This is a genomic window from Microcoleus sp. Pol11C2 (assembly GCF_036701505.1).
In the GTDB taxonomy this organism is placed as follows: Bacteria; Cyanobacteriota; Cyanobacteriia; order Cyanobacteriales; family Microcoleaceae; genus Microcoleus.
The window spans coordinates 1-57,671 of the sequence record NZ_JAUBQX010000031.1 but is presented as its reverse complement, the minus strand read 5'-3'; the positions used below and the strand labels follow the sequence as shown (position 1 = coordinate 57,671).

Genomic DNA, 57,671 nt, shown 5'->3' with positions numbered 1-57,671 from the left:
AGCACTCCAACAGACCGCCGCCAAGTGCGTATCCTATTCTACGGTCAATCCATCACTCAGCAAGATTGGTGGCAAGATGTAGTGAAGGATTTGAGACAGCGATTCCCCAATGCAGATTTGATTGTGGAAAATCGGGCAATCGGAGGATTTGCCGCGCCGATTTTAATCCGTCCCAGCGAACACGATTTGTATCCTTTTTATCCTGACTTGCTAATTTTTCACGTCTACGGAGGCGGTGAAGATTACGAAGCCATAATTGCCAATGTCCGCAGCCGGACTGCTAGCGAAATACTCTTGCATTCAGACCACATCGACTGGATGCCAACAGGCAACAGCGACGATCCCAATTCAGTCAGCAGATACGAATGGCACAACACTCATTCTACTAAATTGCTGCCGGAGTTGGCAGATAAGTATGGCTGTGAAATCGCGGAAATTCGCGAACCTTGGCGCAGGTATTTGAAAGACAATCGCTTGCAGCCACAACAGCTATTGAGCGACAGCATTCACCTTAACGATTGGGGAAACTTTCTCCTAGCTGCTCTGATAAAACCGCATCTGCGATACAAGCCAAATTCTTCTCAACCGCCGCAGGATTTAGTGAAAACCTATACAGTTGGCAGGGATGTTAAGTGGCAAAATGGCAAGTTGGTTTTAGAATTTGAAGGAAATAGAATAGATGCGATCGCCGATAAAACCTTCAACGGCCAGGCAATTTCTGCTAAAATTGCGATCGACGGCAAAAAACCCTCAGAATTTCCTGAACTTTACAGCATCACCAGACCTAGCGCTAGCCTTGGCGTTCCTTGGCCCGCTATTCTCCAAGTATCCAGCCAAAAACCGCTAATCGTCGAAGATTGGAAAGCCGTAATTACTGAGATTAACAGCGACGCCAGCAAGTTTAAATTTGACGTTGTAGGTTCTAAAACAGGTTACGACGGCAGCGGTACAAACGACGAAATGTTTGTCTCAAACTCCGGCCGCATCGTGATTGAACCGAGAAACTGGTGGCTGAAAAATTCTTATGAATACTCTAAAAAACCAACGCCTAAAGGCTTTGAGATTTCCTGGCAGGTGCGACCAATGTTTGTGGATTCATACGTTCCTCCACAAATTGCAGATTCAAGCCGCGAGTATTCTACAACATTGGCTCAGAATTTGAGCAACTCCAAACACACCCTCGAAATCGTCCCCGAAACAGATGGGAAAGTGCCTATTGAGGCAATTCGAGTGTATCGCCCTCCTTTCTCCAATCTACCATCTAAAGTTGAGAGTCTTAAACCGCAGAACTCAGCGGATGAAAGCAAATAAACGCTGATGCAATTTGATCGGCGTTTATTTGCCTTCATCTGCGGCTCAAAAAATCTTCATGTTTATTTTATAGCAATCGCCTTGGCGGCGTAGGGCGTTGATGATTGTTCAAACCCTTAATATTTAAGCACCTTGACTCCTGCTATAATCGCCAAGATTATCAACTTCTAGGAATCCCCAACTCGTGAAACATCAACAGCGATAAACATAAATCCGCCACAAAAATCAACACCCAAGAAGTTACCACCGCCGCCGTGGCAGCTTGGCCTACTCCTTTCCCTCCGCCCACCGTCGTCAATCCCCAACCGCAACCGACAAGGGCAATTATTAACCCAAAAATAAAACTTTTAATCACCACAGTTACTAAATCCCAAGGCCCCAAAAAAGTCCGCACCGATTCCAAAAATACCGACGGTTCCAAATTATAAAAATGAACCGCTACAAATAGCCCGCCCAAAATCCCCACCGCTACCGAAAAAATTGTTAAAATCGGCAGCATGATGCAGCAAGCTATCACCCTCGGCACTACTAAATAATCAACCGGATTTGTTCTTAACATATACAGGGCGTCTATTTGTTCCGTCACCTGCATTTCTCCTATCTCCGCCGCAAAGGCCGAACCTACTTGTCCCGCCACCACGCCCGCCGTTAAAAGTGGTGCTAATTCGCCGCAAAATGCCACAGCAAACGCACCTCCCATCGCCCCAACCGCGCCAAAGCGCACCAATTCTCTGGCTGATTGAAATGTAAAAATCATGCCCCCAAAAAAGGCTATTAGCAGCACGGATCGGAAAGAATCCAGGCCTACTGTTACTAAATGTTCCATGATTTTGCGACGGTCAATTTTGCCTTGCAGTATGCGTAGCAGCACTTGGCCGCCCAGGAACAACGTCACGAAAAACCGCTGAAACCACCTGTTATTGAAAGTTTCATCTAAATGTCGATCGGGCTTTTCTTGGTCTTTTTTAACCAATGACTGAGGGTTCGCGATTAATTGCAAACAGGGCGAAGCACTGCCACCTACTGATTTTCGGCAATCCTACAGCAATTATTGCACGATTTGTCAACATATATTTTCAGTCGGCTTGCCCTGCAGTTGGTGCGCTATGCCATTTTAGACTTTAGATTGGCAGTGATTGGTTCTGTGGTAATCATCACTCATTTCCCAATCTAAAATCTAAAATCTCAAACCCTAGGACTACTCCGCAAGTAACAAGTCGATAAACTTATCCAACTCTTCATTATTCTTTTCGGCTTGAGCCTTGCCAATTCTCACCAGTGCCGATATCTTCTCTTCCGAGGCATCATCAATCGGCAGCGGGTCTTCTTCGTGGCTCAAATCTGGAGTAATTCTCAAATATTGATTGGGTCTTTCAACCGCATCATAAATTTGGATTAGTTGATAATTTACAGTTTCAGCAACTCCCGTCATCATGATATTAATCAAAGGCTGAACCCACTCAACTTGACCCCAATTTTTCGCTTCTTCGTAGGGAAATTTTTTCTGAGCTTCTCCTGTCCCCAGCGATAAAATTACCATATCTTTTGCTGTCGGGCCTTTATCATGGCGATCGTCGGGAATTCTGAATTTATTTCTAACTTCTGCATAGGCACAAAGTGCGGGATTGTTTGCGAAAACTCCCCCGTCAATTAAAGCGTAGGATTCGTTGGTCAAAGAGCGGATTTTGGTAGGTTCAAAGAAAGTGGGAGCTGCAGATGTGGCTCTGGCGATATCTCTAATCAAATAGTCTTCGGCTGGATATTCTTTAGCATCTATTTGATCAAAAAAGTGAGCTTTTCTCCTTTCGATGTCGTAACTGGAGATTAAACAAGGTTTCAGGAGTTGGCTGAGTTGGTAATCTCCAAAGTTTTCCAAAAAGAATTGTTCTAAGCGCTCGCCGGGATATTTCTCATCTATCCAACCGTCTATAGATCTGAGTTTTTGCCACAACGAACTCTTAAAAACGTCGCGGCCGCTCTCAATCGAAAAATTAAGAGCATCTTCGGCCGACCACCGAGGTCGGGTGGGATTTTTGGCGTCAGGATACAAATAGATGCAAGTTAAAATTCCTCCCGCACTTGTGCCCGCGATTAAATCAAAATAGTCAGCTATTCTCGCCTCCGGGTTGCCGCTTTTTTGTTGCAGCATTGACTCAATGCTAACTACAACTTGCGCCGGAATAATCCCTCTAATTCCCCCTCCATCTATGGATAAAATTCTGGTATATTTAGCCATTTTTGTTGCCTATTCTAGATGTTTGCTCGTTTCCTAATCTCAAATTCCCCAGCCTCCGAATTCATGCACCGCTCAATCTCAGCTCTCCCATCTCAAATCTAAATTTAATTGGCGGGCTGCGATCGTATAGCGAAAAATGTATTCTACAATTTCTACGTAATTGTAAGCGGCGGCTGGCGAATCTGCCCAGACTGTGATGCCGTGATCGCGAATTAACAAAGCGGGTACAGAGGGCGCACAAATGGCAAAGAATTCGCAAATTTCCTTGGCTATCTTAGGGACTTCTAAATAATTTGTAAAGAGGGGTATCGACACTTGCGGGTTTTCCTCCCACACCCCCAAACCTTTCAGAATTTCGATCGCGGGTAAAGGCACTGCATCTCCTGCTGTTAGCCGAGAAACTAAATTTGCCTCGATGGAGTGGACGTGATAGCAAGCTTTAGCGTCTGGAAAACAATTGTAAACGGCTAAATGAATGCTGGTTTCGGCTGAAGGGCGGCTGTCGGGAACAGGTTTCTCGACAATTGCGCCGTCTGAGTTCATTCTGATAAAATCTTGTTCAGTTAATTGCCCTTTGGCGCGGCCGCTAGCAGTAATCCAAAAACTGCCATCTGGCAAGCGGGCTGAAAGATTGCCAGCAGTCCCAACCATCCAACCGCGATCGTAAAAATGTTTGGCTGCTGCAATTAAATCCGATCTCAAATCGCCACTCATTTTTTATAAATCCTCAGTTTTTTATCTACTTTTTAGGTTAATAGTGAAATTTTGTACTATTTTCAAGAACAGGCAAGATGCCTGTTCCACAAAGAGTAATTTTTTTGTGGGTTGAACACTTCTTCGCCCGCCCGTAATAGGCTTATTGACAATAGTAGTCGGGGGTTTATGTAAACCTAGGCTGGGTACTGCCCACTTTACCAATACACATATAGCCTTTGTTGAGAAAGGCTATAGTTTCAATTCCATTTCTGGGACAAACTTTCCAACACATCAAAAAAATTATCCCATTTAGTATAAGGCTTTTGCTGTTCGTCTAGATACTGGGCAAGCCGATCGCGCGCAAACACCGACGAAGCCTGCAAAGCCATATTAAAATCCGTCAGCGAATCTCCAATCGCCACCTGTTCTTCGGCCGGATGCTGCGCCATCACCCGCACCTTAGCCACCAATTCCTCATCTCCTTCCAACTCAGAATTGACTTGCAACCGAGGGCCGCTAGCGTCCACATCCACAGCGTAAATAACGCTCGCCCGGTGTACCAAATCGCCCATTACCGTCTCTACCATAATCCGAAGACCGCCGGACACGATCGCAAAATCTACCTTTTTCTCATCCAAAAAATCCAGCAATTCCAACAATCCCGGCCGCATCAGCCTTCCCCTAGAAAATTCCACAATTTCCCCGTAACATTCAGAGGGAATAGACTCTAGTAACTGCCGCACTCCCGATCGCAAACTCAGCCTTCTAGCGTATATTTCAGGCATTAGTTGAGACGACAATTCCGGTGCGAAATGCTTGAGCATTGCCACAAAAGTTTCTTCCACAGTTATCGTGCCGTCAAAGTCGCAGAATACCACCCGTTGCTGATTGTTCGGGATTGAAGATTTTTGCTTGTCATCGGTCATTGTCAGTCGCACCTTTCGAGAACGGGAAAAATTTACACAATTCATCGTACACTGTCGAGCGAACGAGCGCGACGCCCCGAAACTAATAGTGACGCGCTGTTTGTTGGCAATTTCCCGCAGGATTTTATGCAGATTCTTCGAGAGAATCTTCATCTTCCAGGGAATCTTCATCTTCCAGGGAATCTTCATCTTCCAGGGAATCTTCCAGAGAATCTTCCAGGGAATCTTCTAAGTCCTGCTGTTGGTTTTTTGTCTTTTGGGGGTTAGACTTAGCCGGCAAACAGATTAAATTATCATCCTCAGTATTAATCAAACCTTTTGATCGCAACTTACCCATCAGGCGCGTCACAGTCACCCGCGTTGACCCGATCGCGCTGCCAATTTGAGCGTGAGTCAAGGCCCAAGGCAGCCGGTAGCCCCGAACCACATCCGGTTCGCCCTCACCTACGTAAGGTTCGCCGAACTCCTCGATCAACAAAGTGAGAAATCCCAACAGTCGGTCGATCGTCCGGCGCTGTCCCAAAGTGCTCAGCCAGAGAAGTTTCCGCTGGTGCTGGTAGCGAAACGCATCCAAAATTTCCCTACGAAAGTGAGGCCAATTATCCAAGTCGTGCCAGTACATCCACACTACGTGAGTTTGATCGGCATGAGCGTAAGCTTGGAGAGTAAAAGGAGACTGAGCAACCAGTTCAAAGGGCTGTCCAGCGCCGACGAAGCCCAAAAAAGCTTCTTCTGTAGTTTTTTCAGCGGATTTTGACTTCGCCGCAGCAGCGCTAACTTGAGCGCTGCCTACGAGCCGCACAGAACCTTTCTGAACTAAATACAGCAGTCCGGGTCTTGCGGGAATCCGCTCGTCTTTGCTAAAAGTGCGGCAGCGGTAGTGTTCCTGGGCCCAGTCGATAATTCGCTGCCAAGTGATAAAAGGTCGATCGATAGTCTCTAGAGGTGTGGAAGTTGATTGCATAAGTGAGGCTCTGGGATATATTTAATAGTGAGAAAAACAGCTTCTGCCAGCAGTGCGATACAAAGTGAGACAACCAACCCCCGATCAAGCTTGCACGCTTCTTAACTATGCTGACTTTTCTGTGTTTTACCGAAACATTTAATGTAGCAAAAAATACATTAAAATGGTATAGTTCAGCAAAAAATTTGTCGTAAATTATTGTATAGTTAGCCCCAAAATCGCTAGAAAGCCGATTAATTCGATTTAGCCCCGTCCGGGGGAGGCGATCGACTATCCCTGACATCCGCAGTTTAACGTACAAGAAAAGTGCAAGCGGTCACAGTTGATCGTTGCTTTTACGGTAGGATGAGCCGATATGGATACAGCAAAGATCTCACAGTGCCCGGAAGTTACAGTGAAGTGTTTCTTGCTTTCAATGTTCCAAAGCGCGATCGCCCAGCAGGGAACACTGGCCCAAATTCCGTTAAATCCCATAGGTGGCAGCCTTTTCAAGAACAGGCAAGATGCCTGTTCCACAAAGAGTGAATTTGATTGTGGCGTGGGCATCCTGCCCGCCCATAACAAGCTTATTGAGAAGGGTGCAATATTTCCGTTAAATCGAAGTAAAGATAGCGCGCGGGTGCTGTACGTGTCTGCGATCGCCCTGAAATTGGCTAAAACTTGGCAGCAGACACCGCAGACAATCGCCGCCGAGTTGGCCGAAACACTCGAACCGCTGTGCTACCCAGATTTCGCCGTTAAAGTAGCGCCGGGGGGAATGATCGAGATGGAGTTGACTGATGCAGGTTTAGCAGTCTGGTTGCAGCGTTTAGCTCAAACGAACCTTCCAGTTTCAGGATCTAAAATATTAGATTCTGTTGTGTGTGCCGATCGACTGTTTCCCATTCAATACAGCCACGCGCGCTGCTGTTCCCTGCTGCGAATGGCCCACCGCGATCGGATAATTGCGATCGCCCAGCCCGATGTCACTACAGCGCCGGAAATTTGGTCGCTGGCGAGTCCAAATCCTATCCCTTGGATTGACGAGGGCGATCGACTGCGGTTAGTGCATCCAGCAGAACGCCGTTTAATATCGCAACTGTTAACAGTGCTAGACAATTTATATCCTACTTTTGAGGTGAAAAACCGCGAAAAACCTGTTAATTATTTCAAATTAGCCAATAGTTTGAGCGAAGCCTTTCAGATTTTTTACAGCCAGTGCCGAATTTGGGGAGAAGTTAAAATAGAACAGCCAAAACTCGCCCAAGCGCGATTAGGTTTAATATTTGCAACTCAATCTTTGCTGCGATTTATACTAGAAAATTTGTTTAACGCTCTTGCTCCTTTAGAACTTTGATTGGGTTCTCATTTTTAGCAACCTTTATTCATAATAAAAGGTGGGTTCCCGAAAGTTACCTTGACTTCTTCCATCTGAAAAGCTCTCTATTTTATAGGGTTCATCCTGAAGAATTCAGTAACCTACTATCGCAGAAAAAAAAATATAAAAACTTAGCTATTTATATAATTATTATTAATATTTCGGTAATTTGGGCATTCTTATTTTTTATAATTTATTTAAGTAATCTTTCTTTTGGCTTTTGAGAGAAATGATTTTTAGCTTGCATCTATGGCTGTGCTCCTTAAAATACTTAACCTTATATTATACAATTAAGCTGCGTAGCATCTCATCTATTAGCTATCCAGTATGCTCGAAACACAAGAAGAAGATTACAGCTTAGTAGGAACGAATCCTCTCCCTCTTCAGGAAATCCAAGAGGATATAGCCTTACCAGAGACGGTACTTCTGACCAATCCGCCTCTAAAATTTTCCAAACCGGAAACTCGGTTAAGCCTCAGATCACTAACTTTGGAGAGTGTCTTCGCTACGCTTTTTTACAGCATCATCGGCGGCGCGTTGCTCAGTAATTTCTTGCTGGATTTAGGAGCTGGCCCAGTCGAAATTGGTATGCTCGCCTCCATTCCTCAACTGGTAAATCTGCTCCAACCGTTCGGAGCTTATATAGGAGACCGACTGCCGAGCCGCCACTGGTATTCCATCTGGATTTTCGGACTGTCGCGACTGCTGTGGCTGATTATCGTGCCAGCCATTTGGTTGGGAGGCTCATTTCAGCTCGCTGGACATCAGCTAGTGCAGTTGACATTGGCAATCATCTGGGTAACTCAAGTCTTAGAATCTTTAGGTCGTGCTTCCTTCTTGAGCTGGTTGGCGGTTTTAGTACCTCAGCGGTTGCGCGGGCGGTATTTTGGGTTTCGCAATAGTGCTGTCAGCTTGACGAATCTCATTGGTGTGCCGTTGCTGGCTCTAGTGGTATCGAACTGGCCCGGTGGAAGGCTCCAAGGTTACAGTGCCATCTTGGTTTTAGGAATTGTGCTTGGCATCATCAGTCTAGGTTGTCAGTTCTTTATGACCGATGTGAACCCAAAGCTTGTACACGTCACGCATTCAGATAGAGGCGAAAAATCATCCATAGGGACAATTTTTAGCTTTCTCAAGGAACCCAATTTTTTAAAGTTTTTGCTTTACTCTGCTCTATGGAGCTTTGCCGTTAACGTCAGCGCTCCCTTCTTTAACCTCTATCTGCTGGATAACCTAAGTATAGATGTCAGTGTGGTAACGCTCTACAACAGCTTAGGAGCGGGTGCTAACTTACTGCTGCTGGTTTTTTGGGGCAAACTGGCTGACCGGGTTGGGAACCGCCCGATCATGATAATAGTGGGAATCTTGGTGGCTCTGACCCCTCTGCTCTGGCTAGAAGCTGGAACGGCTCCAATTTTTATATGGGTGTGGTTCCCGCTCTTGCACATCATCGGCGGTGCCACGTGGGCGGCGATCGACCTGTGCAGTGGTAATCTGATGATGTCGGTGGCACCACTACGTAATCAGTCCCTTTACTTTGCGATAGCGGCGGCGGTTCCTGGTGTCACTGGGGCAATGGGAATCACCCTTGGTGGCTTTATCGCCACTTTGACTAATCTCGGTGGCTTGCCAGGGGTGTTTGCCCTCTCAGCCGTCTTACGAGTGGCGGCTCTCCTGCCCTTGGTTTTTGTTGGCGAGCAGCGTTCTGTGTCTTTGGGTAAGTTTTGGCTGCTCTTGTTGCCAGCTTGGTGGAGAAAAGTGCCAATTGAACCTGGAAACATCAGGTTTCAACCATTAATAGTTGAACAGTTGGACTCTGGGCCAGAAAGCTCAGGCGATCGGTCTTCAACTCTTGATTGATTGTAGTCCGACAATAATTCAGAAAAGAGTTGATTAACCATTTTTAAAGTGTTAAAATCCTCATCATATCATCTAAGATGTGACGGCTGTTGGATCGCTTTTTTTCAGAAATATAAAGTCGGGCAATTCGGGATAAGTTTTGTATAGCATCTAATTATTTTTGGGTGCCTTCAACATTTTTTATGAGGGCGATCGTTCGTCGCAGCTCGATCGCCAATTCTCACGCTCGTCAATCGCTCCTAGAACGACGATGCTCAATTTAATCACTTGACGAGCGGCTGTTAAGGGTTCTTCAAATTCTGGGATTGTAAAATAGCGAGAGTTTTATTCAGTTTTTTGAGGATAAATCTCATGGTCACACTACCACGTATAGCCTCACCCAAGCGTCAAATTAATCTATGAAAATCCTAAGATAATGCCTGCATCTAGTTTAAGGCGTTGCAGGCGAGATTTGCTTTTTTCCAGGTTTTGCGATCGGCAGCGTTACTGTAAAGGTACTGCCGACGCCTTCTTCACTGTTCACAGTAATTTCGCCACCGTGCAAGTCCACGCATTTTTTAACAATGCTCAGCCCCAGTCCAGTACCGGGAATTCGACCGACATTTTTAGCCCGGTAAAATGAATTAAACAACCGTTCTTGGTCGGCGACAGGTATGCCAATTCCTGCATCCTGTACCGAAAAAATAGCCTCGGTTTCAGTAAGTTTTAATTCAAAGATTACTTCAGTCTTTGGGGGAGAATACTTAATAGCATTGGACAGCAAATTGCCCAGAATTCGCCGGAGTAAGCTTACCTCCAAACACGCCATCGCCGATTGACTGTGATTGACAAAAATCAGCGTTACCCGCTCACTTTCAGGTTTCAACTTCAGGCTGTTATGAAATTCCCCTACCAACTCATTACAAAACTTTGCTAAATCTATGGGTAGCAAGGAAAAGCCTGTTTTTCCTGACTCAACACGCCCCAGCAGCAGCACATCATCTAATAACAAATCTATGCCTTTTGCGGCTGCTTGAGTTTTGTCTAGAAGTTCTTGTGTTTTCTCATCTGTTAATGTCAACTTGTACTTGCTAAGAAGTTGTGTAGTGCCGATGATGAAATTCAAAGGATTGCGAACGTCGTGGGCAATCATGTACAGCAAAGATGTTTTCATCTCGTTGAGTTCTTGGGCTGTTTGCAGAGTGCGATCGAGCTGGTCGTGAGACAATTTGAGAGTTAAAGACAACTGGCGCGATCGCAGCAAAATCTCCACGCGCGCTTGCAATTCTATCTTCTCGATCGGAGCGATAATCAAATCGTCAATACTTTGCCAAATAAATTGCGTTGCCATCCCTACATCCGAGCGGGATGTAATCAAAAGAAAAGGCAAGCATACCGGGTGTTCTGCCTGTTTTTGGGCTGCCACCCATTGCCAGTGGCGTTTCAGGGCAAGACCGTCAATTATCGCCAGGTCAAAAGATTGATTAAATGGTAAAAAATCCTCACTATTTTCTGTTGAGTTTGGCAACAATACCTCATAGTAAACTGCTAGCCATTCTAATAACAGGCGGCGATTTTCTTTCTGTTCGACAAGCAATAAAATTTGGCTCACGCAACTTCTCCTAGCAAGCTGTGAACAATTCCCAGCAAATCTCTAATGATCAAAGGTTTTACTAACATATTCCGAGCACCGTGGCAGAGGCTTTCGTGCTGAATGGCAGCGCTTTGTTTCGGCGAGAGTATCAGAAAAGGGATTTGGTGATTTCGCAGTTTTTCGCAGCACTCCCAAATGCGGCGGTCGAAACCAGAAATATCTACTAAAGCCATACCGATCTTAGCAGGCTGACTGATAGCTTGTGCAACATCTTCAAAGCTATAAGCCGCGATCATCTGGTATCCTTCTTTGTTGAGAAATTGTGCTAATAGTTCCAAGTTTCTGTGATTGCGGTCTACCGCTAAAATTATTGCGTTGTCAGTCATTTATCAGCTTCCTATGAATACGGATTATACTATTTTAGATTTGATATTAAAGAATTGAAGAATTGAGCATGAGTGATTATATATGGGTTTGGAGCTTTCCTAAAGTTGGATTCTTTTTTGAATCGGGTATTAGCTTACTTGTCGGGGAGCTATTACATCAGTTTTCAGTGGAGTGAAGTACAGATGCTCGGGCACAGGATACGGCCCCGTGCCCCGTGCCGATACTGTATTTCAGAGAATTGAAAACTGCTATAAAAGTCGGAAAATACACAATTTTACCAATATATTTAAGTTTGGCAGGAATTAGGCTAGTGGTGAGGTGCGCGAGGCGCACCCTACTGATTAGTAGATTCACGACTGCCTTCATTAGCTGCAATTGCCCAAAAACAGCACGACAAACCCCGATTCAATCTTCATCGGCTTCCTCCTCAATCCACACCGGCGCCGAACTCAAAATGCCGCGCAGCCCCCGTATCGGTTTGCTGACTTTGATGCCGTAGCGAGTAATCTCGAGTTCTCGCAGAGTTCTCTCGAAATTGCTGACTCGCTTTTTAATTACTCCGATCGCCTTGCGGATTTCTGTCCTATTATGCAGTTGGCGCTCCAGATAACGTATAAACAGAAGATTATCCGCCAAATAGCTAATCCCGATCTCGGTCAGCCGAAAATCTCCGCTAATGGCTTCTACCTCATTAATCAAGATAACGGTGACTCCCATATTCTTCAGATACTTACACAAAGCGTGCAAATTGTTCACCAAATCTTGCCCCTGCATCGAAAGCTGATAGCCAGAAATACTGTCAAGCATCACAATCCGCGTCTTTTCCTGCTCCACCTGCTGGCGTACCATACAGGCAAACTGATCCGGCGAGTACAGCAAAGGTTCCACGGGTATCACGGAAAGACTTCCTTGCCCAATCATTGCGTCAACCGGGATGTTAACTGATTGGCAGCGCTGCAGCAGAGTAGAACTTGACTCCTCAAAAATGTAAACTACCGATCGCTCCCCCCTTCCTGCTGCTTCCTTCATAAACTGAATCCCCACCGTCGTTTTACCCACGCCGCTAGGCCCGCTAATCACCGTCACAGTCCCGCGTTCCAGTCCCCCGTGCAGTAGTTCGTCGATTTCTGGAACCCCAGCAGAAATCGCTTCAGCAACAAAATCCTGTTGATAGTTGTCCGGAAGCAGTCGCGGAAATACCTCCATACCAGCCTCAGTCAGGCGCAGCGAATGGCGGCCGCTGCGGAAGTTGGAGCCTCGCAGCTTGGTAACAGATAGAGTGCGTCCTTCAGGGCGCAGTTCCAAGTAAATTACTCCGTCGCTGATGAATTGCAAATCGTCATCGGGAGCACTTGAAGTGCCTTCTGAGGTGAACACCACCGTCGCCCCCCCTTCCACCAAAAACCGCAGAAAAGACAAAACTTGCTTGCGAAACTGAAACTCATCCGCAGCTAAGTAGCGAAATTGAGTGATCGCGTCCAAAAACACCCGTTGTGGCTTGACAGCTTGGACTCGCTCGATAATCTTTTGTGTAGTCGGTTCTCGCTCAACCTCGGAGGGGGAGAAAATATCATAAGTCTGAACTTCTGTAAAAAATTCTGAGGATGGGCTCAAATCGAGGAACGCCATCGCTTCCATATCAAAACCGAGAGTTTCGGCATTGGCGCGCAATTGCGCTTCCGGTTCTCCTAAAGTAATAAACAGGGGCGTTTCTCCCTGAGCCACACCTGCAGCCAAAAAGTGAAAGCCCAGTGTAGTCTTGCCAGTACCCGGGCCGCCGCGCACCAGATAAGAGCGTTGAGAAATTAGGCCGCCGCCAATCACTTCGTTGAGACCGGTAATTCCCAGAGAAATTCGGTTTTGAGACATTTGTTTCTTCATGTTTTGAATATCGGGCCCGTATTAATATTTAATGGTTTTAGGCAGTGTTTTGATAATTTTTTTTACCGGGCGTCTGATAACCTTCATGAAATCTTTTTCTACCGAAAATTACGTTAGCACACAAGAATTAGAAAGTATTGTCGGCACTGCTGGGGTCTGTGTGCATCAGGACACAGAGGTATTTTGGCAAGAACGAGTAGAAAAAGCAGTTGCCCCGGGTACGAAAATAGATTGTACCGTTTACCCCAATACTCAGGAAGAACTGGCGGGGGTGATTGAAGCGGCTCGGAACAATCGGTGGGGGGTCTTGCCGACGGGAAGCGGCAGCAAACTCGATTGGGGGGGTTTACTTAAATTAGACCCCGCCAACCCCCCTGGGGCAGGGGGGCTCATGGCCGTCAGCACCGCGCGTCTGAACCGCCTTGTAGAACACGCTGTGGGCGATTTAACCGTGACTGCGGAAGCGGGAATGAAGTTTGCCGATTTGCAGCAAATTTTAGCCGCAGCAGGTCAATTTTTGCCGATCGATCCGGCGTATCCGCAACAGGCAACTTTGGGTGGCATTGTGGCTACTGCTGATGCGGGTTCCTTGCGGCATCGCTATCGCGGGGTTCGCGATTTGCTGTTGGGAATGACCTTTGTGCGATCGGACGGTAAAATTGCGGTAGCCGGGGGTCGAGTTGTTAAAAATGTCGCCGGTTACGACTTGATGAAACTGTTTACTGGTGCTTACGGCACATTGGGCGTCCTCAGTCAAGTAACTTTCCGAGTTTATCCGCTGCCTGAATCCTCGGGAACCGTAGTCCTGACAGGGGAAACTAATGCTTTGTCCCAAACGGCTCAAATCTTATTATCCTCTGCTTTGACACCAAGTGCCGTTGATTTGCTGTCATCTGAATTAGTCGCAAAATTAGGCTTAGGAAAGGGCACGGGATTAATCGTCAGATTTCAAAGTATCGCAGAAAGTGTTAAACAACAATCAGCCCGCTTACTGGAAGTTGCCGAAAAGTTGGGTCTGCAAGGCAGTAGCTGCTGCGAAAATGATGAGCATCAGTTATGGCAAAGATTGCCAGAAACAATGTGGGATTCTGGCACAAAGTCGGCAATTATTTGCAAAATAGGAATCAGACCGTCGGAAGCTGTAACCGCCATTAACGAATTGCCGGTACAGGACGCTTTGATTCATGCAGGCAGCGGTTTGGGGGTTTTGCGGTTTGAGGCTGCGACTGCGGCAACGCTGTTGCAGGTACGCAGAGGGTGCGAAGCCAAAGGTGGTTTTCTGACTGTTTTAGCAGCGCCGACCGACATCAAGCACCAGTTAGATGTTTGGGGCTATAATGGAAGTGCGATCGATTTAATGCGCCGGATTAAACAGCAGTTTGACCCGGAAAATATTTTGAGTCCCCATCGTTTTATAAGCGGTATTTAGTTTAAAGTTTGTAGTCAGGACTTGATTCGTTCAGAAATTATGTAAAAAGTGGTTTTACACGCTACTTATAGCGGCAAACTTCCCGTTGCAAACATACATATAAAGCTTCTGCATAAATTCCATTAAACAGATTAAAGTCCTTGCTACGAAGAAAAACACTTAGGTAATATATAATATGCAAACTTCAGAAAAATCTCCAGTTCCCAGCGACGATTTAAGACCGGCCAAAGAAAGCAATTTTCTAGCACAAAATCCCCACTTAGAAACCCTAGAAATCCCAGGTTTCGACGCTAATAATCCGCCAGACCCGAAATTAATCGATACTTGCGTACACTGCGGCTTTTGTTTGTCAACTTGTCCGAGTTATCGCGTACTTGGCAAAGAAATGGATTCCCCCAGAGGCCGCATTTATTTAATGGATGCAATTAATGAAGGCGACGCACCTTTAAACGAAGCAACCTCGCAGCATTTCGATACTTGTTTGGGCTGTTTGGCCTGCGTTACAACTTGCCCTTCTGGAGTTCAATACGACAAATTAATTTCCGCCACTCGCCACCAAGTTACTAGAAATCAGGAACGCACTTTTTCCGACAATGTAATTCGCACTCTGATTTTTAATCTCTTCCCTTATCCTCACAGATTGCGACCTTTGCTTGTACCCCTGTTTATCTATCAAAAATTAGGACTGCCAAAACTTGTCCGCAAAACAGGTTTGCTGAAAAAAGTATTTCCCCGCTTGGCGGCGATGGAATCAATTTTGCCGAAAGTTACTGTCGATTCTTTCCGGGATAATTTGCCCGAGGTAATTCCGGCACAAGGGGAGAAACGCTATCGAGTAGGCGTGATTTTAGGCTGCGTGCAGCGGCTGTTATTTTCGCCGGTTAATGAGGCTACTGTGCGAGTTTTAACGGCTAACGGTTGCGAGGTTGTGGTTCCTAAAAGTCAGGGATGCTGTGCTGCTTTGCCGGAACACCAAGGCCAAGCGGAACAGGCGAAAGCTTTGGCGAGACAAATGATTGATAGCTTTGAAAATACGGGTGTTGATTTTGTGATTATCAACGCTGCTGGGTGCGGTCATACTTTGAAAGAATACGGTCATATTTTAGCAGATGACCCTGATTATCGAGAGAAAGCTGAGAAATTTGCTGCTAATGTGAAGGACGTGCAAGAGTTTTTGGCAAGTGCGGGAATTACCGCGAAACTCAATCCTTTGATTGAGGGAGATTTGACAATTGTTTATCAGGATGCGTGTCATTTGTTGCACGGGCAAAAGATTAGTTTGCAGCCGCGTCAGTTGCTGCAACAAATTCCGGGGGTGAAGTTAAAAGAGCCTGTGGATGCGGCTTTGTGCTGCGGGAGTGCGGGGGTTTACAATATGCTTCAGCCGGAGATTGCTGATGAATTAGGAGTGCAAAAGGTGGAGAATTTGCTGAATACTGGCGCGGAGTTGATTGCTTCTTCTAATCCGGGTTGTTCTTTGCAGATTAAGAAGCATTTGGAGTTGCAGGGAAAGGAAGTTACTTTAATGCACCCTATTGAGCTTTTGGATTATTCGATTCGCGGGGTTAAGTTGCTGAGGAAGTAGTTTTGTAGGGCGGGCGGTGTCTGCCCTATTTTCGATGTGCTTTTTTGTGAATGAGATTTTTTACCGCAGAGGGCGCAGAGGGCGCAGAGGAAGAGATGAGAAAGAAGAAACAGAAAGAGGAATAAGCTATTCTATTGAGAAGTATCGATCGCACTTCTCATTCTTGCCACAAGCTAAAATTAAATTAAACAGTCCCTAACCCCGGACAACAGTTATGGTAACTCAACTCAAGTCTCCTCAAAAACCTGATGTAATTTACCCCGACAGCGACTGTCTACCCATGTCAGACAATACCAAACAATTTCGCTGGATACTCATCGTCTAACAAAATTTAGCGTGGCTTTTTGCCGATGACCCTAATGTATTTGTCGCGGGGGATTTGCTGTGGTATCCCGTCGAAGGAGATAACAAGATTCGCGTGGGCCCGGATGTGATGGTAGTCTTCGGCAGACCGAAAGGAGATATGGGTTCTTACAAGCAGTGGGAAGAAGAAAATATCGCGCCGCAAGTAGTGTTTGAAATTCTTTCTCCCGGTAACAGGCTAACAGAAATGAATAAAAAACAGGTATTTTACGATCGCCACGGGGTAGAGGAATATTACCTGTACGACCCGGAACGCAACGATTTCAGCGGTTGGATGCGTTCACAGGGGCGTTTGGACGTAATTGATGCGATCGAAAATTGGGTCAGTCCCCGACTGGGAATTCGCTTTGATTTGTCGGGTGAAGAGTTGCAAATTTATCGCCCTGATGGCGAACCGTTTACAAGTTATGAGGAGGTTTCTCGCAGCTTGGAACAAGCCGAACAGCGGGCAGAACAAGAACGACTGCGGGCATAAGAAGCCGAACAGCGGGCTGCTGTGCTAGCAGAAAGACTGCGATCGATGGGAATTGACCCGGAACAATTGTAAACTAGATGGGGGAAAAGAGCGATCGCACTTTTAAATTTTAGCAAAAGTGCGATCGGCATAATGACTAATGACTAATGACTAATGACTATTTCCCCTCTTCTAACCTCAAAAAATGCACCTGTCCCGAAGCTTCCGCCACTACGATTGTCACCCCATCAGGTGCAATAGCGCAAGCTTTCAAAGCACTATCTCCCCTGAAACTAGCAATTACTTCTCGACTTAACAAATCCCAAACTTTGAGAGTATTATCGTCCGAAACAGAAATTGCCTTTGTTCCCATAGTCGCCAGAGATGTTACCGCATCAGCATGACCTGCCAAAGTAAAAACTTCTTTTCTACCTGACAAATCCCAAACTTTCAAATTGTGTTCCCGCCCTCCTGAAATCGCCCATTTGCCATCCGCCGCAACTGCCACAGCATTCACAAAACTCTCATGACCTTTGAGAGTGAACAGTAGATTTTTGACGGCGAAATTCCATAAAATTGCCAAAATATTCTTTTCTTTCCCCAAACTCCAAACTTTCAGAGTTTTGTCCCCGGAAGCCGAAATAACCCGCTTGCTGTTGGGGGTAACTGCCACAGCTTTTATCCCGTCCTCATGACCTGAAAAAGTAAAAAGTTCCTCTCCTGTTTCTAGATTCCAAACTTTAATAGTTTTGTCTCCCGAACCGGAAATCGCCATCGTTCCGTCCGCAGTCACTGCCACAGAATTTACCCAGTCTGTATGACCCGTGAAAGTAAAGATTTCTTTTCCGGTTTCTATATCCCAAACTTTCACAGTTTTGTCGCCGGAACCCGAAACTACTCGCTTGCTATCCGGTGTGATTGCGATCGCTTTTACCCAATCTTGATGTCCCGAAATAGTAAAAATTTCCTGTGCGCTTTTGAGATTCCAGACTTTAATGCTGTTGTCTCCTGAACCGGAAATTGCTTTCGTACCGTCTGCCGTCACTGCTACAGCATTTACCCAGTCATCGTGACCTGCAAATGATAAATTTTCTTTGCCTCTTTCTAAGTGCCAAACTTTGAGAGTTTTGTCTGAGGAACCAGAAACTATCCGCTGGCCGTCGGGGGTAACAGCCACAGCATTCACTGGGGCGATGTGATTGGTAAAAGTGAAAAGTTCTTCTTTTGTTGCCAGATTCCAAACTTTTAGCGTTTTGTCGCCGGAAGCCGAAATTACTCGTTTGCCGTCGGGACTGACTGCCACAGCTTGAACGAAACTGCTGTGTTTTCCTAAAGTGAAAAGTTGCTTTCTTTCTGACAAACTCCAGACTTGAACAGTTCCGTCGTAACTGCCGGAAACTATTTTTTCGCCGTCGGGAGTAACTGCTACACTTTTTACCCAGTCTTCATGACCGATGAGAGTAAAAAGTTCTTTTCCGGTTTCTAGGTTCCAGACTTTCATGCTGTTGTCTCCCGACCCTGAAATCAACCGTTTGCTATCAGGACTTACTGCTACGGACTGGACAAAACTGCTGTGACCTTTAAAGTTAAAAATTACTTCCCTGCTTGTCAAATCCCAAACTTTAATACTGCCATCCCAAGAACCTGAAATTACTCGCTTGCCGTCGGGAGTTACTGCTACTGCTTCTACCGCAAAAGTATCGCCGGCAAAAGTAAATATTTCTTGTGCAGTTTCTAAATCCCAAATTTTAATACTATTGTCCCAAGAACCGGAAATTACTTTAGTGCCATCGGGGGTGACAGCTACAGCATTGACGTAGGTAAGATGACCTTTGAGGGTGGCAAGTTCTTCTCCTGTTTCTAAGTGCCAAATTTTGAGATTGTGGTCAGAGGAGGCAGAAATTGCCCGCTTGCCGTCCGGGGTGATTGCTACAGCTTGTACCCAGTCTGTATGTCCGGTGAGGGTACGCAGCAATCTCCCGCCAGGAGGGGTAAAGCTGGGCGTTAGCGGTCGCAGCCAGGGGGTTGTTTGGTGTTTTGCCTGTGCTAGCAGTGCTTGAATTTCTGGACTTTCAAAGCGCATCAAGCGGGCAATTAGTTGGGTGGCTAGTTGGGTTTTGTCTATGGCTAGAATGTGGGCAGATAGGCGAATTGCTTCTTGGATTAATTTGAGTTGGTCGGCTTTTTGGTCTGAGATAATAATATCGGAACTTGTTGCTAAATCGTAATCTTCTATTAGCGCCTGTACTCCCGATGCTGACAGCTTGGCTTCAATAAAATTGTAATCTGTTAGTAAGCTGTATAATTTCTCGGAGTCTGAAGTCGCTGCTAGCTGACTGGGCAATATTCCCAGGTAGTGCGTCTGTTCTGCAGGCTGCATTTTATCCAGCCCTTGTGTAAACTCGCTCATAAATTTACGGATGTCTTTTTCAAATGTATACGATCGCTAGCTGCACCCTACCGAAAAGCCGATCAAGACTCTTTTCTCTTAGACTTAGCATGACATATTTGAATGCTATGTGCTATGGGCTTGCTGTCCTCGGTTTGGTGATGGTTCGATGAATTGCTTGTTTTTTAGTCGAAGTATGCTTTGAGAATTTTCAAGCAGTGCGATTACAATAAATCGCCGCCAATATAATTCAACTCAGCAACGCCCAATTTACCGATCGATCGACAAAAGCTCACATATATCGTTGTTTTTCTTAACATAGCTGGTATTTGGGCGATGATGGTCGATTGATCAACACTGTCAAACCTAATAATTTTTAGGTATCGCAATCCTATTTAAAGTGCGAAAAAAACTTTTTATAACGAAACATGATGGCGGATGATCTAATTTTCTCTCAAGTCGGCCGCAGCAGCGAGGCAGATGTCTCCCTGGTTGGGTTTCGTACCTCAACGGCATCTGCAATCTGTTTCACCCAAAGCTCTCAGAAAGCTTTCCAGGTGCGCCCCCTTCCTCTAAAATATAGAAAAGGACTTGCACTCTTAAACCGGGTTTCTAGACAAAATCATTGGTTGGACCGCTAGGTAGGTAGGAAGAAACCGGGTTTCTGACTCCATAGCGCGCAAGTCACGATCGCAAATAAAGCAGTATTGACTTTAGAGACAAATTTCATGGATGTTATCGAGTTTTTCGAGTTAAGTGCGGGTAAATGGTTTTCTCAGCGTACCGTACACAATCTCAATTCTGGGGAATTGCAGGCGGGTAAATCCGACCTCAACATAGAAATACTGACAGCTAGCGATGCAGCAGTCGTCAAACTTTGCCAACAACACTCGATTAACCCGGCTTCAACTAAGCTAAAGGGCGTTCGGATTAGTTGGGATGGTATTCCCGATCGCGACAAAGCTAAACAAATCGGTTCTACAATACTAGCGATCGTACCTAATCCCGACAATCCCAGCGAAGGCAAAGTGTTGCAAGACAAGGGTAAGAGTCGCTACGTGATGGGCGACGACGTGCTGACATTGATTACAGAATCAGACACCCTCCATGCCGAAGAAAGGCTGTGGTATCTCATGCCCAATTTGCGGCTGCGGACTAGCGTTGTTAAGCAAGCTAACGGTACGGAACAAGCATCTTTTTGTTCGGAAATTCGGATGGGAGTAAGTGCCCAAAATGAAAAGTGAAAAATAACTATCTAGTTCCCAAAGTTTACACTCTATTTCTGCTTTCTCCCTTCTTTCTTCGGCCTTCTCTGGCAATGGCTTTTAACTTGGTGTGAAAATCTGTGTGTTTGACAACTGGGAATGATTTTGCCACAGGTTTGTCGGCTAATTTGTGCTCAGCTTCTGCTCGATCAGCGAGGGCGGTAACAGCCACATCTTCATATACTACAAATTCTGTATTTTCTTTTGTGCGATCGTCCGCTGCGGGTAATTTTCCTGTTTCCTCTGCCTCTGTGTTTGGGACTTCTGCATGAAGCGCCACATCCAGTTGCTGCGACTCTGACGGCCCATGCAAATCTAACTCTGCGGCAGTTACTTCCGATTCCGGGTTCGATAAAAGTATATCTTCCGGTGACAGTTGAGCAGCACTTTCCCCGGTTAAATTTTGAGGAAAATTATTGCATACCAAGCGTTCAAACTCGCGATTGAAATGATAGAGAGGTTGACCTATCCGGTGCCACATACTCAATAGCTGTCCCACAGAAACAGCCTTGTAGCGGCCTTGATAAAGCGCTTCAACCACTGCTAAACGCAGCCAATAGCCGGGATACTTGGTCAGCCATTCACCCGCCAATTTCTCGGCTTTTTTGCCACCTAGGTCAAAACCGTAGTGAACCAGCAGAGCCGCTGCTTGTGCAGATATTGCCGTCACTTCTGTCATTTGTTGTCTGTCGACTGTTGACTGTTATCTGTTGACTGTTGACTGTTATCTGTTGACTGTTGTCTTTTGGTTCCAATTACCCAATTACCAATTCCCCATTACCTATTACCAATTCCCCATGCCCAATGACCAATGCCCTATTAGCCAATTGAATTAATCGGATAAACGCACGCCTCCTTCTACAGTTCGCGCGTCCCCGGAAAAAGGTTCGGGAGTCCCATTCCAGTTGAAGTCGCTAATTCTAAAAGTCAGGCTGCCGACTTGACGCTCAGGGTTAAAGCGCAAAATGATTGCGTAGCTGCGGCGGCTGTATTCTAAAGTGTAATTCGTACTGATTGTTTCCCCGCTTTCTAAATTAATAGCACTTTGAAATCCAACTCGAAAGCCTCCGTAAACTTGCTGGACAAGCCCAAAAGACAGGACTCTCAAATCTACTAAGCGATCGAACAAAAACGGCGATATACCGTCCCGTCCCACCTGGGTATAAGTCACGTTAAACCCAGTGTAATCGAGGAAAGGGCGGGAGAAATGACCGAACTGCCCTTGAATGCCGACGCTGCCGGCGAGGGAATTTTGTCTGTCGCCACTGCTGTAATAAGTGCCAACTCCCCGGAGTCCCAAGGCCAGTTGCAAGAAAGGAACCACCGGCGTGCGCGTATACCTCAAACCCTGGGTGGGAGTGCGGGGCAGCGGTTCGCCCTCCCACAGGTTGAAGCCGCGGCTTAAGGCGAAGCTGACTTGGGAACGGCCCAGATCGACGCGGTTGTTTTCCCGCACTGGTTCGAGCAAGTCTGCTCGATCGGTGTCAGCATTGATAAATTGATACCCAGCTTGGTAGCTGAGATTGATGCCAGTGCCTCCGAGTGGGATGACTGGGGAAGTGAGGACTGCCCCGAGGCTGCTCTGCACGGTTTGATAGCCCAGAGAACCGTTAAACAGCCGATCGCGATAACTGTATTCTGCTGCCAGAGTGTGAGTGCCGATCAACTGTCGCAGGCGCAAATTGCCCCGAAAGCTGTCTTCCGGCAAATTCGGGAAATTCTCAAAACTCAGAAATATGGCCGATCCGTCCAGCCTGGTTCGCGGGCCGAGACTAGCGCCCAACCTCGCTTTCAGCCCGTAGCTGTCGGGAGAAAACGGATTGCCACCGTTCTCTGCCACAATCTGCTGAAGGTAAATTTGGGGAGTCAGAGTCAGCCGCACCGGCCCGTTTCGCAACACCTCAAAACCGCACTCCGCATACAAACCGCCGCGTTCGCCCCCGTCGTAGCCAAAGGTCAAACACGGGCCGCTCTGCTGCCGGCTGTCAAACACTTGCCTGCGGGGATACACGGGTATTTTCACCCGGTTGTCGAACACCAAGCGGGGTTTAGTTGTGACCAATTCCTCTGCCGTGGGCGAAATCCTTCTAATCGTCGCCCTCCGGGCCCTGTATTCAAATTCCGGCGGGGAAAACGGGTCGTTAGTAAGCCGAATGTTGGTTGCTACCCTCGCGCCGTCTGGCAGCAGTTCGATGCGTTCTGCTTCAAAGCGGACGCGGTTGACGGCGCCGGTCACTTGGGGGGCTGCTAGCTGTCCGCCACCACCGATAGTCACTGTAGCAGCGCCGGGGGATTTGACTCCGCGCAGGGGCTGCTGGCTGGTAATTCGATCGCTCAGCGGCTGTTCGAGAATCGTCCCAGCACTGATATCTGTAGGCAGTGTGGGGGTCAATTCGCTACCTGCAGCAGGCAGGAATATTTCGCCGCTGGCTTGTTCGACTGCGCCGCTGTTGAGGCCGAGATTGAACTCCATCCGCTGGCCGCGCACTACTTGTTGGCCGCGGGTATAGGCGACATTGCCGGATGCTACCACTTGGCGGGTGACTAAGTTGACGATCGCTCGATCGGCATCAATCACAGTTTGCCGGAACCGCACAACGACATTACCAACCGCCGTGACAATTTGCTGCTTGTCGTCGAATTCTTGGCTGTCAGCCTTAACTTCAATAGTATCGGCCGGAGTCACCGGAAAAGGCACCGTCCGCTGAGAAGGCGCGGTGCGGACTCCCGGCGCGGCTGGTTTAGGTTTCGGTGTCGGCGCAGCGGGTGTTCTCGGTGCGGGGGCAGTTCCTGGTGTGGGAATGTCGAACTGCTGTTGCCCGCTGGGTGCTGGTTCCGGGGCGGGTTCTGGAACGGGAATCTCCGCAGGTTCGGGAGGGTTATCTTCTAACTGTCGGTTTTGGGCCTGATACCAACTTTCCTGCTTTCCGACAACATTCCTCTCCTGTTGTTTCTGCGCCTCTGCGGTTCGTTTTCGATTGCGAATGGCAAGGGCATTTTCTACCGAACCCAATTGGTAAGCAGTAAACGAGGAATCTTTCGGAGTTTCCGCAGTTTCGGGTTCTCCCACAGGAGGCCGACGCTGAAATCCCACCACTGCCTCGCCGCTTTCCACGGCAGCTAGGGGGTCGGCGATTTCTGGAGGCTGGTCGGTGGCTGGGGTAGTGCCGAGGAGTGTGGCTGCTGGTTCTGCTGGGGCTGATGTGGGTTCTGGCTCAACAATATCTGGGCTGGGTTCCGGTATTTCTGCGGGGTTGCTGCGGGTGTCTCCATCGCCGGCCGCGACAGTGAGGGCGACTTTTTTTGGCTTTGCGATGTAGATGATGCCAGGGGGTTCTGGCGGCGGTACCGGATAGGGCATAGTTATAACAGGTAAGTCATCCGATTTTAGATTTTAGATTTTAGATTTTAGATTTTATAGGGTGCAAATTATTGAAAATTTTTGCATCTAAAAGGCAACTGTTTAGACATTAATCTGACATCTAAAATTTGCAGTGGCTTTGGCGCGCCGAAAGATGGCTGATTTGAGAACTTGCTTTCGCCACAAGATAACCTCGCTGCTGGTGCGAGGTCAAGTTTTGTTCGACTAATTTTTGCGGGTTTGCGGGCTAGCTGGGGGGCTGCGGTGGCGTACCCCCCAGCCAGCGGGCGGGATAACTTGTTTATTCCATGTCTCTGCGGTTGGGGTTCCGGGCTGGGTCATTGGACAAAAATCCAAATATGAACAGGGAAACAAAAAATAAAACAACTACATTAACTACGATTTTGAGGGTTAGCACTGTGGGAGTCTCCAAAGATGGCATAATACTGAGCTGATTTGCTGCTGTTGCAGCAACTTTTTTATCATAAGCTAAAGATTAGTCAATTTTATCTTTGCTTTTGAGGATTTTTGGCAAGTTGATTTTTGCCCAATTCCATAGTTGCTCGGCGATGTTTTCTAGCCGCAGCATGACTCGATCGAGCCATTCGAGCACTTGTTCTAGCGGGTGCTTAATGTATCCCATCGATTCTGCTTTTGTTTCTAAGTATTCGCCCTCGGGTTGGACGCCTGAGCTGGGATTTTTGGGTTCGGCTGCGGCGGGGGTTGCGGGGGTGTATCTGTGGGTTTGCGCGGTGATTGCTGCTGGGGATTGGTTGTTTTGTCGGGTGTTCGGGTTTGTGTTTTTTGGCACTTGGGTTTCCGGCGCGCGCCCTGGGGTTGATTCTGCTGCGAGTGCAGAGCTATTTTTTTGAGTAACTGCTAAATCAGATAAATCAGATGCTGTTTGAGGTTGACTTTTTGAGCTTTTTGTCAGCAAGCTCTGTTTTAGCTGCCCCAGCAGGCTGTGAAGTGCTTCGGGGTAAGGGGATATTGAGACTGCGGTCGATCGACCTTCTGCCAATTCTCCTAATTCTGCTATTTTCTCCTTGACTTTAGCGCTGCTTTGAGCGGCAGGGGTTTCGGAACTTCCGTCGATTAAATGCTGCGGTGCTGCTTCCCCGAATAAGTCTTGCCAGTTCAGCCACGGTCGATCGACCTCTAGGCTTTTTTGCGTGTTTTTTTCTTCTTGGAGCTGTTGCAAATAATACTTAATTGAGAGGGATTTCTCCGTATTATCACTAGCGGCTGTTTCTTTGCCTAGGAGGTGGTCTACTGACGACCAAATAATTCCTTCGATGTTTCGCGCGTATTTTTCCAGGATTTCGCGGGCGGAAAAATCTAAATTGGCGTCTGTGCCAGATGTATTAATTTTTACTCCGGGGATTTCAGTTGGTGCGGCGGTTGTTTTTAGCGCTGGCGGTAGGGTAAATTCTTCGAGGTTGACGGCGGCGCGATCGAGTAATGTAACAAAGGAGATAGGAAGAGCGGGTCGATCGAACTTGCTGTTAAAATTAGTTTCTAGTTTTGGGGTATTGTGGTCGATCAAATTCGATGCCGCAATTGACTGCAGTGCGGTTTTTGCTTCAATCTGCGCGCGGGCTTTTTGGACTAGGATGGCATTGCGGTCGATCGATTTTTTGACTGCGAGGATTGATTCTCCAAACTGATTTCTTTTCAAAGCAACCGGGCTTGTCTGAAGCCATGCCATCAATTCCCAAAAACGACGCATCGGCGGCAACTGCGCTTTTTTGGCAGCCGACTCCAAACCGAGATTAAATTTTAATTCTTTTTGGGTAATTTCCCGCCGTTCGGGCCCGCAGTTTGCTACTTCCCAAGTTATGCGACCTTCAAGCAGTTCCTGCTGTTGGGGTGTCAAAATATCTAAAATCTGATTTTCTTTTCCGACCAATACTAAAGTGCGGGCTGGGATAAAACTGGCAATTCCCTTAACTTTCGGTTGCGGTTTTAATTCAGTTTTAGCAAGCGGGAGTTCTAAGACGGAAGTTGTTTGATGCTTTGTGATTTGTCCGCTAAAATTGATTGCCGGAGGTAAATCGCTAGCAGTATTTCCCTGATTAATTAACAGCGGGAAGGTGGCTACAGTTTTCGCAGTTTGCGACGAGTTGAGTAAATTTTCGGCTAGGTGTAAAATTTGCGCGATCGAACTTTCCTCGAAAACTTCCCCCTGATACCAATTTTGTTGCCCATCGGGATTTTCGTCACCGACAAATTCTTGTAGTTCCGGTAAATCTACTTTTTGACTTGATTCCCGCAACTGTCGGCCTAGCAGTCGGGAACTTTGCACCAGCAAATAAGCTGGATAAAGCAGAATTTGGGTGGCGGTGAGAGTTGCTTCTTTAATTTGACGCCAAGTTCGATCGCAATTGTCAGCGACTTGGCGGGACTGTTTCGATATAAAATTTAATAGCCGGCTTTGGTATGGGCCGTAGTAACCGTTGGACATAAGTTTAATTATTGAATTCAGATTTTTGATTCGCGCCGGAACTGCTGAATATTGCTGTAAAATCAAAGCGAGATCATAATCGCAGCTTCAAACCCTCTGAAACCTTTATTTCTTCGCGTCCTTCACGTCTTCGCGGTTCAATCCGATCTTTGATTAATACACAATTCCTATTTTAGCGAAATATGAGCGCTTCTGTGTCACCTGCTAGCAACAATATTTCGGTCACTGTCGAAAAGTTGCGTCGCCTCAGTCAAGTGGAGGTTCAGTCTGGTTGGAGGTTCTGCGATTCTGACTCGGCTGTCTCTTCAGTAAATATTTGTAACAAGCCGATTGCCGAACTTAACGCCAAAGGACATATTGCTTGGCCGTCTGGGAAGCAAGTTTTGTATTTGGGCCAGCAATTTGTAATTCCTGACAATTTGCACGGCTATCCTGTGTTTGGTTTGCGGTTGCTGCTGGGTTTGACTTGGTGGGCAGAAGATGCTCAAATTTTTGTCAACGGCGAGTTAGTCGGACAGGGAGATTTATTTGATTTTGCCGATCGAGTTTTGTTGAGTTCGTCGGCCAATCCCGGAGATGAATTTTTAGTTATTTTGCGGTTGGTAAGTCCGGGTCACGATAACGGTGCTTTAGTGCGATCGATTTGTTTGTACGAAGCTGCTGACTCTTCTTGTTTCGATCCGGGTTTTGTGGCTGCCGAATTAGAGATTTTGCAGAATTCGCTAACTCAAAATTTAGAAAATGTAAATTCCCAATACCTCTCCCATGAAATAATAGCAAGTCGCCCCATGTTTGTCAAGGGGGAAACGCTGAAATCAGAGATTGATTTGGCGCTTGGTTTGATTGATTGGTCGGCCGTGGGCGATCGCGAAAAGTTCGATCGCTCGCTGTCTGTTTTGCGGCACAATTTACTGGGATATCTGCGGACTTTTTCTGGGGATTTAGATGAGGGAACCGCAGAGGGCGCAGAGGGCGCAGAGAGAGGAAGAAAAGATGCGGTTTTTGAGCTTGGAAAAAATAGCAATGCTACATCTATATATATAGGAGAAAGTGGTGTTCTGAAATCTATATATACAGGTAAAATCTATTTGGTGGGTCACGCTCATTTAGACTTAGCTTGGCTGTGGCCTGTCCCGGAAACTTGGCAAGCGGCACAGCGAACTTTTGAGTCGGTATTGAAATTGCAATCTGAATTTCCCGATTTGATTTTCTGTCATTCAACTCCCGCGCTTTATGCTTGGATAGAAAAACATCGGCCGGACTTATTTGCTGCGATTAAAAAACAGGTGGCCACTGGTTGCTGGGAAGTTGTCGGCGGGATGTGGGTAGAACCGGATTTAAACTTGATTTCCGCTGAATCAATGGTGCGGCAAGTTTTTTACGGACAGCGTTACGCAAAAGAAAAATTTGGGGAAGTGATGCGGGTAGCTTGGCTACCCGATACTTTCGGTTTTGGGTGGCAATTACCTCAGATTTTGCGGCAAGGCGGAGTTGACTATTTTGTGACTCAAAAGTTGCGTTGGAACGATACAACGGAATTTCCCCACGGTGCATTTTGGTGGGAAGGTTTGGACGGTACTAAAATATTTAGCATGATGTCTGCTCCAATTGGCGAAAGTATAGAATCAGTGAAAATGGCCAGTTATGCTTTTGACTGGCAAGTTAAGACTGGTTTGCAAGATGCTCTTTGGCTGCCTGGGGTTGGCGACCACGGCGGTGGCCCGACTCGTGATATGTTGGAGGTGGCGAAACGCTGGAAAATGTCGCCTTTTTTCCCGAAGTTGGAGTTTGCGAAAGCGGTTGATTATTTGTCTTTGATTGAGAGTCAGTTTTTGCCGGAAGTTATGGCAACTAAGTCCGAAAGCTATGTTCCAGAATCGGACAACCAGGAGAATTTACAGGCGCGAGAATTGTCAAACTTATCGGTAATTTCGGATGCAAATCATTCCATCTCACAACTCAAAACTATTTCCCCCACTCTCCCCGTTTGGAAAGACGAACTTTATTTAGAATTCCACCGGGGTTGCTACACGACTCGCGCCGACCAAAAACGCCAAAACCGCCGCTGCGAAGAATTGCTCTACCAAGCGGAGTTGCTGTCTGCGCTGGCAACGATTTGTACTGGTGCGGTTTATCCCAAATCCGAATTAGAATCGGCTTGGAAACAAATTTTGTTTAACCAGTTTCACGATATTTTGCCCGGTTCTGCGATCGCCCAAGTTTACGCGGATGCTAATATAGCCTTTGCCGAGGTCGATCGCACTTGTCGCGAAATCCTGCTAAAATCTTTGGATGCCATCTCGGCTCAAATTTCTCTGCCGAATCCTCCGCAGCCCGACGCTCAACCGATTTTGATTTTCAATACCCTCAATTGGCCGCGCTCTGAGGTTGTCGCCGTACCGCTTCCCGATTCCGCTGATTCAGCTTGGCAAATTTACGATTTTTCAGGACGGCGATTGGCTTCGCAGATTGTCAGGGGCGATCGACCGCAATCGCAATCTAAACTATTATTCTGGGCAAATAATCTCCCCGCCGTTGGCTACCAGGTGTTTTGGCTGTGTCGCGAAGACGCTCAAACTGTGGATAATGCGTCCGCGAGTCCAGAAACCGAAAAAAAGACAGAGTTATCAAAACTTACATACGGTATAGCACAAAAAAACACAGTTAGTCAAGAAACGCCTTTTGCAGCCGCACAAATGGTTTTAGAAAATGAATTTATTCGGGCAACAGTAGACGGACAAATCGGGGATTTATCCAGTATTTGGGATAAAGTAAATAACCGAGAAGTCCTGAATGCAGCAGGCGGCAATCAACTGCAAGCATTTCAAGACAGCGGCCAATATTGGGATGCTTGGAACATTGACCCAAATTATGAAAAACATCAACAACCAGCGCCGATACTGAAAGATATTTCCTGGATAGCACAGGGAGAAATACGGCAGATTTTGCGCGTAGTCCGACAAATTGGCAAATCGGAGTTTTGCCAAGATTATATAGTAGAAATAGGTTCGCCGCTGCTGAAAATCAAGACAGTTGCAGATTGGCAAGAAAAGCACGTTTTAGTAAAAGCAGCCTTTGGGTTAAATGTAGAAGCAGATTTTGCAACTTGCGAAATTCCCGGCGGTGCGATCGATCGCACCACCAAGCCGCAAACACCCGCCGAAAAAGCCAAATGGGAAGTGCCGATTTTGCGCTGGACGGATATCAGCAATGACGGTTTTGGAGTCAGTTTGCTCAATGATTGCAAATACGGTTGCGACCTTCAACCGAATCAAATTCGCCTAAGTTTGCTTCGTGGTTCGACTTGGCCCGATGAACAAGCAGATGTAGGAGTTTCCGAATTTACTTGTGCAGTCTATCCCCACGCTGGAAATTGGCAAGAAGCCGGCACAGTTCGGCGCAGCTATGAGTTGAATTTGCCGCTGCTAGTAAAGGTGTTGCCGCAGTTAGGAGAAAATCGAAACAAGAGTTTACCCGCAGTTGGTAAATTCTTGAATTTGTCGGCAGACAATTTAGTGTTGATGGCGTTTAAACAATCCGAAGACGATTCTAATGTGTGGATTTTGCGCTGTTGCGAATCCGAGGGGAAAGAGGCTGTGCTAGAATTCAAGAGTGATTTGGGATTAGAAATTGTAGGGCCAGTAGATTTGTTAGAACGACCTGGCAATTTGTCTGAAAAGCTGCCCGAAGGGCGAGGATTTAAGATAGAGCCTTGGAAAATCGCGAGTTTTGGAGTTGTAGCGAACCGCGAAGGCGCGAAGGAAGAAGGGGAAGGGAAGAAATGAGGGGATTATTGGCAGGTTAAATGCTAAAACTTAGGGTAGTGTCGATCGCTCTGCGAATACTATCCAAAAATAAGCTATTGCCAAAGTAACGAAAGTCAGGGGCATCCCGAACCGCAAATGTTCTTTAAAAGTCAGCCGATCGCCTGATTTCCGTGCAGCAACTTCAGCTACAATTAAATTAGCCACAGAACCCAACAAAGTTAAATTCCCCGCCAGAGTAGAACCCGCCGCCAACAACAGCCAAGCTTGGGTATCTGTTTTGACAATTACCGATTGCAGAACTAACACCGCCGGTACGTTAGAAATTAAGTTAGAAAGAATTACGGTAACTCCCAACAAACTCAGCGGTGTATTAGTCAAATTAGTTAAATTGTCCAACAAACCCAGTTGTTGAGTGGCTTTAGTCACCACAAACAATCCTGCAAACATTACTAGCAAATTCCAATCGACGCCTTGCAAAATGCGATCGGACTTGACGCGCCTAGTAATTAACAATATACTGGCAGCTATCCAGGCAGATTCTGCTAAAGGTGCACCCGCTAAAAAAGCTACTAAAAGTGCTGCTGTCACCCACAAACTTTTTGCTAGTAAAGGCTTGAACAATCGATACCTGACTTGAGTAACCTGCGGCAAAGATTTGCAAGAACGCACTTCTGGATAAAGCAACCACAGCCAAGCTACTTGAACCAGCAAACAAATTAAAGCTACTGGTGCGAGAGACCGGGCAAATTCCAAATAACTAATTCCCGAAAAAGAACCGACGAGAATATTTTGCGGGTTGCCACTCACAGTCGCCACTGAACCTAAATTAGTACCTCCGGCTAAAGCTAAAAGATAAGGGATAGGATTGAGAGACAAAGAGCGAGTCAGACTCAGCGTTAAAGGGGCCAGCAAAATAGCAGTAGTGTCGTTGAGAAAAAATGCCGATAAAATGCCGCTGCCAAAAGTAACTGCCACCATAATGCCGAAAGGAGAACGAGTAAAGCGAGTTAAAAACTCCAAAGCGAGTTGAAAAAAACCCGATGCTCCCAAAGCCGAATTAACGACCATCATTCCCAGCAAAAAAACGATCGTATTTGGGTCGATCGCCTCCCAAGCAGTTTTGAGGTTAAGTATTCCCAAAGCCACCGCAAAACCTGACCCGACAATTGCAACCGCCGCCCGGTTCATCCGCAGCCCCGGCAAATATCCCAAACCGAATCCCAAGTAGGTCAGTCCCAATACTAGGTATTTGAGTGTTATCATATATACTTAAAATCCTTGAGTGCCGCTTTTTTCCATGGTCTGGGATGCTAAAAGTACAGACCGGGTAATTGCAGCTAAACCTGCTGGCATTGCAACTAGCGCTAAATATCACCGTGGAAAATAGCCAGTTTTGCAGTAAATTTATCAATACCAATTGAGATATAGTGCCCCATCGCAAATTTATCCCACCTTTTGAGACTTTGCGAACTTAGTGCGAACAAAATTTGCCAACCTGCGCCAATTAGCTCTCACAACTTTCTTCTCATCTATAATATGCAAAATCGCGAATGCTAAAAATGTGTACGCTAGCCAAAAATGCAAACTCCTTCCCAGATCAACCATTGCGGAATTTTGCGGAAACATATCCGGCAAAACAATTCCGAAAAATTTCACATTGTTACTTTTGTAAGAGTTAGAAACCAAGAAGCCAGCAACCGGAACTAGCCACATAAAAACGTACAAAGTTGCGTGCAAAGCAAAATTTTTGTACCATTCCTTTGTAAACTTTGGCAGGCGTTTCGTATATTTTTTCCACCATACCCGCAGCAGAGTTAAGATCCGCCAAGTCAGTAAAGCCATTGTCAGCACTCCTACGGATTTGTGAAAATCGTAAAGGGGGCCTCGAATAAACAATTCTCCTGGCCATCGAGCCATAGAAGTACCGGTAATAAACAGCACTAAATAGCAAGCTGACATCGCCCAGTGTAGAGACATCAGTTGTTTGAACGCAGAATTAAGTCTGGGTTTCGCAGCGGGTTGGGTACTCACTCTTCCTTACCTCCTTAGCGTTTGCTGGACAAGATTAAGTATAAACTCTAGGACTAAAGCCCGTGACAGATTGTGCATTATAAGATTTACTTAACTTAATTATTGCAAATATTTATTAAGCTGTCAAATTAACTGTATTCACGATCGTCATTCCCAACACAAAACGATCGTATTGGGGTCGATCGGCTCCCAAGCAGTTTTCAGGTCGAGTATCCCCAAAGCCACCGCAAAAGCTGACCCGATAATTGCAACCGCCACACGGTTCATCCGCCGCCCCGGCAAATATCCCAAACCGAATCCGAAGTAGGTCAGTTCCAATACTAGGTATTTGAGTGTTATCATATATACTTAAAACCATTGATTGTCGGTTTTTTTTATTGTCTAGGATGCTAAAAGTACAGACTGGGTAATTGCAGCTAAACCTGCTGGCATTGCCATTAGCGGGAAATATTGTCGGCAGACCGTGTACCAACTAGAAACAAACACAGTGGTTGGATGGGGAAGCGAAAACCAGCACGCTGGACAAGTGGTATTTTTGTTACAACTTGTAACTTTTTTCAAACAACAGGTTTAATTTAGTTTCACAAAAAAGTTAAATTCCAGAAAGTAAAATTAATTACAGTCGATTTAAGCTAAAAGTGTTTGCTAAAAAAAGTCATTCAAGCAACCCCGAAACCAACTATTCTCACTTGCTCGACACCGACGGCGAGTTCGCGACAGCAAAACTTTCGTGCAGCCACCAAGTCGAACAAGATTGGTATGGAACTCTCTATGAGAATTTTCCGGGCATTTACTTCGTTCTAGACGCTTTGGGAAGAGTTTTTTCGCTCAATCAATTCGGCGCGTCTCGCCTTGCCTACAAATCGCAGGAATTAATTTGTCATTCAATTTTTAACATATTTTACTGCCAAGAGCAGGGCAAAATGCAGGCAGAATTTGCCGGATTGACCCAGCCGGAAAACGGTACGCCAACTCCAAAAATAGCCTGTTGGGAAGGCTGCTTGACTTGCAAAGACGGCAGGATTATTAGGGTAAAAGCAACCGCGCGCCCAATGCCGGCGGTAGATTGGAAAATAGAGGAAAATACTAACGGTCGTTCAATTGCCAATTTCCAACGGCCGGCTGTACTGTTAGTTTGCGAAGAAATTAAGGCTGCTTCGCAGTCACCCACGTCGCCCAACCAGAGAGGAAATTGGCGCAGTCCAACTTTGGCGATCGCAAAATTAGCCAAAAGTCAACTTAAAGAACGCAACAATATAGAAGACTTCATCCGCGAAGTAACAGAAACCGCTGTCAGTATTGTCAACTGCGATCGAGCTAGTATTTGGCTGTATGGCGAAGACAAAACGCAGCTTCACTGCATCGACCTTTATGAACAAAATACTAAACTCCATTCCGTACAAATCATCATCACATCCTCCGACTGTCCGGCATATTTTCAAGCTTTAAAATCTGCCAGTGTGATCGCAACAGTGGCCGCCGAAAATGACCCCAGAACGCGAGAACTTGTCGGTCTTTATTTCGTCGATCAGGGCACGACTTCCCTGTTAAACGTCCCGATTGTGCTAGCAGGTAAAATGGCGGGAATAGTCAGCGCCGAACGCCAGGGGGCCGACGGTGATTGGACGGAAGAAGAACACGAATTTACCCAAATATTAGCAGATTTTGTATCCTCAAGTTTGTCAGCTAGCGAAAAGTTAAAATTAGAAGCAATGCGGCACGAACAGCAGCAAAACTTGCTGACCCAATACTATGATCAACTAGAAGAAAGAGTAGAAAGACGCACTGCTGAACTCAAAAAAGCCAACCAAAAACTGCAAAAAGAAATAATTAAAAGAAAACAAGCAGAAGCGGAACTACGCCTGCAGCAACAAGAACAGCAAATTATTTTTGATTCCGTGCCGGCGATGATTTGGCTCAAAGATACCGAAAGTCGCCTGCTGCGAATTAATCAAGCCGCCGCTGCATCGAGAGGTTTGCCCGCAGCTCAATTAGAAGGTAAATCTTTTTATGAAATCTATCCAGACGAAGCAGAGCAATATTATTTAGAAGATTTGGAAGTAATCAATTCCGGCGTTCCCAAACAGGGGCAAGTCGAACTGCTACCAACAGTTTCAGGTCAAAAATGCTGGGTGCGGACAGATAAAATACCTTACCGGGATGACACAGGTAAAGTCGCTGGCGTAATCGTGTTTGCAGTAGATATTACTGATTTAATTAGAGTCGAAAAAGAACTGCGAGAATATCGCGATCGCCTTGCAGAAAAAGTCGAGAAACGTACTGCTATGTACAGGCAAGCCATGACTGCTTTGTACTCGGCAAATACGCAATTGCAACAGTTAATTAACAACAGCTACTCCTCTGGCGAAAATGGCAGCAGCTACTCAGCAGCGCGCTTGCTCGAATGCGAAGCTTATTTTGAAGCAGTTGCCGTGGCTGACCGCGACACAATTTTGAGCGTCAGCAGTAATTTTGCCGAACTTTTCGGTTACGAACCTGCGGAAATGGTGGGAATGAGCTTGCTGGAACTACTGTCGCCGAAATCATACAAACAGGCGCCTCAAATGATTTCTGCTGCCAGCAATACAGTCTGTGAAACGATTTTTCTTAAGCGAGATGGAACTGCTTTTCCTGCTGACGTTCGCAGCAAATTCGTATTTTGGGAAGGTCGTTTAGTACAGGTTAAAGCAGTCCGAGACCTCACAGAACGGAAATTGACCGCAGCAGAATTAGAGCGATCGCGGTCTTTGCTGCACGCTACGTTAGAAGCAACGGCAGACGGCATTCTCGCCGTTACTACCGCCGGAGAAATGATTAGTTATAACGAAAAGTTAGTTCAAATGTGGGGAATTTATGAAGAAGTTAGAAACTCAATGGATAGAACGGTGCGACTGGCATTTCTCACAAAGCAAGTTAAAGATCCGAGAGCTTTTTTGCAGAGAGTTAAAGAATTTTATAGTGATACGGAGTCGGAAGGTTGCGATATTCTAGAATTTAAAGACGGCCGCACTTTTGAGCGCTACACGCAGCCGATTCGAGTCGGACAAAATATTATTGGCAGGGTGTGGCGCTTCCGCGATATTACATCTCGCGAAAAGGTGACGGCAATGTTGGGAGATTCTCAAAGGCGCTTTCGGGCAATTTTTGATTCTTCTTTCCAATTTGTGAGCTTATTGAAACCGGACGGCACTCTGCTGGAAGCTAACCAAACTTCTCTGGATTTTGCGGGAATTAAACTGCGGGATGTGGCCAATAAACCGTTTTGGATGTTGCCTTGGTGGGGAGATTCTGAGGAAGTTCAAGAACAGTTGCAAGAGGCGATTTCTCGATCGGCAAGAGGTGAATTTGTTCGCTATGAAGTGGAAGTTCAAGGTGTAAATCGGACGGCAACTGTTGATTTTTCTCTCAAACCGGTCGCGGATGAAACGGGCAAAATAGTATTGTTGCTGCCGGAAGGTCGGGACATTACTAAAAGTAAGCAAGCCCAAGTCGCGCTGCGCCAACAAATAGAACGGGAACGCCTGATCGGGCAGATTCAATCGCGCATCCGTTCTTCTCTGGATCTCCAAGATATTCTCAACACTACAGTAGCGGAAGTGCGGGAGTTTTTGGTAACTGATCGCGTGCTGATTTTCCGCTTCCGACCAGACTGGAACGGAGATGTGGTGGTGGAGTCGGTTGCAGAAGGATGGATGCCACTCAAAGGGATGGGAATTGACGATTGCTGTTTTGCCAATACTTACATCGGACAGTATTTAAAGGGCCGCATTCGCGCCATAGAGGATATTCATGCTTCTAATTTGAGCGAGTGTCACCTTAAATTTTTGGAGACTTGTCAGGTGAAGGCAAATTTAGTGGTGCCGATTGTCCAGCAGGGAATAGAACCGAGGGAAGGTAACGGTTCTTGTCAAGTGCCGAAGTTGTGGGGTTTGCTGATTGCCCACCACTGTTCGGCACCCCGCCAGTGGCAGCAGTTTGATGTGGATTTGCTGAGTCAGTTGGGTACTCAAGTTGCGATCGCGATCGAACAATCTTTACTTTACCAGCAGCTAGCTGCGGCCAACCAGCGGTTGGACGGGTTGGCGAATTTGGACAGTCTGACTCAACTAGCTAACCGCCGCCGTTTTGACGAGGTGATCAACCGAGAATGGGAGCAGTCGAGCTCTTCGGAACCGCTATCTTTGATTCTGTGCGACATTGACTGTTTTAAACTTTACAACGACAATTACGGCCACCAAGCCGGGGATGCTTGTTTGCAGCAAGTGGCGCGGGCGATCGGGGATGCTTGCACAAACGCACCCGCAGAACGCCTCTATTTGGCTGCTAGGTACGGCGGCGAGGAATTTGCGGTTATTTTGCCAAATACAGATGTCGTCGCTGCACAGGCTGTTGCTGAGGGAATCCGCAGCCGCGTCAAAGCCTTGGCAATTCCCCACATCAAGTCGGTTGTCAGTGATTGTGTGACTCTCAGCTTGGGAGTTGCGGCCGTTTCGCCAAGTCAAAACTCCCCGAAAATGTTGATTGAAGCTGCGGATAAGGCACTGTATCGAGCTAAGTCTGGCGGGCGCGATCGAGTGGCGATTAGTGATTAGTTGTTACTTGTTACTTGTTATTTGTTGGTTAGTAGTTATTTGTTTCCCATAACTCATAACCAACAAATAACCAATAACTAAAGTACAGTGATATCGCTAAGTGCGATCGCACTAGCTTGCACCCCTACCAACAGCACCAAACGTTCCCCACTTGCTTTACTAATTAAAGTGCCTTCTGGAATTTGACTTATTGCCAATCCCCCAATACTTGCACCTTTATATTGTAGCACATCCAGCCCTTTCGTGAAATCAAAAATAACATCAAATCCGCCGTTACTTTCTAACACAAACGTGTCATTCCCTAGACCTCCAATTAGACTATCCTCCCCCAAACCAGAGATTAAAATATCATCGCCCAAACCGCCAGTGAGAGTGTCACTACCAGCCCCGCCAAAGATAGTATCATTTCCCTCGCAGCCATCTAGCAAATCGCTACTTTGATTCCCACTTAAGAAATCATTGCCAGCACCTCCGCAGATAGTATCACTGCCCAAATTGCCGTAGAGAAGATCATTGCCTTTGCCACCCAACACAATATCATTACCTTTGCCACCAAATGCAGAATCATTACCTTTACCGCCGTCGATAAAATCAGCACCTTCATTGCCAAAAATTAAGTCGTTATTTTCCTTGCCACTTATGGAATCATTGCCACGATTGCCAAAAATGATATCTTCACCTTCACCACCAAAAATGATGTCATTATTCTTTCCTCCAAAAAGGATATCATCTCCCTTGTTCCCGTCAATAAAATCATTGCCTCGGTTCCCGTAAAGAATATCGTTTCCTTCACCGCCATAGAGGTTATCGTCGCCTAAATCCCCATCGAATATGTTCGGATTTGGACTGCCGTAAAAAGCATCATTTTCCCCACTGCCTAATTGAATTTCACCGCTACCATTGCTGTTGATAATATTGTCAACTGGATTGGGTTGGTTGAAATTGGGCTGCGGAATAGTATCGCAAATGCAATCGCTTTCAGTGGGCGTTGGCCTTCCGGTTGGGGTCGGCGTCGGAGTCGGCGTTCCGGTTGGAGTCGGAGTTTCCGTTGGCGTCGGAGTTCCCGTTGGAGTCGGAGTTCCCGTTGGAGTCGGAGTTGGTGTTCCCGTTGGAGTCGGAGTTGGTGTTCCCGTTGGAGTCGGAGTCGGTGTTCCGGTTGGAGTCGGAGTTCCCGTTGGAGTCGGAGTCGGTGTTCCCGTTGGAGTCGGAGTCGGTGTTCCCGTTGGAGTCGGAGTTGGTGTTCCCGTTGGAGTCGGAGTCGGTGTTCCCGTGGGAGTGGGAGTTTCCGTTGGCGTTGGAGTTGGTGTTCCCGTGGGAGTGGGAGTTTCCGTTGGCGTTGGAGTCGGTGTTCCTGCTGGAGTGGGAGTTTCCGTTGGCGTTGGAGTCGGACTCGGTGTTCCTGTTGGAGTGGGAGTTTCCGTTGGCGTTGGAGTCGGAGTTTCCGTTGGAGTCGGAGTTGGTGTTTGAGTTGGAGTCGGAGTCGGAGTCGGTGTTTGAGTTGGAGTCGGAGTCGGAGTCGGTGTTTGAGTTGGAGTCGGAGTCGGAGTTGGTGTTTGAGTTGGAGTCGGAGTCGGAGTTGGTGTTTGAGTTGGAGTCGGGGTTCCCGTCGGAGTTGGAGTCGGAGTTGGAGTCGGAGTCGGAGTCGGAGTTTCCGTTGGAGTCGGAGTTGGAGTCGGAGTCGGAGTTGGAGTCGGAGTCGGAGTTTCCGTTGGCGTGGGAGTCGGTGTTTCCGTTGGGGTGGGAGTCGGAGTGGGAGTCGGAGTGGGAGTCGGAGTGGGAGTCGGAGTGGGAGTCGGAGTGGGAGTCGGAGTGGGAGTTGGTGTTGGAGTCGGAGTTGGCGCGGTAATATTAACGCTGAAAGTTCCTAAAATCGTAGGATTTACAGGATTCCCAGCAGTATCTTTAACTTGATTACCTTGCAGATTAATACTGTAAGTTGGATTATTATCTGTAATATCCCAACTTCCCCCAGGCGGAGTAAATGAATAAGTAGCTGTCCGCGTCAAGCCATTAGTATTAGTATCAACACTGACAAAGTTAACAGGAATACCACCGCCCGACCAATTGATTAAAAAGTCAGAACTGTCTAGAGTTGTAACATTGATCGCACTATCATCGTTAAAACTAACAGTAAAATCTTGACTGGTTCCCCCCGCCACCGTAATATCAGCAATAGTGGTCGGATTGACAGTTGGGGCAATCCCATCAATTACTATTGCCTTATTTTGGCCCAAGGAATTAGCAGCAGCCGGATTCGGCAAAGTCAAAACAGCATCAGCATTAGTCAAATTCCTAATACTACCGCCGTTGAGAGATAAGGCAGTTGTCGAGGTATAGTCTAAGTCGAGACTGCTATTGCCTGCTGTGACTGTGTAATTAAATGTCAGAGTATTGCTGCCGCTGCCGCTGGCATAATTAATCACAGTACCTGCACCGCCTGTGGCTAAGGTAAGCTGCGGCGTAACCCTAACAGTAACTGGTTGACTGAATGTGAGGGTAATGGGAATTACTGCACCGATGCCGTAGGTTCCATCTGCCTGATCGGATGTGATATTAGTAATAACAGGTAATGGACTAACTGTAATGCTGGCTGTTTCGCTGGCTGTACTAAAAGGACTAGAAACGCCATTATTTTCTAAGTCCGCTGTCACATCTGCCGTGTCGCCGTTAGTGCCGGTAATTGTATCCCAAGCATTGAAAGTAATGCCGTCAGTAACTGTTCCGGTGTAGTTGCTATTGGGAACAAAACGGAGGCTGGTTGTCGCGTCTGCTGCTAACAACAGGGCAGTTGCAGCGGTAGGAACAGTAGTAATATTGTTCCAAGTTGTGCCGTCTGTCGTATACTGCCAACTGCCGTTTGTAGTATCTAAATTTGTGAGGGCGATGCCTCTCGGACGCGGGGAAATGGCGTCGTTGGGGTCGGTGATGCTGCTGCCGATAATAGCAGATATTAATGTGCCAGTATTGTTGGTTTCATTGACATTAATTGCTGTTAAATTAGGCGTGCCAGAGTTGTCTAAGACTGGGGAATCGTTGACAAGGACGTTAACAGTTGAGGTGCTGGTACTGTACCCGTCGCTTGCTGTGTAGGAGAAGGTGTCGAGGCCGTTGAAAGTGGGGTTAGGGGTGTAGACAATGCTGCGTTTGGGGTCGATCGCGATCGCAAAGACTGCACTATCGGCATTGGGGTTAAAAGTAGGATCTGCTGTGCCGTTGGTGCTGTTCAACCGGGCAATTCTGTTGCGGGGTTGCCCGCCGATACTGGTGAATGGGCCACCTACTACTGGGTTGTTATTAGCATCAAGTGCGATCGCCTCGACAAAATTATCCGCATTGGGGTTAAAAGTAGGATCTGCCAACCCAGTGGTTCCGTTCAACCGAGCAATTCTGTTGCGTGGCTGCCCGCCGATATTGATGAAACGGCCCCCTACTACTGGGTTGTTATTAGCATCAAGTGCGATCGCGAAAACAAAATCATCCGCATTGGGGTTAAAAGTAGGATCTGCCAACCCAGTGGTTCCGTTCAACCGGGCAATTCTGTTGCGTGGCTGCCCGCCGATATTGGTAAATTGGCCACCTACTACTAGGTTACCGTTCGCATTGAGCCCGAGCGCATTGACACCAACATCCGCATTGGGATTAAAAGTAGGATCTGCCAACCCAGTGGTTCCGTTCAACCGGGCAATTCTGTTGCGTGGCTGCCCGCCAATATTGGTGAATTCACCCCCTACTACTGGGTTGCCGTTAGCATCGAACGCGATCTCCCCGATCAAAATATTCGCATTGGGGTTGAAAGTAGGATCTGCCAACCCAGTGATTCCGTTCAACCGGGCAATATAATTGCGTGGCTGGCCGCCAATATTGGTGAAAACGCCGCCTACTACTGGGTTGCCGTTCGCATCGATCGCGATCGCCCTGACATCACTATTGGCATTGGGGTCAAAAGTAGGATCTACCGTGCCGTCGCTGCTGTTCAACCGGGCAATATAATTGCGCTGCTGCCCGCCAATATTTGTGAAACCACCCCCTACTACTGGGTTACCGTTCGCATCGATCGCGATCGCATTGACATAACGATTCGGATTGGGATTGAAAGTAGGATCTGCCGTGCCGTCGCTGCCGTACAAGCGAGCAATATAATTGCGCTGCTGCCCGCCAATATTTGTAAAATTTCCTCCTGCATAAATCCAATCGTCAACAGTAACAGTGCCGCCTGTTGGTTGAGTAACATTCTGCACTCTCAGTGCCTTTGCGCCGCCCGTATCATTTGTCAGGACATTAATTTTAAGATTAGGAGTGCCGACAGTTGTTACCGCATTGTCTGGAGTAGCAACAGGCAAGTCATTAACAGCTATCCTGCCCAAGCGAAATGTAGCGCTTCCCTGGTCAGTATTGTCCCCAAAAAATAGGAAACTCGGCAATCTGTAAGGATTGAAAGTTAAAGGAGGAGAACTTGCAGCGGGGTTAAACTGGATTTGACGCAGTGGCCCTGTGAGGATTGCAGTTGGGAAATTATTAACAAAAAGTTCATAATTGCTGCCTTGTACTTTTAAGACATAATTATTATTTGAAGTTAGATCAAATCCCGCCGGAAGTGTAGCAGTTTCAGCTTCGACAAAAGTATCTGACTGAGCAAAAATTTTATTGTTTTTAAAACCCAATTCTAAACCGTTCAAGCCGTCGCTACTAATTGCGGTGACACTGAAACCCGCGCGGTTGGCGTTGCTAGTTTCTGCCGGAATTGCTGCATTAAAAGATATCGTATAACCAGCCGTGCGGTCTAATGTGGCGGCGGTGAAAGGCGGCAGTATCGCTGGCGTAGGAGTAAGTAGGGATTTTGGATCGTAATTGTTGTAACCCGCATAGCCACGATTGCTATTAGGCGTGTAGATGGTGGCAGTATTGATGCCCGTTGTGTTTGGCGTAAACGCACCCCCAGCCAGAGAAGCCGTAGAACCGGCAGGGAAAGGAGGTGTGGGGAGCAGCGTACCGGGCGGGGCGATTTGTCCGTAAGCAAGAGCGGTGCCATTGGGCGTCCCTATGCCGGGGGGCGTTCCGGCTGAAAGGTTGGTAATCGCGTCGTAGAGGGTAATGTTGGGCATGATGTATCTAAAGGTAGATGATTTTGCTGAGTTTTAGAACTCAAGCTTAGCCAATTTACTGATCAGTGTCAGCGTTTTTCTAGCTGCGAGCAAAAAAATTACGCAATCTTTAACCTTTGCGGAATTCTCGCACCACAAAAAAAACGATCGCCCTAACTGGCATAAAGTTAGTGCGATCGCGGTACTATGAATCAGCTATTTATCTATCAGACTCGGCGCGGAATTTTTACGCATTTCCACGAATATTGTTACAAGACTTCACAGAAAGAGGGGAAGAGTGAGAGATGCGGAAATTTTTCCTTCTAATGACAACTGACAACTGACAACTGACTAACCTATTTAGCTAACAGTTTTTGAAACACCTCATACATATCCTCAGCCAACTTTTTAGGATTCCACAAAGGTGCGAGATGTTCTGGCTGCTTAGATGTTACTAAATGCTCTTTCACCCCATTTCTGAAACCCGCATCACGGCCAAACTTAACTCCCCACTGCGTGTATTCCTCCCAACTCCACGCCGCACCAACATCAAGATTTGCACTTTTCAGAAAAGCGTAACCCATGCGCGAAAGATATTGGTCGCCGGAGCGAGTTACCACTGGCAAATTCGCCCACAAAGCCTCTAAATTATGAGTCCCGCCGTTGTAAGGATACGAATCTAAAAGCACGTCGGCTACATAATAAATAGCCCGGTGTTCTTCCTCACTTCGGGTTTGACCTATAAACTTAATCCGAGCAAAATCTACTCCCTGAATTTCGCATTCTTGGCGGTAAGTGCTGTGAATAACGTCGGGGTCGCCTTGACCTTTGCGGATTAACACACTATCTGGTACTTCCTTCAGAATTGTAACTTGAGCTCGTACCATTTCTGGATTGGTTTTTCTACCTGGCGCTACGCACAGATAAGTCATTTGATCTAAGCCAATTCCGAGAGCGTTTCTAATCGCCTCTCGATTCACAGGAATGCTTTGCAGTGCGCCAATTGCTACCGAACAAGCAGGCAATCTTACTAACTGTTCTAAGTAATTTTTTTCAACACCAGGGGGGTGAGTGTGTTCGTCGCACAGAAAGTAGTGATTATCTGAAATGTAGGGTGCGTCGAATCCCAGCCAAGAAACGCAAATCCCCGCAGGATATTGATACAGCACTTCGACATTTGTTGGCACTGTCATTGAGTCTAAGTCTATCAAAACATCCAAGTTGTCTTGCGCTACTTCGGCGAAGATTTCACCGCCATCAGCAAAGCCGTTTGGATATTTTTTAGGCCAGTAAAACTTGCCCGCCATGTCTTCAAACCGCTGCGTAACTTCATCTCGGTGGAGTTTCCCGGTGACGTAAAGGTGAACGTGGGGGGTGATGTGGCTTAATTCGCGAATTAAAGCTTCGCTGCACCAGCCTACTGAGTGGCGGCGGAAGTGTTTGGAAAGGAAACCAATTTTTAAAGGACGCTGTTCTTTTGCTTGGTAATTTGCTAGGTTGATTCTGTTAATGTCCTGGCGCTTAGGGACGGCTTTTTGGTAGTATTCTTTGGCAATAAGTCTGTAGAAACTGGCATTCTTTTCGCGGTTGTCTCGCAGGTGGGAAACTGCAAACAGGAAGATTTCGTAGAGCAGTTTTAGTTCCATTACGCTAAAGGTTTCGACCTTTTCGTAGCAGAGTTTTTCGATTTCTTCGAGTTTCTGAATTGCCTGTTTGCTGACACCTGATTGCAGGTAGGAAAAGACGTAGGCTGTAGCTGACATGACTGGGGCATTGTCGCCGCAGTTTTCGCAGTATTTGTCGGCAACGCTGCGGGCTCCGGCGAGGTTGGTAGAATGGCTTAGCAAGTCGCACAGTTGTTGGTAGGCTTCGCTATATTTGGAGTTGCATTCGATCGCCTTTTCAAAATTGGCGATCGCCTCCAACGGCTTATCTTGTTTCTGAATGTGTCCCATCCGGCAGTAAACCTCTGCCCAATTCGGTTTTAATGTCAAAGCTTGCTGATAGCTGGCTAAAGCTTCTTCCAGCCGCCCCTGCATGGAAAAACAACTGCCGAGGTTAGCGTGAACTTCCGGCCAGTCGGGCTTAATTTTCAGAGTGTTTTGATAATTAGTAATTGCTTGGTCGTACTTATTTTGCTGCAAAAAAGAATTGGCTATATTGAAGTGCAAAACTTCTAAGTGCGGCTTAAAAGCTACAGCTTTCTGATAGTAAGCGATGGCGGCGTCGAGATTGCCTTGTTGCGATCGCGCGCTGCCGATGTTACCGTAAGCTTCTGCCCAATCCGGCTTAATGGCGATCGCTTTTTCGTAGCTTTCGATGGCTTCGTCGCGCTTTCCTTGGCTGAAAAGTCGATTACCTAAGTTAAAGTGGAAGTCTGCACCGACTAGCTGCGGGTTGAGTTCGGATGTTCTTTTAAAACAGGCGATCGCTGCTTCGATGTTGCCGTGTTGGTGATATACTTTCCCTAAATTCCAGTGAGCTCCCGCTAAATCGGGACTCAGGGCGATGGCTTGCTGGTAATGGGCGATCGCTTCTTCCAAACGCCCCATTTTGAAATACATACTGCCGATATTGGCGCGCACTTCCGCAAAATTGGGCTGCAATTCTAGGGCTTGAGAATACGATCGAATTGCAGCTTCAGTTTTGCCTCCTGCTTGCAAGGCATTGCCTAAAGTGACGTAAGCGTAGATGAAATCCGGTCGAATTTTTAGCGCTTGCTGACAAGCTGCGATCGCCTCTTTAATTTTACCTTGAACTAAAAAGTTTTCGGCGAGTTTATTGTACGGTTCTACTTCTTGAAAATTGGCAACTTGTCCGCTATCTGGAACATTGAGCGAGGTAACTTGATCGGAAAGTTCGGCGGGGTTTGTAAACGGAGTATTTAAAGTCTCCGTGGTTGGCGCTGGCGGCAAATTGATGCTCGAAGGCTGCAAGCCGTAGCCTTCATCTTTGTTGACAGATACTGGTTGCTGTTCGCCTGATTCTGTTTCTAATTCGATAAAGTTGCTGTCTGTAGTTTCCCGCTGTTTTTGTGCGAGCAAACTCGATAGTTTCTCAGCAGCGCTGGCATCTCCCGGTTGCAATTGCAGCACTCTTTGATAGCAAATAATTGCTGCCTCTAACTTTCCTTGCTGCTGCAAAACGCTGCCCAGCATCATATTGACCGAACACAATTGAGGATTAATTACCAGAGCTTTCTGGTAATAATTGGCCGCCTGTTCCAATTGCCCTAACTTGTAATACATACTGCCGAGATTCGCGCTGGCTTCAGCAAATTCCGGCTGAATTTCTAAAGCTTGCAAGTAAGCTTCAATTGCCATTTCCAGCTGGCCTTGATTATGCAAAGCATTGCCTATTGTTAAGTAAGCAGGAGCAAAATTGGGTTGAAATTTAAGAGCGACATGGCAAGAGGCGATCGCCTTTTCAAATTCTCCTTGTAAAACATAGACTTCCGCCAACTTTTTATGAACTTCCGCATCTCCTGGATTAAACTCTAAAGCTTTCTGATAATCCTCGATTGCGCCACCGAGATTCCCTGCATCTTTCAGCCGATTTCCCTTTACAAAATATGCTTTAGCTGCTTCTAAATCCACCAACGACTCCGTTATCATTTGCTCTGCCACTCTTACAGGTTTTACACTAATAATATTCAACCATTCTACCCACTCTCGGGATCGCACAGACCAAGTACACCCTCGATTTATATATTCTACCTGCTGCCTCAGATGATTTTCAGCAGTTGCGCCCCCCGCATCCGTGCCCTCATTTAAAACTCCGACTACGGTCTCTAAAAACCGCCTTGTATATCCCTCCCAATCAGGTTGGCCCGCACGCTTCCAATTAGTTATCGATGCAAAATTTTTCACCCCTGACATTGAAACTAGACGGGCAAATCCAGCAGTTGTTTCCGGCAAAGCTGCCAATTCACTCGTCACAATCCGGCAACCACTGGCCATCGCCTCCATCACGGCAATAGATGAGGTTTCTAAATAGGTATTCGGGTAAGCTAAAACCGCGACTGAACGCAGTTGCCGGACGAGATCGGGTTGGGGTATGGAACCGACGTACTCGACGCCTTCTGTTTCCTGACACTGGCGGTAAAGTTGGCCGAAAAAAAGCTTGTTATCATTGTCGTCTATTTGGTGTACTTTCATGCTTGAAAATACTTTTAATGTGGTTCCGGGGACAGCTTGACGAATTTCGGGAAAGACTTTTAACAAAATATCGAGACCGCGAAAAGGAGTGCTAGTGTAAGCTAGAACGGGCGGTTGAGATTTATGAGAGAGGATAGAACGATTATCGGCGAAAATGTTAGCAAAACAAGGTGCGATCGCATTTCTTAAAACACAACTGCGATGGAATTCAATCCCAAACCGCTGGCGAAATTGCTCGCGTTGCCACTCGCTGACAAATACAAAAGCATCGCAAGCATTGATTTCTCGCTGATTATTGAAATCTTGGAGGAATACAAAGCCGGGTTCGTTATGAATCCACAAAATTAACTTAGTTTGATGCCCCAAAAGCGGCTTAATTTCCAGTGCTTTGCCGACTATATTAACTATAACTAAAAAATCGAGCGATCGCAGCAATTCTAAATTAGATTTGTCCCCCACCCTGCGCCTGCAATCAACGCCGCGCGACAGCCCCGACTCAGAAGTATTGTTGAGTAAAAATACCTCGTTTCCCTGTGCAGCCAACGCCTCAGCTAAGTAACAAATAGCCGACTGAGTGCCGCCCAAAGGTTGGCAGTAAGGAGTTTCAATATTGTAATCCCAAGTGTAGGTATCGAGAAATCCGATTTTCATTGTGGCAATTATCCGCCGATTTGTGAACTAGATTTTTTTTATTTAATCGCAGAGGACGCAGAGGGGCCCGATAAAAAAGAGAGAAGTTCCCACTTGAAATAATTTGCGAGTTCCCTCTCTTGTTCTTCTTCCTATCTGCGTTCTCTGCGCTCTCTGCGGTTAAATAAATCCATAATAAATGGTATAATCTTAAAACTATTAAGGAGTACCGAACATGACCACAGAACAAGATCCCGTAAAATTGATGAAACAGCAAGTCGGCTTTGCTGCAGCCGATCGCGTAAAATCTGGTATGATTGTCGGACTCGGCACCGGGTCAACTACAGCTTATACTATTCAAGCATTGGGCGATCGCATAAAATCAGGTGAACTCAAAGATATCAAGGGAGTGCCGACATCTTTTCAATCAGAAGTGTTAGCCAAACAGTACGGAGTACCGCTGGCAACACTCGATGAAATTGATAGAATTGATGTTGCTATTGATGGCGCTGATGAAGTAGATCCCCACCTCAACTTAATTAAAGGTGGCGGCGCAGCCCACACCCGCGAAAAAGTAGTCGATTACCTCGCAACTCAATTTATTGTAGTAGTTGACAGTTCCAAAATCGTAGATAAATTGGGTTCGACTTTTCGCGTGCCCATCGAAGTTATACCGATGGCATTAACACCAGTGATGCGCGCCATTGAAAAATTGGGTGGCAAACCCGAACTCCGCATGGGCGTGAAAAAAGCAGGCCCAGTAATTACCGATCAAGGTAATATGGTAATTGATGTCAAATTTGATGACATTGCCAACCCCGGAGAAATGGAAAAAAGCTTGAATAACATTCCCGGTGTTTTAGAAAATGGTTTGTTTGTAGACTGTACAGATTTGGTTTTAGTCGGCGAAATCCAAGACGGAAAACCAGTAGTACGGGAGATTTCTAAATAGTCAAAACTGCCGCACTGGTGGTCAAAAACTCTTTGTGGAACAGGCATCTTGCCTGTTCAGGAGAATGCGGCAATATGCGAGTTACAATCCGCAAAAATACAAAAAACCTGGTTTTTTACCCTATAGCAACAGCCAAGACTTTCAAGAAGTTCTTAATCAGTCAAACCCTGGGGATTGTTACATATTCCTTCTTCCTTCTTCCGACTTCCATCGGACTGACATCCGTTACATCCGTTACATCCTCAGAAAGCGAATCCGTTGCCGAACTTCCGGCTTCCATCGGACTGACATCCGTTACATCCGTTAAAAAATCCCTTGCCTAACTTCTTTCTTCTATAGCTTTGACTTTGATTATGATGATGCAATATCGCAGATTCGGTCGCACAGAATTATCCATGCCCGTCTTTTCCTGCGGTGGCATGAGATATCAGTACAAATGGCAAGACGTGCCAGCCAATGAAATTCCCTCAGACAATCAACAAAATCTAGAATCGACGATTAGCTATTCGATTGAATGCGGCATCAATCACATAGAAACTGCTCGCGGTTACGGCACTTCCGAGATGCAATTGGGGTGGATTTTTCCGAATTTTTCCCGCGAAAAGTTGATAGTGCAAACGAAAGTTAGCCCCAAACCTAACTCCCAAGAGTTTCGCGAAGAATTTGAGAAATCCTTAGCTTATTTGCAACTGGAATACGTCGATTTACTGTCGCTACACGGCATTAATACATGGGAATTGCTAGAGGATTCTATGCGTCCGGGCGGCTGCATGGATGTGGCGAGAAAGTTGCAAGCAGAAGGGAAAGTTAAGTTTATTGGTTTTTCCACTCACGGCCCGACGGATGTGATTGTCAAAACAATTGAAACTAATCAATTTGATTATCTTAACTTGCACTGGTACTACATCAATCAAAGTAATTGGCAGGCTATTGAAGCTGCTAAACGTCACGATATGGGCGTTTTTATTATCAGTCCTTCCGACAAAGGCGGTCAACTTTACAGCCCGCCGCAAAAATTGGTAGACTTGTGCTATCCGCTGAGTCCGATGGTGTTTAATGATTTGTTTTGTTTGTCGCATCCGCAAGTACACACTTTGAGTTTGGGCGCCTCAAAACCTGAAGATTTCAACGAGCATCTTAAAGCTGTAGAATTGTTAGATAGAGCCGATGAAATTTTGCCACCGATATTAGAAAATTTAGAAAAAGCAGCCATTGATAAATTAGGAGAAGATTGGTTTAAGACTTGGCACGTCGGTTTACCCACTATCGAAAATACTCCCGGAGGTATTAATATTTATGTAATTCTGTGGCTGTGGAATTTGGCGCAGGCTTACGATACGATCGACTATTGCAAGATGCGCTACAACCTCTTAGGTAATGCCAGCCACTGGTTCCCCGGCCAAAAAGCCGATCGCCTCGATGAATTAGACTTACGCCGCTGTCTAGCCCACAGTCCCCACGCTGCTAAAATTCCCGGTATTCTTCAAGCAGCCGATCGGCTTTTTGGAGGCGAAGCCATCCAGCGCTTGTCCCAAGAATAATCTAAAAAAAACCCGGTTTCGAGACAGAAACCGGGTTGGTGAACCGGAGCACGTGAGTTAGTTACGCGCATACAATTAGCCTATACTTGAGAAACTCTCACAACCATCGCCCATCCGTCTCATCCATTCGGGCGAGAGGACTTTTTTTCTCAACTCGCTCCCATTTTGCTTCAATCTGAGATAAAACAGTTAATAATTCACTTAGGTACTTTTTATGACTCTCAAACGCCGAGATTTCTTGTATTTGATGACTGCCACCGTCGGAGCTATTACCGCAGGTGCTTGCCAAGCGTCAGGAAATAATGTATCGCAAGCAAGTCCAGTTGCAGAAAGTCCAAAAATAGCCCAAACCCCCGGGCCTTTTACACTGCCACCTCTTCCCTACGAATACAATGCTTTAGAACCGCACATCGATGCGCGGACAATGCAATTTCACCACGACAAACACCACGCCGCCTACGTTAAAAACCTCAACGATGCTGTCAGTAAATACCCGCAACTAAAAAATATCACTGCGGAAAATATGCTGCGAGATTTGAGCAAAGTGCCGGAAGATATTCGCACAACCGTTCGTAACAATGGCGGCGGACACCTAAATCACACTATGTTTTGGGAAATCATGGGTCCCAACGGCGGCGGCGAACCCACAGGGGCAATTGCAACAGCAATTAAGCAAACTTTCGGCAGTGTTGACGATTTTAAAGCAAAATTTAACGATGCCGGCACTAAGCGTTTTGGCAGCGGTTGGGTTTGGCTAGTCCGCAATAAAGCTGGCAAACTTGAGATTACAACTACTGCCAATCAAGACACGCCTTTCATGGAGGGAAATTATCCAATTATGGGTAACGATGTTTGGGAACACGCTTATTATCTCAAATACCAAAATTTGCGGGCAGACTACTTAAAAGCTTGGTGGAATGTTCTTAATTGGGCGGAAATTAACAAGCGCTACGAAAAGGCTAGCGCTTAGTTCAACAAAGTTTGTTATTGCGATCGAGCGCAAACAGCTCAACAACCAACAACTCTGTTTGAAGTAGGTAGGCGCTGTAAAACGCAATTAAGTAAGTAAACGATTGTAAAATATCCTGAGCCTTAAGCGTGGCTGACTGAGCCCTGTTTACATACTGTTAGATGGTTCGTTTAATGCCGCCTACCTACTTATCTTGAGATTCTGAGGTCAAACTCGGGCTGCCCTCAATGTACAGTCCACCATCTACCTTTAACACGCTACCCGCGATGTAGCTAGCTGCATCAGATGCCAGGAAAACTGCTGCTTTGCCTAAGTCTTCCGGGAAGCCCATCCGACCAAGAGGCATTTGGTTGCTAAACGACTCAAGCAATTCGTCGCTGTACCAGCGTCGCTCACCCGGAGTGTCAGTCCACCCAGGCTCTAGGATGTTGACCCGAATTTTGTGCCACATCAGTTCATTAGCCATAGAAAGAACGAGGTGATGACAGGCTGCTTTGGTGGTGTTGTAGTCAATCGCACCCTTATACGGAAAATGGGCGTGGGGGGATGAGATATGGATAATCGAGCCTTGGGCCTTCCTTTCCACCATACGGCGGGCGACTATTTGACATACGTGAAACACACCGTACACTCCTATTTCTAGTGTCCGCTGTAAATCCTCAAATTTAGTTTCTAGCAAAGTGTTTCGGACGCTGGCGATCGCATTTGTCACTAGAATATCGATTTGACCCAGTTCTTGTTCGCACGTATCCACCATCCTTTCCACTTGGTCGCGCTGTGAGACATCTGCTTGAATCGCGATAGCGCGACGGCCGACAGAGTGAATCTGGTTGACTATTTCTCGTGCAGATGTTGGAGAATCGCAATAGTTGACACAAATATCTGCACCCGATTTGGCTAATTCAAGGGCGATGCCAGCACCAATTCCTTTCGAGCTACCTGTGACAAGTGCAATCTTATTGGCAAGCATAGTTAGTATTGAAAAACGGCTATAGCTAGCGCACGGGACGCTCGAACTGCTGTACAACTTTCCGCAAATAAACGCAGTGCCGCGCCCCCTGACTCGTCGGCGTTGTGAATGCTTCGACTGACTCAATTGTGCCGCCCAAATGCTCGATCGCCCTTTGCAACTCCGTTTCTTCCTCCACCGTCCAATTTCCACGGTAAAGTACAGCCAAACCCCCATTTTTAAGGAAGGGCAGCGCGTATTTAGCACAAATAGAAGCTGCTCCAACTGCTCTAAGAAGTGCTAGATCGTAAGCTTGTTTGTGATGCGGCTGTCGGGCAATTTCATCAGATCTACCCAACAAAGTCGCAGCATTTTCTATGCCTAAAGACGGCAAAACTGTTTCCAAGAAATCAATTTTCTTGCGAGTAGAATCGAGCAAAGTAACTGATAGTTGCGGCAGGGCGATCGCGATCGGCAACCCCGGAAAACCCCCACCTGTCCCAATGTCGATCGCTTTCTGCACCGACTCGGCGGCCAATTCTGGATTTTCCGCCAAATTGTGATTAGCTGGCAGAAGTCTCGCAATTCCCCGCAGAGAATCCCACAAATGTTTTTCCCAAAACTCCATCGGCTCAGTAATTCGAGTTAAATTCAAGGAGCGATTTCCCTCGACAATTAACTCATAAAGTCGCTGAAATAGTTGTTGCTGCGACTCATCCGGCTGCCAATTCAGCGTTTTTTGCCACAACTCGTTCATCTGGGGCAACCCAGACATTTTAATCTCATTTATCATCTAGTTCTATTCTCACTTTTTTCTTGCTGTCTGCTTAGGCAGACTTCGTTTGTATAGACGCGAATTCTATTCGTCGGCAAACCATTGGAAACGTCATAAAACTCAAACGCAACTCGTTTCCTTAGCTTCTAACTTAGCCCGATCAACCTCCTGCAAATCCCCGTGGTTTAGAGTCCAAAATCGGTCAGCAACGCTCAACAAATCGCTAGCATCGTGAGTAACAATCAATAAAGTCCAGTGACTTTTCAACTTACTCAACAAGCTTACCAACTGCCGCCGCATCGACCAATCCAAACCCGCCGTCGGTTCGTCCAAAAGTAGCAAATGCGGCTGCCTAATTAACTGCACTGCCAGGGCTACCCTCCGTTGTTGTCCGCCGCTCAAAGCGTGGGGGGAAGCGCGCAGCGGCAAATGTCCGAGCCCCACTTCTGACATTGCGGAGTTAATTTGTTCTTGTCCCAATTCAGGATGCCCCAACCGTAATTCTTCTAAAATTGTGCCTCCGCAAAAATGTCTTTCTGGAAACTGGAACACTAACCCTCCTAACTGTTGCAAGTGTTCCGGTGTTAATTCTTGTTCCCGCCAACGGATGTCGCCGCTAGTTTTTTCCGCTAAACCTGCTAATATTTCTAATAGCGTACTTTTGCCTGAACCGCTGCGACCCACAATCAGCCCCATTTGCTGCGAGGGAAGTTCTAAGTTAATATTTTTCAGAATAGCATTCGGACAGGCTGTAGGATGATATACTAAGTTTTTTAGATAAAGCATTAACGCAATTGGTAATTGGGGAGAAGGAAGTTCGGTAACTAACAGTTTACGGGATTGAACTGATTTTACGGATTTGTGCTATTAATAGTTAAGGCTGTTTCTGGCTGTTGCCGATCGCACACAATTATTTTACATAAATCTTTACAAAAATTTCCTTTTTTTCAGGAGTGGCGTTTGATTCTTCTGTTTTTTCATGGTATATTTTAATAATGAAAATCTATCCTTTAATATATTACAAGTCACACTTCCATTATTAAAATATACCTCAAGAACCACAAAAAATCAAGCAAATTTCACTCTTTTTTTGGTCGCGGCCCGAAAGTCTGAAAATTTAACTCTCTTGTTTCTAGTTTACAGTATATTACATTGAGAGAATTGACGATGACGAAAACCCCTTTAGCATCGCTTTGCAAGCAAATGTTAAGTTCTAAACAGACAGTGCGGGCGATCGCCAGTGCAGGAGCTATCGCCCTCAGCCTCTGCATTAACTCAGCAGTAGCGGGCGATCCCTTTCGCACCAGCAACCCGCAGGCGATCGGGCCCAACACCGAAACCGCTTTCAAAACAATGTTTCAGCAAGGAAACTACAAACAAGCAAAAACTCAAATTCAACAAGCGCTATCAGCCGAACCAAACGAGCCGCTAGCCTATGCAATGGCAGCCTCCCTATCCTACATCGAGCAGGACTTAAACTCGATGAATTCCTACGCACAAAAAACCCGCGAAGTCGGCGAAAAATTGACGAAAACTAATCCATTGCGCGGCAACATCTACACAGCAGCAGGTCACTTTCTAGAAGGGGCGAACATTATAGCCAAAGAAGGAACAGCCAAAGGCGCGCCTCAAGCTTTGAGTAAATTGCGAGTAGTATTTCAATACCTAGAAGCCGCCGACAAAATAGCTCCCAACGACCCCGAGCTCAACCTGATAAAAGGCTACATGGACTTAATGCTAGCCACAAACCTGCCCTTTTCCAACCCCAACGAAGCAATTCAAAGACTCGAACAAAAAGCCTCTCCCCGCTATTTAGCTTATCGCGGCATGGCAGTAGGCTATCGAGACTTGAAAAAGTACGATCGCGCTTTAGAATTTGCCAACAAATCCCTAGCAGAAACGCCAAATAATCCAGAAGTTCTCTATCTAAAAGCACAAATCTTGTTTTCCCAATCCCAGGGGAAAGACGGCAACAAAACCTTACTTGAGGAAGCCCGCAAAAACTTCGACGCAGCCTTAGCAAAACCCGACCAACTGCCGCGCAGTTTAGTAGCCGACATCTTCTTTCAGCAGTGCAGAACCCGTAACCGTCTCGACAGCCAATCTCGCGCCTGCGACCCGATGCGCGATAAAATCAGAGATGCAGATGGAGTCTGGGGGCCGGCAGCCTTACCACCACTATAAAAAGAGTCAGAGGGGAAGTCAGAAGTCAGGAGTCAGGAGGAAAATTTTCCCTGTCTCCCTCTCTCCCAATTTTCCTCTCTCCTGCAATCCAATTCCTGCAATTCCATTCCCTTTCTTTGATAAAATTGATGCAAGTAGAGTTTCGCGAGTTTAACCCCTTTGACCTCTGGATTTGGCTGAAGTTCAGCAACGTGCCTTCAAACGGTGAAAAACAGTATGTTGAAGAAGTGTTTGACTCTTGGTTTTTCTTGGGAAAACTCGGAGGATTTAATGCGGAAAATTTGCAAGTTCAAGATGAAGGCTTAGACATCAGTGATATGAATTACGATGTTAATCTAGCCGACCAAAGTATGATGGCTTTGATGCACAATATGGGAGAAATGGAGTATCAAGGTTCTTGGGCTCGCTGCTGGTTTGATTTGGGCACTAGCGATGCGATTGGTCTCGATGTTTTGATTAATGTTTTCCAGCAACTCAGCAAAGAATTTGTGACGATTGAAAAACTGATTATTGGCGGGGAAAATAAAAACTGGCCCGTTGAAAATAGAAGCAGGAGAGAGGGTTTTGCCACCGATGATAATTAAACGTTGGCACGACACGGATGACACGGATACACGGATAATGAGTGATGATTGCTGAGTAATATAGAACTTACGCACGGGTAGTAATTAACCGGGTTTTTTGCATCATACTTCGTTACAGCCCGCATCAACGGCAAAAAACCTGCTGGTTGGGCGAAGTCGAAACCCGGTTTCTTTTGTTTTGGTGTTGATGCGTCATGACTGATGACTGATAACTAATTATGCAAAAAGGTACAATTCGCGTAATTGTTTTAGGATTAATTCGATCGGGCGATCGCATTTTCGTGTCAGAATGCGAAGATCCGGTCAAACAAGACACATTTTACCGAGCTCTGGGCGGTGGCGTAGAATTCGGAGAACACAGCATCGACGCTTTGCAAAGAGAGTTTCAAGAAGAAATTCAAGCCGAGTTAACAAATATTAAATATTTGGCTTGTTTGGAAAACTTCTTTGTTTATAATGGCAAAGCCGGACATGAATTAATACAACTATACCAGTGCGATTTTGTCGATTCCAAATTTTATGAATTGGAGAGTCTGGATTTGGCAGACGGAGATGGGGAACATACTGCATTTTGGATGCCGTTCGAGCGCTTTCGCTCGGGCGAATTGCGCTTAGTTCCAGACAAATTTATCGACTACTGCGAAGGCTAAAAACTCAACCAATACCAAAAAACAAATACCTGATATGGGGGAATTAAAGCTAAAACATTTGCCGTAGGGGGGGTTTCACCTGAAATATTTGCGATAACTAACAGGATGAATAAACCCGCCCCTTCCTTCCGCCCAGTGCGTTACCTTTTTCTACCTTACATTAGGTAGCGTACTCAACACCTGATAGAGAAGAGAGTTAATAAAACCGAGGGCGATCGCCCCCAGCAAAGCACTCCAAATTCCCCACCGCAAGCGGAATCCATCCACTAGCCAAGCCGCCAATCCAAAGATAGCAGCGTTGATAACAATCATCCATAAACCAAAAGTTATCAACAGCAATGGAATACCCAAAACCACAAAAAGCGGCCGCACCAAAGCATTCAGCAATCCAAAAACCGCCGCGGAAATCATCGCTTTTCCAAAGGTGTCAATGTCCACCCCGATGGGCAACTTGGAAATAATAAAAAAGCTCACCGAAGTTACCAGCCAAGCAATTACCAGCGAAATGATATCCATGTGCCAATCTCCTTAAAAAAGCTAAACATTAAATCGGAACAACAGCACATCCCCCTCTTGTACAACATACTCTTTTCCTTCACTGCGAACTAACCCTTTTTCCTTAGCCGCATTCATCGCGCCCGTAGCAACCAAATCTTCATAACTCACAGTTTCGGCCCGGATGAAACCCCGTTCAAAGTCTGAGTGAATCACCCCCGCAGCTTGCGGTGCTAACATTCCGGCGATAATCGTCCAAGCGCGAGTTTCCTTTGGCCCGCTAGTAAAATAAGTCCGCAAACCCAATAATTCGTAAGTAGCTCGAATCAGAGATTTCAAGCCCCCTTCTTTTACCCCGAGAGATTCTAGGAAATCCGTTCGATCTTCCTCGGATAACTCCACCAATTCTGACTCAACTTGCGCCGAAACTATGACAACCTTAGCATTTTCTTTAGCTGCTACTTCCCGCACTTGTTCGACATAGCTATTTCCCGTTGCTAAATCGTCATCAGATACGTTAGCAGCATAGATAATTGGTTTGTTGGTCAGTAATTCCAAACCTTTTACTAATTCAGCTTCTTCATCTGTGAAATTGTACTGCCGCGCCGGTTTCCCCGCATTCAAAACCACGACTAATTTTTCGAGCACATCCACTTCGGCCTGAGCTTCCTTATTGTTGCGGGCGAGCTTGCGAGTGCGATCGAGCCTGCGTTCAATTTGAGCTAAATCTGCTAGAATTAATTCGAGATTGATAATGTCTATATCTCGGATCGGATCGACAGAACCCGCAACGTGAATGATATCGTCATTCTCAAAACAGCGGACAACGTGGACGATCGCATCTACGGCCCGAATGTGAGATAAAAACTGATTTCCCAGTCCTTCCCCCTGACTCGCCCCCTTCACCAAACCCGCAATATCCACAAATTCCATGCGCGTCGGCACAGTTTGCACGGAATTGGAAATGTTGCTCAGCACCTTCAACCGTTCGTCTGGCACTGCCACGATACCCGTATTTGGCTCGATCGTACAGAAAGGAAAATTAGCAGCAGTCGCCTTGGCATTAGCAACCAGAGCATTAAACAAAGTAGATTTGCCAACATTAGGCAGTCCGACAATTCCGGCAGTAAGCATAGCTATTTAGAAACATATCACTGTTTCAAAATATCATAAGGAATAGCAATATATCTGACTTGTCCCTTCTAACTTCTACAGCTAAGCTTGAATAAATATCTAACTTGAGGTAGATGGATCAATGCTTAACAAGTGGTAAAGCAAAGTAACGCTCGCTGCGGGGCTGTCGCTGCCCCTGTTAGGGCTCACAGCAGCTAGCGTTTTCGCTCAGATGGTCAAAATTTCGGTGATTAACAACAGCGGCAAGACGATGACAGCCGTTTATATGTCTCCTCCCGATAACGATACTTGGGGAAAAAACGAGCTAGATGCCCCCATTGGCGATCGGGAAAAGGCAGATTTTGAGTGGAATCAAGCTGACTACGGTGGGTCGGAGGCGGGCTGTGTTTTTGATGTCAGGGCCGAATACGTTGACGGCAGATCCACTGATTTGGAGGCTGTTGACCTTTGTAAAGAGACTGCGCTCAACTTCAATTAATTGATAATTTAGGCAAAAACCGAGTTTTTTCAAGTCTGATATTCACCAAAAAGATTGGGGACTTGGGTGAAACCGGTTTTTGCGATCGACCTGACAAACCATCTTAAATTTCGCGATCGACTAATACCAATTTAATATGAAGCTGCATAGAATAGGGCTTCAAGAATAAAATTGTAAGATGACAACGAACAGATTTGCTC

At 46.4% G+C, this 57,671-nt stretch carries 38 protein-coding genes and 1 pseudogene (1 of these 39 running past the window's edge); 16 read left to right on the top strand and 23 right to left on the bottom strand.

Going from position 1 to position 57,671, the window contains the following annotated elements:
• Positions 1–1,311: the 3' portion of an SGNH/GDSL hydrolase family protein gene (locus tag QUA42_RS17945; RefSeq protein ID WP_333138761.1), read on the top strand. 198 nt of this gene lie to the left of the window's left edge; the window shows 1,311 of its 1,509 coding nt (coding positions 199–1,509); its start codon lies beyond the left edge, outside the window; the stop codon is at positions 1,309–1,311.
• A gap of 160 nt (positions 1,312–1,471) precedes the next feature.
• Here QUA42_RS17945 and QUA42_RS17940 read toward each other — a convergent pair whose 3' ends face one another.
• The 5 genes from QUA42_RS17940 to QUA42_RS17920 form a co-directional block, all read right to left on the bottom strand.
• A complete protein-coding gene (locus QUA42_RS17940) occupies positions 1,472–2,284 on the bottom strand; it encodes an MlaE family lipid ABC transporter permease subunit (RefSeq protein WP_333138759.1) in 813 nt (270 codons plus the stop codon).
• 225 nt (positions 2,285–2,509) lie between these two features.
• On the bottom strand, positions 2,510–3,547 hold the full coding sequence (locus QUA42_RS17935; RefSeq protein ID WP_333138757.1) for a patatin-like phospholipase family protein: 1,038 nt from the start codon (positions 3,545–3,547) through the stop codon (positions 2,510–2,512).
• A 78-nt stretch (positions 3,548–3,625) separates the two neighbouring features.
• On the bottom strand, positions 3,626–4,261 hold the full coding sequence (gene mtnB / locus QUA42_RS17930; RefSeq protein WP_333138755.1) for a methylthioribulose 1-phosphate dehydratase: 636 nt from the start codon (positions 4,259–4,261) through the stop codon (positions 3,626–3,628).
• 239 nt (positions 4,262–4,500) lie between these two features.
• Positions 4,501–5,358, bottom strand: coding sequence for an HAD-IB family phosphatase (locus QUA42_RS17925; RefSeq protein ID WP_333138753.1), 858 nt, complete (start codon positions 5,356–5,358; stop codon positions 4,501–4,503).
• Complete coding sequence (locus QUA42_RS17920) at positions 5,294–6,133, bottom strand: Crp/Fnr family transcriptional regulator (protein ID WP_445301332.1); 840 nt, start codon at positions 6,131–6,133, stop codon at positions 5,294–5,296. The genes QUA42_RS17925 and QUA42_RS17920 overlap by 65 nt, the downstream gene beginning before the upstream one ends.
• A gap of 355 nt (positions 6,134–6,488) precedes the next feature.
• On the opposite strand from QUA42_RS17920, the gene QUA42_RS17915 reads away from it, so the two are divergent.
• The gene (locus QUA42_RS17915) at positions 6,489–7,469 is read left to right on the top strand and encodes a DALR anticodon-binding domain-containing protein (RefSeq protein WP_333138751.1); all 981 of its coding nucleotides are present in this window, start codon (positions 6,489–6,491) and stop codon (positions 7,467–7,469) included.
• Between the two features lie 348 nt (positions 7,470–7,817).
• On the top strand, positions 7,818–9,350 hold the full coding sequence (locus tag QUA42_RS17910; protein WP_333138749.1) for an MFS transporter: 1,533 nt from the start codon (positions 7,818–7,820) through the stop codon (positions 9,348–9,350).
• Positions 9,351–9,780: 430 nt separating this feature from the next.
• Here QUA42_RS17910 and QUA42_RS17905 read toward each other — a convergent pair whose 3' ends face one another.
• The 3 genes from QUA42_RS17905 to QUA42_RS17895 form a co-directional block, all read right to left on the bottom strand.
• The gene (locus QUA42_RS17905; protein ID WP_333138747.1) at positions 9,781–10,941 is read right to left on the bottom strand and encodes an ATP-binding protein; all 1,161 of its coding nucleotides are present in this window, start codon (positions 10,939–10,941) and stop codon (positions 9,781–9,783) included.
• Positions 10,938–11,309, bottom strand: coding sequence for a response regulator (locus QUA42_RS17900; protein ID WP_333138745.1), 372 nt, complete (start codon positions 11,307–11,309; stop codon positions 10,938–10,940). Before QUA42_RS17900 ends, QUA42_RS17905 begins: the two co-directional genes overlap by 4 nt.
• 406 nt (positions 11,310–11,715) lie before the next feature.
• Positions 11,716–13,179, bottom strand: a complete 1,464-nt coding sequence (locus tag QUA42_RS17895) for an ATPase domain-containing protein (RefSeq protein ID WP_333138744.1) — start codon at positions 13,177–13,179, stop codon at positions 11,716–11,718.
• A 97-nt stretch (positions 13,180–13,276) separates the two neighbouring features.
• On the opposite strand from QUA42_RS17895, the gene QUA42_RS17890 reads away from it, so the two are divergent.
• The 3 genes and pseudogenes from QUA42_RS17890 (at position 13,277) to QUA42_RS17880 (ending at position 17,115) form a co-directional block, all read left to right on the top strand.
• On the top strand, positions 13,277–14,620 hold the full coding sequence (locus tag QUA42_RS17890) for an FAD-binding oxidoreductase (RefSeq protein ID WP_333138742.1): 1,344 nt from the start codon (positions 13,277–13,279) through the stop codon (positions 14,618–14,620).
• 175 nt (positions 14,621–14,795) lie between these two features.
• Entirely contained in the window at positions 14,796–16,205 is a 1,410-nt protein-coding gene (locus QUA42_RS17885) for a heterodisulfide reductase-related iron-sulfur binding cluster (protein ID WP_333138740.1), read from the top strand.
• Positions 16,206–16,419: 214 nt separating this feature from the next.
• Positions 16,420–17,115 (top strand): annotated as a pseudogene (locus tag QUA42_RS17880) (Uma2 family endonuclease).
• 85 nt (positions 17,116–17,200) lie between these two features.
• Here QUA42_RS17880 and QUA42_RS17875 read toward each other — a convergent pair.
• Positions 17,201–19,432, bottom strand: coding sequence for a beta-propeller domain-containing protein (locus QUA42_RS17875; protein ID WP_333138738.1), 2,232 nt, complete (start codon positions 19,430–19,432; stop codon positions 17,201–17,203).
• Positions 19,433–20,139: 707 nt separating this feature from the next.
• Between QUA42_RS17875 and QUA42_RS17870 the strand changes: the two genes are divergently transcribed.
• Entirely contained in the window at positions 20,140–20,655 is a 516-nt protein-coding gene (locus QUA42_RS17870; protein ID WP_333138736.1) for a phycobiliprotein lyase, read from the top strand.
• 25 nt (positions 20,656–20,680) lie between these two features.
• Here the strand turns inward: QUA42_RS17870 and QUA42_RS17865 are convergent, their stop codons facing one another.
• The 4 genes from QUA42_RS17865 to QUA42_RS17850 all read right to left on the bottom strand — a co-directional run bounded on the left by QUA42_RS17865 (position 20,681) and on the right by QUA42_RS17850 (position 26,501).
• Positions 20,681–21,355, bottom strand: coding sequence for a hypothetical protein (locus QUA42_RS17865; protein WP_333138734.1), 675 nt, complete (start codon positions 21,353–21,355; stop codon positions 20,681–20,683).
• 153 nt (positions 21,356–21,508) lie between these two features.
• Positions 21,509–24,037 (bottom strand): DUF3769 domain-containing protein, encoded by a 2,529-nt coding sequence (locus tag QUA42_RS17860; RefSeq protein ID WP_333138732.1) that lies wholly within the window; start codon positions 24,035–24,037, stop codon positions 21,509–21,511.
• Positions 24,038–24,338: 301 nt separating this feature from the next.
• Complete coding sequence (locus QUA42_RS17855) at positions 24,339–24,455, bottom strand: photosystem II reaction center protein I (protein WP_039887172.1); 117 nt, start codon at positions 24,453–24,455, stop codon at positions 24,339–24,341.
• Between the two features lie 78 nt (positions 24,456–24,533).
• Entirely contained in the window at positions 24,534–26,501 is a 1,968-nt protein-coding gene (locus QUA42_RS17850) for a hypothetical protein (RefSeq protein ID WP_333138730.1), read from the bottom strand.
• 182 nt (positions 26,502–26,683) lie between these two features.
• On the opposite strand from QUA42_RS17850, the gene QUA42_RS17845 reads away from it, so the two are divergent.
• Complete coding sequence (locus QUA42_RS17845) at positions 26,684–30,286, top strand: alpha-mannosidase (RefSeq protein ID WP_333138728.1); 3,603 nt, start codon at positions 26,684–26,686, stop codon at positions 30,284–30,286.
• A 30-nt stretch (positions 30,287–30,316) separates the two neighbouring features.
• Here QUA42_RS17845 and QUA42_RS17840 read toward each other — a convergent pair whose 3' ends face one another.
• The 3 genes from QUA42_RS17840 to QUA42_RS17830 all read right to left on the bottom strand — a co-directional run bounded on the left by QUA42_RS17840 (position 30,317) and on the right by QUA42_RS17830 (position 32,641).
• Positions 30,317–31,531, bottom strand: a complete 1,215-nt coding sequence (locus QUA42_RS17840; protein WP_333138727.1) for an anion transporter — start codon at positions 31,529–31,531, stop codon at positions 30,317–30,319.
• 180 nt (positions 31,532–31,711) lie between these two features.
• Positions 31,712–32,299 carry a cytochrome b gene (locus QUA42_RS17835; protein WP_333138725.1) on the bottom strand — a complete coding sequence of 196 codons (588 nt, stop codon included), beginning with the start codon at positions 32,297–32,299 and terminating at the stop codon, positions 31,712–31,714.
• Between the two features lie 147 nt (positions 32,300–32,446).
• On the bottom strand, positions 32,447–32,641 hold the full coding sequence (locus tag QUA42_RS17830) for a hypothetical protein (protein WP_333138723.1): 195 nt from the start codon (positions 32,639–32,641) through the stop codon (positions 32,447–32,449).
• Between the two features lie 296 nt (positions 32,642–32,937).
• On the opposite strand from QUA42_RS17830, the gene QUA42_RS17825 reads away from it, so the two are divergent.
• A complete protein-coding gene (locus QUA42_RS17825; protein WP_333138721.1) occupies positions 32,938–36,891 on the top strand; it encodes a PAS domain S-box protein in 3,954 nt (1,317 codons plus the stop codon).
• 77 nt (positions 36,892–36,968) lie between these two features.
• Here QUA42_RS17825 and QUA42_RS17820 read toward each other — a convergent pair whose 3' ends face one another.
• The gene (locus QUA42_RS17820) at positions 36,969–41,993 is read right to left on the bottom strand and encodes a choice-of-anchor Y domain-containing protein (RefSeq protein ID WP_333138719.1); all 5,025 of its coding nucleotides are present in this window, start codon (positions 41,991–41,993) and stop codon (positions 36,969–36,971) included.
• A gap of 335 nt (positions 41,994–42,328) precedes the next feature.
• Positions 42,329–46,780 carry a tetratricopeptide repeat protein gene (locus QUA42_RS17815; protein ID WP_333138717.1) on the bottom strand — a complete coding sequence of 1,484 codons (4,452 nt, stop codon included), beginning with the start codon at positions 46,778–46,780 and terminating at the stop codon, positions 42,329–42,331.
• Positions 46,781–46,994: 214 nt separating this feature from the next.
• Between QUA42_RS17815 and rpiA the strand changes: the two genes are divergently transcribed.
• From rpiA to QUA42_RS17800, 3 genes are all read left to right on the top strand, one after another.
• A complete protein-coding gene (rpiA, locus tag QUA42_RS17810; protein WP_333061722.1) occupies positions 46,995–47,711 on the top strand; it encodes a ribose-5-phosphate isomerase RpiA in 717 nt (238 codons plus the stop codon).
• A 356-nt stretch (positions 47,712–48,067) separates the two neighbouring features.
• Positions 48,068–49,252 carry an aldo/keto reductase gene (locus tag QUA42_RS17805; RefSeq protein WP_445301335.1) on the top strand — a complete coding sequence of 395 codons (1,185 nt, stop codon included), beginning with the start codon at positions 48,068–48,070 and terminating at the stop codon, positions 49,250–49,252.
• A 214-nt stretch (positions 49,253–49,466) separates the two neighbouring features.
• Positions 49,467–50,222: a Fe-Mn family superoxide dismutase gene (locus tag QUA42_RS17800; RefSeq protein ID WP_333138716.1), complete on the top strand. Its 756-nt coding sequence runs from the start codon at positions 49,467–49,469 to the stop codon at positions 50,220–50,222.
• A gap of 184 nt (positions 50,223–50,406) precedes the next feature.
• Here QUA42_RS17800 and QUA42_RS17795 read toward each other — a convergent pair whose 3' ends face one another.
• The 3 genes from QUA42_RS17795 to QUA42_RS17785 form a co-directional block, all read right to left on the bottom strand.
• Entirely contained in the window at positions 50,407–51,192 is a 786-nt protein-coding gene (locus tag QUA42_RS17795) for an SDR family oxidoreductase (protein ID WP_333138714.1), read from the bottom strand.
• 25 nt (positions 51,193–51,217) lie between these two features.
• Positions 51,218–51,964 (bottom strand): 16S rRNA (guanine(527)-N(7))-methyltransferase RsmG, encoded by a 747-nt coding sequence (rsmG, locus tag QUA42_RS17790; protein WP_333138712.1) that lies wholly within the window; start codon positions 51,962–51,964, stop codon positions 51,218–51,220.
• Positions 51,965–52,066: 102 nt separating this feature from the next.
• Complete coding sequence (locus QUA42_RS17785; protein ID WP_333138710.1) at positions 52,067–52,732, bottom strand: energy-coupling factor ABC transporter ATP-binding protein; 666 nt, start codon at positions 52,730–52,732, stop codon at positions 52,067–52,069.
• A gap of 381 nt (positions 52,733–53,113) precedes the next feature.
• On the opposite strand from QUA42_RS17785, the gene QUA42_RS17780 reads away from it, so the two are divergent.
• From QUA42_RS17780 to QUA42_RS17770, 3 genes are all read left to right on the top strand, one after another.
• Positions 53,114–54,130, top strand: a complete 1,017-nt coding sequence (locus QUA42_RS17780; protein ID WP_333138708.1) for a Sll0314/Alr1548 family TPR repeat-containing protein — start codon at positions 53,114–53,116, stop codon at positions 54,128–54,130.
• A 128-nt stretch (positions 54,131–54,258) separates the two neighbouring features.
• Complete coding sequence (locus tag QUA42_RS17775) at positions 54,259–54,714, top strand: DUF3531 family protein (protein WP_333138706.1); 456 nt, start codon at positions 54,259–54,261, stop codon at positions 54,712–54,714.
• A gap of 218 nt (positions 54,715–54,932) precedes the next feature.
• On the top strand, positions 54,933–55,364 hold the full coding sequence (locus QUA42_RS17770; protein ID WP_333138704.1) for an NUDIX domain-containing protein: 432 nt from the start codon (positions 54,933–54,935) through the stop codon (positions 55,362–55,364).
• Positions 55,365–55,514: 150 nt separating this feature from the next.
• Here QUA42_RS17770 and QUA42_RS17765 read toward each other — a convergent pair whose 3' ends face one another.
• Positions 55,515–55,880, bottom strand: coding sequence for a phage holin family protein (locus QUA42_RS17765; protein ID WP_333138702.1), 366 nt, complete (start codon positions 55,878–55,880; stop codon positions 55,515–55,517).
• A gap of 21 nt (positions 55,881–55,901) precedes the next feature.
• Positions 55,902–56,993: a redox-regulated ATPase YchF gene (ychF, locus tag QUA42_RS17760; RefSeq protein WP_333138700.1), complete on the bottom strand. Its 1,092-nt coding sequence runs from the start codon at positions 56,991–56,993 to the stop codon at positions 55,902–55,904.
• A 211-nt stretch (positions 56,994–57,204) separates the two neighbouring features.
• Between ychF and QUA42_RS17755 the strand changes: the two genes are divergently transcribed.
• On the top strand, positions 57,205–57,471 hold the full coding sequence (locus tag QUA42_RS17755; RefSeq protein WP_333138698.1) for a hypothetical protein: 267 nt from the start codon (positions 57,205–57,207) through the stop codon (positions 57,469–57,471).
• The last annotated feature ends 200 nt before the right edge of the window (positions 57,472–57,671 follow it).

Excerpts from the sequence above, each read along its gene's own strand:
- QUA42_RS17935 (WP_333138757.1), bottom strand. The coding sequence starts at position 3,547 with ATGGCTAAATATACCAGAATTTTATCCATAGATGGAGGGGGAATTAGA.
- mtnB (WP_333138755.1), bottom strand. The coding sequence starts at position 4,261 with ATGAGTGGCGATTTGAGATCGGATTTAATTGCAGCAGCCAAACATTTT.
- QUA42_RS17925 (WP_333138753.1), bottom strand. The coding sequence starts at position 5,358 with ATGAAGATTCCCTGGAAGATGAAGATTCCCTGGAAGATGAAGATTCTC.
- QUA42_RS17920 (WP_445301332.1), bottom strand. The coding sequence starts at position 6,133 with ATGCAATCAACTTCCACACCTCTAGAGACTATCGATCGACCTTTTATC.
- QUA42_RS17915 (WP_333138751.1), top strand. The coding sequence starts at position 6,489 with ATGGATACAGCAAAGATCTCACAGTGCCCGGAAGTTACAGTGAAGTGT.
- QUA42_RS17910 (WP_333138749.1), top strand. The coding sequence starts at position 7,818 with ATGCTCGAAACACAAGAAGAAGATTACAGCTTAGTAGGAACGAATCCT.
- QUA42_RS17900 (WP_333138745.1), bottom strand. The coding sequence starts at position 11,309 with ATGACTGACAACGCAATAATTTTAGCGGTAGACCGCAATCACAGAAAC.
- QUA42_RS17895 (WP_333138744.1), bottom strand. The coding sequence starts at position 13,179 with ATGTCTCAAAACCGAATTTCTCTGGGAATTACCGGTCTCAACGAAGTG.
- QUA42_RS17890 (WP_333138742.1), top strand. The coding sequence starts at position 13,277 with ATGAAATCTTTTTCTACCGAAAATTACGTTAGCACACAAGAATTAGAA.
- QUA42_RS17885 (WP_333138740.1), top strand. The coding sequence starts at position 14,796 with ATGCAAACTTCAGAAAAATCTCCAGTTCCCAGCGACGATTTAAGACCG.
- QUA42_RS17875 (WP_333138738.1), bottom strand. The coding sequence starts at position 19,432 with ATGAGCGAGTTTACACAAGGGCTGGATAAAATGCAGCCTGCAGAACAG.
- QUA42_RS17870 (WP_333138736.1), top strand. The coding sequence starts at position 20,140 with ATGGATGTTATCGAGTTTTTCGAGTTAAGTGCGGGTAAATGGTTTTCT.
- QUA42_RS17865 (WP_333138734.1), bottom strand. The coding sequence starts at position 21,355 with ATGACAGAAGTGACGGCAATATCTGCACAAGCAGCGGCTCTGCTGGTT.
- QUA42_RS17860 (WP_333138732.1), bottom strand. The coding sequence starts at position 24,037 with ATGCCCTATCCGGTACCGCCGCCAGAACCCCCTGGCATCATCTACATC.
- QUA42_RS17850 (WP_333138730.1), bottom strand. The coding sequence starts at position 26,501 with ATGTCCAACGGTTACTACGGCCCATACCAAAGCCGGCTATTAAATTTT.
- QUA42_RS17845 (WP_333138728.1), top strand. The coding sequence starts at position 26,684 with ATGAGCGCTTCTGTGTCACCTGCTAGCAACAATATTTCGGTCACTGTC.
- QUA42_RS17840 (WP_333138727.1), bottom strand. The coding sequence starts at position 31,531 with ATGATAACACTCAAATACCTAGTATTGGGACTGACCTACTTGGGATTC.
- QUA42_RS17830 (WP_333138723.1), bottom strand. The coding sequence starts at position 32,641 with ATGATAACACTCAAATACCTAGTATTGGAACTGACCTACTTCGGATTC.
- QUA42_RS17820 (WP_333138719.1), bottom strand. The coding sequence starts at position 41,993 with ATGCCCAACATTACCCTCTACGACGCGATTACCAACCTTTCAGCCGGA.
- QUA42_RS17815 (WP_333138717.1), bottom strand. The coding sequence starts at position 46,780 with ATGAAAATCGGATTTCTCGATACCTACACTTGGGATTACAATATTGAA.
- rpiA (WP_333061722.1), top strand. The coding sequence starts at position 46,995 with ATGACCACAGAACAAGATCCCGTAAAATTGATGAAACAGCAAGTCGGC.
- QUA42_RS17805 (WP_445301335.1), top strand. The coding sequence starts at position 48,068 with ATGATGCAATATCGCAGATTCGGTCGCACAGAATTATCCATGCCCGTC.
- QUA42_RS17800 (WP_333138716.1), top strand. The coding sequence starts at position 49,467 with ATGACTCTCAAACGCCGAGATTTCTTGTATTTGATGACTGCCACCGTC.
- QUA42_RS17795 (WP_333138714.1), bottom strand. The coding sequence starts at position 51,192 with ATGCTTGCCAATAAGATTGCACTTGTCACAGGTAGCTCGAAAGGAATT.
- rsmG (WP_333138712.1), bottom strand. The coding sequence starts at position 51,964 with ATGATAAATGAGATTAAAATGTCTGGGTTGCCCCAGATGAACGAGTTG.
- QUA42_RS17785 (WP_333138710.1), bottom strand. The coding sequence starts at position 52,732 with ATGCTTTATCTAAAAAACTTAGTATATCATCCTACAGCCTGTCCGAAT.
- QUA42_RS17780 (WP_333138708.1), top strand. The coding sequence starts at position 53,114 with ATGACGAAAACCCCTTTAGCATCGCTTTGCAAGCAAATGTTAAGTTCT.
- QUA42_RS17775 (WP_333138706.1), top strand. The coding sequence starts at position 54,259 with ATGCAAGTAGAGTTTCGCGAGTTTAACCCCTTTGACCTCTGGATTTGG.
- QUA42_RS17770 (WP_333138704.1), top strand. The coding sequence starts at position 54,933 with ATGCAAAAAGGTACAATTCGCGTAATTGTTTTAGGATTAATTCGATCG.
- QUA42_RS17765 (WP_333138702.1), bottom strand. The coding sequence starts at position 55,880 with ATGGATATCATTTCGCTGGTAATTGCTTGGCTGGTAACTTCGGTGAGC.
- ychF (WP_333138700.1), bottom strand. The coding sequence starts at position 56,993 with ATGCTTACTGCCGGAATTGTCGGACTGCCTAATGTTGGCAAATCTACT.
- QUA42_RS17755 (WP_333138698.1), top strand. The coding sequence starts at position 57,205 with ATGGTCAAAATTTCGGTGATTAACAACAGCGGCAAGACGATGACAGCC.